Origin of the sequence: Enterobacter sp. CPE_E863, from assembly GCF_046521465.1 — a bacterium.
Taxonomy (GTDB): domain Bacteria; phylum Pseudomonadota; class Gammaproteobacteria; order Enterobacterales; family Enterobacteriaceae; genus Enterobacter; species Enterobacter adelaidei.
The window spans coordinates 108945-164958 of the sequence record NZ_JBKFZX010000004.1; the positions used below are offsets into that span (position 1 = coordinate 108945).

A 56014-nucleotide genomic window follows, 5' to 3' on the forward strand; every position below is an offset into this window, starting at 1 on the left:
TCGTGCGAAGCTGTGCGAGCTGCTGGAGTTCGCTTTCAGTCGGGTTATTGTTCTTGATGGGGACTTTGCACGTAACGAACAGCTTGAGGTCTTGGATCAAGCCATTGTCGTAGATACCTTTGTTGGTCTTGGCAAATATGCGTTCTGTCGTGTGGTGCTGGAGGAAGTTAATCCGTTCCTTGATGACAGATGTCAGCAGCTCGTGACGGAAGCCATCACGCAACCCCATCATCCGGTACATCTCCTGATTGATGTCCGGGGAGCGGAACAGAACAAACTGGAGCGTAGTCTTCGACGGGAACTCCTGATTCAGGAAACCGTTCATTCGCTCCTGAACTTTTTCATCGGCACCACACAGGGGCTCACACATGAAACCAAAGCCTGCACTGTGGTCATCCATAAGGAAGACATGATCGTCTTCGTCATAGGCCAGGACAGGAATAATCCCGGCAGCTCGCAAGTGCTCCGGGATCAACGTTTCTTCGAGTTTCTTTTTGATGGTTACGATCATTCAACACTCTCCAACCATGATTTCAGGTTCTTCGGACGTCCTTTGCTGACACGACCATCCGGAGCAACCACGAACGGAACGCCCTCAATCCCAATGAAATGAGCTGTCAGCAGCGTTTGATCGTATTGGCCGGGGTCGCAGGTTTCTTTTGAAGGAAGGGAACCCAAGGTGTTGTTCATCAGCGCATCGAGCGCGTGGGTTTTGTCTTTCGCGCAGTACAAGTTCTTTGCCAAGCGGTTGGACTCAGCACCCAGAGCAGGAATCACGATAAATTTAAAGGTGTAATCATCCACCAGCGATTTGGCATCACCCATGAGCTGATGGCAAACCGCGCATCTAGGATCGACAAAGACCACCACCTCTTTGTCACCACGCCCCATCGAAACGGTGTTCAGCGTGTCCACATCCATGCCCATGCTCTTGAAGTGGATACGCTCCGCTACATCCCTCATTTGGGACATCGTGTTGAGGGGCTTCTTGCTCCACAGGTCGTAGATTTGTCCTGAAATAACAAATCGCCCGTTTTCAGAGAGGAACATGATCTGCCCATCACTTTGGACGGCTCGAACCCCTTTGATGGGTAGCTCTACGATGTCCTCTATCTTCGCCGCTCTGGGATCGGTGATTTCCAATTTCGATGACGCATGAGCCGTGCCGGTAATAATCCCGAACACCATCAGCGCCCCGAGTAATTTTGTCCGCATGTCTATCCCCTAAGATTGGATTACTGGATGCTGGGCAGTGTATCCGGGGGAGGGAAATAGACTCGCCTCTGTAATAGCCCAATTTGGACAATTCCAGCGCGATACAAAAAAAAGCCCGGTCTGAACCGGGCTTTGAGAGGAATGAACCTTAGTTCATGGTAACAGCTTCGGATTTGCCACCAGAGTCATCGACCCCAACCAGAGAGATGGTCGGCATCGTTTCATAGGTGCCCTTGCTGATAGTCACTCGATCAGAGCTGATGCTCTGCAACTCACCGGCAATGGTCCATTCGTAGGACTTCATGCGGCCATCGGTATCTTCGCAGTTCGCATAAACGATCCACGACCCAACGGTCTCTCGTGAGCTCAGGCTACATGCAGGCAACTTGTTCTCTGCCACATTGATGTTCACCTCGCCCTCAGCTTCATGCCCCATTTCTGAGGTTATTTTCAGCTTGATGCTGTGCTCACCAGCGCCCAGAGTTGCTCTGCCGTAGTAACCGCTGCTTTCCAACGGCGTACCATCTACCGAGTAGACGCGAGTCGAAATACGGTCGCGTGGGTGGCCGCCAGAAATGTACGGTCGCAACAGCACATCCAGAGGCTCACGCTCGTATTTGTTCGAGCCAGAGTATTGCAGGTCGATAGCATAGGGCTCTGCCTGGCCGATCTTGAGCGGTTGCTCGATCACGGTTTCATGGCCGCGAGCATCACGGACAGTCACCTTGATGTTGTAATCGCCCGGCTCATTGATCACAAAGGACCGGACAATATCCTGCCGCTGATCCTGAATCACTGCGCCTTCCGGCAACTCCCACTCGTAGGTCGGTTCTTCCAGCTTGCCGTTGAAGGCAATTGGCCGCACTGACGCGGTGATCGTCGCAGGAGCCACGTCAGCGTTCTTCCTGACCTGCATTCCGAAGCTCGGCCATACATACTGCCACACGCGGGAGCGTAGGCTATGCGAGGCTTCTGCACCCTGATCTCGGTATCCTTCGATCCAGGTGGTGTACTTCGTTTCTACAGTAGCCTGGTTGAGGTCAGTGTCCGAAGGCACGTACTCAGCAGTATCACCCTGCACAATTGAGCCATCAGGCAGCGTGAAGAACCCGTTCAGCTTCACGTCCATCCCACGGTAAGGCAGGCTGGTTTCGGCTTTGAACACATACTTCTTACCGGTCTCAATGACTCGCGGCCCTGTCACGTAAGGACGGGGGGCCTTCACTGCTCGGAAGTCAACTGCCGTTTTCGCAACTTCATAGGCATAGCCGTCATCAGCCGGTGCAGTGGCAGAGCGCACACGAGCCCACAGGCGGTATCGGGTTTCTTCATCGCTCGAAAGCGTGATGCTATCCCCTGTCTGCGCGTAGGTTTTGCCACCGTCAGTAGACCACTCAACAATGGCATTGCCACCGGAGATTGGCTCATCGTTCAACGTCAGGTTCGCTGTGTACTTGCCTTCACTTCCGACAAACAACGTGGTCGGGCCGATAACAGCAATATCAGGTTTGTCGTAAGCGACAACACTGACCGCTTCGGTGTACTTTTCCGCACCTGAGTTGACGTTCACCACCTTGGCCCGAACCTGGTACTCCCCCTTGTCGAAGGTCTTCACAAGCTGATACTTGTATCGATCTTCTGGGATGAACTGCTCCCAGGTTTTACCGTCGTCCTTACTGGTTTCCCACACAACCTGGCCGGTAGCCCGGAGATCCTGACGGTCGTCCAAAGATAGCTTGAACACAGCAGTGAACGGAGCTTCACCAGACAACTTGCGAGCCTCCACGCCAGCACCGATGGCACCACCACGAAGCACTGTCAAGAAGGCAGGTCTGATAGACAACTCTGTGCGGTTGTAACCCTCAACAGGGCTTTCCAGAACAGCCTCAGCAGCGATACGGACGGAGGAAGTATCCACACCAGACAGGTCTACTGAGAACTGAGCTTCACCGTTCGATGCTTCCGCATAATCAGTGAGCGCAACCGTCTCGTTGTAGGCCTTTTGCTGGATCAGGCGTACTTTCCACACCCCCATCGTGTTAGCGTCATAGTCACCATCAGGTTTGTACTGATCACGGATGAGAACCCTAACCGGCAATGCCTGGGTGTCAATCGCGGTATCACCTTTAACTTCAACGATAGGACGGATACTGTCAGAAGGTGCAGAGATAGCCCGGTAGACAACCTCAGTCTTCACATCAGGCACCTTGTTGTAGGCCGCGTTCACCTTGTAGGTGGTCTCCTCCCACAACGCTCGCTCATCGGTATTGATGCGGCGATACACCTTATTGGTGGCACCCCATCCCGGAGTGAAGGTCTCAGACTCAAGAACATCAGAGTTGCGCGATATGGCAATATCCAGATCAGCTCGTTCAGAGTTGATAATGGCATCACCCAGGTAGTTACCTGTCATCGGCACCAAGTAGATGTTGTCTTTGAAGTTGTAGTCGGAGGCTAGTTCAACGGTCGGAGCTGGTGGGTCAACCGCTTCGACATTGAAAGTCTCGTCGTTCAACGTCACCCGAGTGCCGTTACGGGTGAAAATACTTACCCGCCACCCCAGAGGGTGATCACCGTTCTCGGCCAGGGAACCTGACAACGAAGGAGATTCCGATAACGGGTCTTGGACCAGTCCATCGGGGATCTGCTGCCACTCGAACAGACAGGTGCGGCTTGCACTGCCAACAGCTTTGTTCGCGGCCTCGTTTTTCGCACGGTCAGCACTGAGAGTGATTGAACAATCAGGACCTTTGCTCTGCTTGAAGTTCACATCAAAGTCTTCAATGACGCGATTCACCTGAGCAATGTCATCAATCGGGGTGTAACCAACAGAGCCATAGGCAGTAGTTACCGTCAGGTTCTGAGAGCCAGACCCAACTTTTACCTTGGAACCGTCACCACTGAACAGGTACAGGCTGTATTCGACAGGTTGTTCACCAATGCTCACAGCCTGCCCCACCAGCCCGGCAACTTTCATCCCGTTGTTGTCCTGCGTAGTTTGTTCAGCCTCATCCGGAGTTCTGTCCCATTGGAGCAAACACACCGGGTCACGAATTGGGTCTGCGGCCATAGCCACATCCTCTTTCGTGGTGAACCGGCAAGGCACACCCGACTCTGGCAGGGCATAGATTTTCACCGGGTCAATAACCTGGCGAATTGTCCATGATTCAGCCGAGAGCTTGGCCGTCCCTTTCCAGGTATTGATGTCCACAACCAAGATGGGTGAGTTCGGCGCGGAGGTCATGACAAGAAGACTGGAAGAGCCGACCACATCAGGAACAGCCGGTTTAACCGGAATGCTCAAACGACCACCTGACGCACCGAAATCATGTTGGCTCATGATCCCCATTGTCTGGCCCGGCTCGATACGCACCCCATTCACCACCAGCGGCACTTTCGCATCAGAACGGAGGGTCGCAAACACGTCGTATGAACCTGTCACGACAGCACCATCACTGAGCGTCAGCGGCTTGGTCTCGATGATCCGCTTGCCATCTGCATGAACAAATTCATGAGTGACAGCGGGGACCATAACCTTGCCATCCATCCCATCCGCCAGCATCACCTGACGCGGTTTGTACTCGAAGCCAACCGCCTTTTGAACCGCGTTGCCTTGTGCGTCCTCACCGGAAACAGTCAGCGTGTAAGATTCCCCTTCCTTCAAAGACGGGAACATTACCGGGTACTCAAGGCGGAATCGACCTTTCGACTCCTCACGCCAAGACAACTGCACCTTGTCATCGGCTGGGCCTCCGACGAGGGCAATAGAGGTCAGCTTAGGACTCGGGTCGGCAGTATCAGTCAAGGTGATTACAACATCATCCAAAGACTGGATTGGTGCTCCATCACTGATCGATACGGTTAGTGTCGGCGCTGAATTATCTATGCTCATAGCATATTGGGAGCCAGTGAATACCTGCTTAACCTCATTACCGAAAGCATCTTTAGCTACGAGAGATATGCCGGTATATGTGCCCTCTGACAGATTCTCAGCAGAAAATGTGAAAAACCAATCATTTGTGCTACTACGAAGAACTTCAGTACGAGACAACGGACGTTCTTCGCCAGTCGAGGTTATCGCAGACGCACTTGAGTTGTTAGAAATAACCCACTGGTTAACACCCCAACCGTCAAATGAATCAGGCTCACGGAAATGAGCTTTAAAAATCCGCCCATTTCGTTCTAACCCAGCAATTTCAGGAGGGTTAAGGTCATAGCAGAACGTTGCCCCAATCCGATCAGACGGAAGTTCAGGCTTCCCTTCCGGTCGAGACCAATATCCAGGCCATGAACATGAGCGCCCACTGAACGATATATCCGTATCCACTTCTGCATAAGAAGCATTTGCCGGAATTTTAGTAGTAGGCAACCAAGATCCCCATAACTCCTGAGCGTAAGGTCTCGGCTCAACATGAAATCTCAGTTTTTTATAATGGTTAACTGAGCTCATATTAATGGTTTCACCGCGGACCCACTGACCATCATCCCTAAGATATTCAACATACTTACCGATGGGAGCCAAGCTAACCGATGGATCAGCTTTCACACTGACGGATGTATTACCAAGAGAGTTCATAACCCAGTCGTAAATAATAAACGACTTAGTTTTTGTCCCATGTTGCTGGAATACATCAGCTTGCGTCTGCCGATAATCATATGTACCGTCTTCGGCAATGATATTGCCTTCAATACAGTTTTTATAATCACACCAGTTACCGCTTTGAGCACCGTAAGGTGAAGAAGGATAGGAGTTTGTTTTGGGTATCCGGTAGAGCACCCTGTAGGTATCGGAATAAATGGTCATTCCGTTCTGATAAGGCGCAAAACCTGATAGGGCCTGACCATTAACCTTAAAAGTTGAGGCCTGCGGGTTCTTAGGGTCATACACTGCTACTGGCTCAGGATTCTCTCCAGACTTTGCACCTACTGAATCCCAAGCAATAGGATAGGCTATTGACCCTTTGTTCCCTGCTTTATCCAGGGCCTCGAAATGAAGCGTATATAGATCCTCCCCATTAGGGAACACAGTGCTCCAGTTCAACAACTGGCCTTGGCCGTTGGCGTAATTAACCGAGACAACAGGACTCCTCTTGCCTTTGCTATCTACAGCATACGCCTGTATAGAGGAAACCGAAGAACCGGCATCAGATGCAGACACATCTATACCTGAAAATCGGTTAGGACCTCGCAGTAGCGTTCCATCAGAAAGCGCCCGGTTCCATTCCCCTTTTACTGTCACGTTTGCCAAACTTGGCGCTGTCGTATCGACTTGAAGCGGGTATTCATCAGTCTGAACGGAACTTCCGTCTGACGCCAGTATTTCGGCCCTTAGTTTGTAGACTCCCTCGGAAGGAGCCGGTAGTTGAAGTTCCGCACCATAGTAGGATTTTCCACCCACTGTGATGCGATCAGTAGCCCCAAGAAGGTGGCTGGTCGCTGTCGAAACCACTGTTCCATCCGACCGAATCACCGAAATCTTTACCTTTCGGTCGATACCGGCACTCAAGGCAAACGAGATATTGCCCGTTGGGTTGGCATAGTTGGCATTCGGAGTCAGAGACCGTTGCGTACCATCTGGAGCCTTAAAGGTGTATTCCAGCAGCTCTGCATGAGCAGCACCAGCGGTAAGAACCGCCAGAGCCCCAAGCATCGCCGGAATTTTAGGCTTGAAATTGATCATCGCATTCTCCATTCGTTTTGAGTTACAAGAACCCAATGCTGGAGGTTACGGGAGGGAGTGCATAAACATGGGCTGTGGAAGTGCCCTTTTTGAGCAAATAAGGAAATAGTTGGAATTTGTTATGACTGGACTTTTTGCCAAAAAATAAGGGCAGCTTTTAGGCTGCCCCTATCACCCGTTGATTAACGGCAAGGTGTCTTTTACACCCCCAGGCCATTGCTGAGTTGCACAACAGCCGGGATGACCTTCTCTGCATGTTCCAGAGTAGCAGACATGATGGATTCCACTACGGTCGGGGAGTTGTACAGGCCCATACCGCCACCGATACCCATAGCGAAAGCCATGAGGCTCTGGCGAGCGATACCACCAACAACACCGACCAGGATCATCGCACCCGCAACGATTCGACCCAAAGTACCTTGGGTCCAATCCTTGAGAGTTACCCATACGTCGTCAAACGCTGTACCACCAGTACCAGCGTGGGCCTGATCCGGCACGAGCAGGAAGGCTACCACCATCAACCCCAGGAAGAGGAAGAGTGCGTTGTTTTTACTTGAGGCATTCGCCAACTGATTTGCGTTCATCAAGAACATCTCCTATTTGGTTGTTTCAGACTTCGGTTCGTGTTGTACCGTTTGCAGCGGTCTCAAAACTGGCTCACTTTGCGGTGTGCCATCCCCAATCACCCACCTGCGCGGTTCGATTTCGGTATAGACATACCCTGTCACGATGAGATCACCATTGGTGTCCTCCCAGGGAGCTACCCAAATCCGCATAACCTGTGCTGGTGTACGAATTGGAATCGGGCGATCCGGAAGACGCGGTGCGACATAGTTGTCAATCACCGGGTCTCCGGAGCTAGATGAGTTCGCTGAAACGTTTGAGGAACCTTCGCCATCCGCTTCCGCTTTGGCCTCGACTTCCTCTGGTTTCATTGGGCGCGGGACATTTCCGTCATTGGTTGCGGCGTAAACGTCTCGCGCTGACATACACTGAACACCATTCGGCATTCCCGGACAGCTATACTCATCCTTGCCGATGTTGAACGTCGAACAGCCCGACAAAATAAGTAGCGCTGCACCCACCCCCAACATCTTTGCGGATCTTACTGCCTGTTCCTTTTGAGCCTCGCCTCTGGAACTGCCCTTTCTGGTCAAAATGTTCAAATTTTTCATTTCTTGGTTCCCCCGGTGGAACGAATTTGTAGCTTGGTTCCTTTGGTCACGATGATGTCTACCTGACGGCCAGCATCGACCTCGATAACGGGGAAGATGCCTTCGGCCATGTCGATATAGAACTGAGCGATGCGATCTAGCGCCTTACTGGCCCCCTTCACTGCTGCTCCCTGCAACATCTGGTCGGAGAACACAGACTGGTACTGGGTATTTGAGCCAGGGTTAGTGCTGACGACCGGCACAGGATTGACGTCAAAGGCTTCGGAAACGCCACCAAGGAAGCCTGCCATCAAGCTCTTGGCGATGATTTGCCCCTGCTTCGATACGACGCGACCACGGACACCGGCCTTACCGTCTTCACCCACTGCATAGGAATCCAGCTTCGCTTCTATGACCCCCCCATCATCCCGAACGCACGAGAAGGTCTCGCCACGCAGGTACGCTCGCTCTGAACTGAGATCTCCATAGCCTGAAACAATCAGGAAGCACTCACGAACATCCGCACGGAAGCGGTTAGGCAAAATAGCCTCTTTCTGAATCCTGAGGGTCGAAGGGAACGGATCTCGACGAGCACCTTGAGATGTTGGTGCGTCCATACCGTTGATGAGCACCCCTGTCAGGATGGAGCCAGAAGGTAGGTAGATAGACTCATCATCCTTGTTGTCCTTCTCTTCAACTTCTGGCGCTTTCTGCGAGTAGCTCACTATTTGGATGCCTGGTTTAGTTGCATCACGACCGTCTCCCTTGCCAGTTGCAGGAGCCCCACCCTTCGAGTCAGGAAGCGGTGCGTCCCGAAAAAAGGATGCTGGATCTTTGTAGTCGAGCTTTTTCTCCATGAACTGACCATCACCACCAGATGCACCATTAACATCGGCTCTGGCATCCTCTGATGAAGAGGATGTTTTTCCACCAGCAGCGCCGGTTTCGACTTTCTTAGCCAATTCCATGTTCTTCTGGGTCAGGCGGTCCAAATCTTGACGAAGGCGGGTCATCTCACGGCCAACATCACTGGATTTCCCGGCAGTGGTTTTGGTTTCCTCCAGCTCTTTCTTGACTCGTTCCAGCTCCTTTTTCAGGTCGGAGTTTTCACGAGACACCATCTTCACATCGGCAGACAACGAATCTATCCCGATCTCACGGGTGTTTTTGTCTGTGAGAACGTGCTTGATGGTTTCTTGGCGACCGCGCTTCTCTTCTTTCTTGGGTTCACCAGAGAACATTGTCACGACCGCAAAAAGAACGAAGACGCCGCCAGCGATAGACACCCAACGCTTCTTGTTGGGGTCTAACTGTGTCCAAAATCGCTTAATCATTGGGCACCTCCCAGCAGCGATGGACGCTTAGACGTTGGTGCGAGACCACGCTTCTGCTTCTTCGCCACATAGATCTCCGTCTTCTGGCCGGGCTCAAGCACGTTAAGCGGCCACGTAGTCACCGCAGCCACATCCCAGCTCCCACACAACGCCTCTTTGAACTCAATAGGCTGATCAGAGACGTTCAGGGCGACACCGATGAACACGTTAAGGTGGTGGCCCATCATGTATTGCCCCTTGCTAAAATCCACCTTTACCCCAGGATGAGCGCAGCTCGGCACCGCAGCACCAGCAGGGATGCGGTTCAACGTGTAACCTTGAGGGACTTCACCAAGAGCAATCTTTCGGAATACTGACCGGATGGTTTCGACATAAGGCTGGCTCTGTTCCCAGGTCTCAGCCTTGGTATTGGCAAAAGCACCAGTGATACCTACACCACCATCGAGCTTGAGAAAGACTTCTCTGGGCGGAATACGACGGGGAACCATCGTCAGGCTGAGAGCTTGGGCTTCCGAGCCTTTTTCAGTAATGAACATAGTCACCGGATACTGCTTATCCGTGGCGACATAGACCACATTCTCTTTGATGCAGACCTCACCACACTGGCCGTTATCCGTCGCCCCGGTCAGAGATGTTGAAACGATCTCAGGATTGCTGAAAGGCGTGACGATTCGGTTCGGATGACCAACGGCTATCGGGATGATCTGGTTAACCCCCGGCTTCATCGTCAGTAAGGGGTTTTCATTCATGCTGCCCACAACCTCATGGGAGCTTTGTCCTGACGTCACAGGGGCAGGAACATCCTTTTTCATAACACTGGCCGGGACAACAGGAATGTCATCCGAGGCATAGGCCATTGAAGTTCCAAGCGCCAAGGACAGCGCCAGGAGCGAAAGTTTAGCGTTGTTCTTCATGCTTTCTCCGGTTTTCTTCTTTGCGCTGGAGTTGCTCCAAAACAGTTTTGGTGCGTGGCTTTCCTACATAGGTGTCGATGTAGTCCAGCACGGGCGCGTAGTTTGAAATCTTGATGGCGAACTCGTAGGAGCGTTCGCTACGCTCTTCGTTAGAAGAAGCCCCTTTGACGTAGGAATATCCGTAGACAAACACCTTGTCGCTCTTGGGCTCGTACTCAACAAAACGCGGCTCAAACCGCATGGTTACGCGGTCGTTCTTGATCTGTTGAGCTTGAATTTCGATGGCATCAATCACGTCCTGATAGATGCTCGGGGAGAGAAGCGGGGTGATCCGTTCTTTCACAAAGTCAACGGTTCCTGGCGTCACATTGCCAAGGAGCTGAGCAAAAGCGAAACCCCAAGCCTCTTTATAGGACTGAGAGGCGTTATTTTTCGTCACCCAGGCTTCTTCCGTGAGCGTGAAAGGCTGGATAGTGACGATGGTTTCCTTGCTGAATACTTGGACCACCAGCAGGAAAACGATAGCAATAAGACCACCCTGGAAGATTCGTCCCCACTTATTTTCTGTTTGGGTCCCTTCCCAGGTCTTGAGATACTTTTTCAGGTTCAAGGCAAATACCTCCGGACAAACGGATTCTTGAGAGATTTGGCCTTGGTCATGATGAACCCGGCCCAGTAGATCATGTGGAGCAGGTATCCATCCGGATGGTTATCCCTGAATCGGCGATAAAGGTTGGTTACAAGTAACCCCCCCAGAAAGCAGATCAGGGCCTTACCGATGATGACCCCTATCGTTAGCCCCAAAAGCATCGGGGCCAACTCATCTGCGCTCCACAACAGCAGATGCGGGGGCTCATCGACCCGGCGCGGTATCTTTACAGGCTTCATAGCAACCCTCTTCTTTTCCTAGTGGCCTGTATTCTCATTCAGGGTCACTGATTTTCTGCCACGGCTTCGCGCCCTTTTCGGGCACTTCCAGCGACAAATAAAAAAAGGCGGCCTAAGCCGCCTTTTTTGCGTTTACTGGATCGGTTATTGATTTTGAGGAACCGCTTCCGAATGTTTTTCCGAAGCCGCAACGCTAACTTCATTGGCTGGTCGGGCCACCCCCAGAGTTTTCACTTCCTTGTTAGCATTGGCTTTAAACTTGAACATCAGACTGTACGCCGCCAGCAGGAAGAAGCTGAGAATGCCCCAGTAGGTCTGAACCGTGCCCAGAGCCTTGGCCGGGTCACTTGCAGCTCTGTTGGCCGTATCAGCAGCCAACTTAACCCACTGACTCCAGTCAAAACCTGCCGCAAAAGCAGACAGCCAAAACGCGACGGCCACTGGAACGATGAAGATGCACATCAGCACCGCGTTCATCAAAAACCAGAAAAATTGTTTATTAAGGTTCACACTTCCTCCCATTAACCTAGAAAATTGAATGCGTGTTCCAGGTTCATCCCTGCAACAACACCTATAACGAACATCACCTGCCAGACAAGGAACTGCCAGGAGATGAATGAACCAGATGAGCTTTCGCTTTCTCTGACGTGAGCTTGTGCGGACATAGACCCTCCAAATAACTTGTCGTCATCACGGAGTAATCGTCTCTTAATTGATCAATCTAGGAACAGTGCTGTTACGGCCCATTTTGGGCACTTTATGGAGGTTTATTCGAGGAGATGATAAGAGCGGGAGGCGAAAAACTTTCACATGTGAAAGTTCAAAGCGGCCAATGGCCGCTTGTTTCACACTGTTCTATTGTAACGGAGTTCTCGATAAGCATCCCATGCTTGCTCTGATGAGACACCTCGACAACCAACATCTGTGGCGCACTCAAGGTCCATCTTGTACTGCTTAACCTTCTGGTCTGCTGTATCGCCCCAGCTCATGGCTGATGGGTACTTGGAAACACTAAACACATTTTCAAGTTCAGCCTGATAGTCGTCGTTTTGTAACAGAGGTTCGGTTTCACCATCATCCCAGCGAATGTAAGCCTTACCCTGGAGAGCCTTCAAATGCAAAGGCACCAGTAAGGTGGAAATCACTTCGTCAGCCCTGATGTCTTTGTAAGCACACCAGTGAGGTTTAACGGTGATCACACCATTTACCAAAACGATGTCACACGCCAGTGTCGCTTCAACATTATCGTTAACATCCTGCCGAGCGTAGATCTCCACGAAACCAACCTGCTCTGGAACAACCTTGTCGATGAAGCTCCAAAAGCTGGGGTACGACGTTCCATCGCTGAGCGTCAACTGACCGTCATGCTCTTTCAGCATACGGTTCAGTTGTGCAGTGAAGAACTCTGCCGACACTTTTCTTGCCAATGGTTCCATATCACTCAGTCGTAGAGTGGCTCCTGCACCCCCCTCATACACCTCTCCAAAAAAGAAATCTCTCTTACGCATTAGACTTTGCCTCCTTTAATCGCTTGCTGGGTCAGCTTGATCCAGTTCAACGGGTTTTCACAGTCAACATGGTTGCCAGCGGCACCAACTACCGTTTTGTATGCCTCCGAGCCTGCCGCTGTGTGTACTGCCAGCATAAACGAAAACATAGGGTCATTTTGCATGGTGCCAATCATCATTGCACTGGAAGTGTCTTTGAGCTGGCAGTTTTCAACCCGCAGATTGAGTACATCTTTTGCCACCATCTTACAGTCGGGACACACCTTCTCAAGGTTCTTGAGCTTTGCGTCGTCATTGAGCACATCAGGAGCCGCGATGGCAGTACCGGCCATACACAGCCCCAGTGCCAGCAGTTTGAGTTTATTGGTTACTTTCATGGTTCCTCTCTATATCGTTCCAATTTCGTTTCGGTAAAAGAACAGTGGCCCAGTGACTGTTCTGAGTTCCGGCGTTACTTGCTTTACTCTTGAGCAAATATGCTGCTTGAAAAAGTTGTGGTATCCGTACAAAGCTGGGCGTGTAAAAACGGAATAGATAATGAGGGTGATGGCCGCACCAGCGGCCCACCCGATCACGTCCGGAGAGATAAGTCCTGGCACGTCTGAGATACGTTCTGGTTCAACCAAGCGGCACACCACCAGCACCCAGAACCACATTACCGGCATCACAAAGATCATCTTTCCGACGCAAGCAATGAGCACCTTCACCAAATTCAAGCTCTGCGCCCAGTAAAGCCACAACGCAGACAAGGATTGGCGACGTATCACCTGGTAGACGTTCAATGGGATGTCGCACAGATGCACCCCATCTTGATTTATAACGGAGTAGCTCATCCTCCCTCCCTATACCCGTTTCTGGAGGTTGCCGAACGTCAGGCCAACCAGGACACAGCACGTCATCATTGTCATCGGGATGACAACCGGATCGAGCGCTATGGGGATGAAGAACGCGATGAACAATCCGGCCATCAGGTACATCGTTCCGCGAACGCTATAACGATGGAGAACCGGACTCGCATAATCGAAGTTGGTCCGCTTAATTCGCCATGTCATCATCCCGTCATATACCGCAGGTACGAACAGGATCAGCATATAGGGAGCCCACGCGGCTAACAGCGCCAACCGTGTGTAGAACTGGTAAATGACGTTGACAAAGGCTTCCATGCGGCCTTTGACCCACACAAACCAGCCCTTGCCCATATCCTGCATCCCCTTGGACTTCTGGCGCTCCTCTTCTGATGGGATCAGCGTTTGGTACATCCCCTCATAGAAGCCTGAATCAATAACGCTCGACCTGAACCAGGTAGATGCTTTGTTCTGTATCCAGTCTCTTGCTTCGACACCAAGACTCTGTTCCACCAGCACGGATTCCCTTTTGATGGCTCTGTCTGTCCAGTCGCCAGGGATCAGCAGCAATATTGCCAGCAACTCAATAACCAGCAGCCATGCGACCAGCAACCACGGCTTCTTCATAGTCGGTTCTCCTTAAAACAGTTTTCACGCTCTCACAGGTGATGAGCTCATACAGCAAGCCACGCAAAGAGGTCTCATCCTCATGGGGCTGCGGGTTAATGGATAGTTCTCCTGGATGGGAAGAAAGCCACAGTGAGAACGACTCTCCTGAATCGACAGACCATGAATCACCGCCACTATCGACAATTTGCACTTCCAACGCCCGGCAGGTTTCGGTGATCAGGGTTTCCAGAAATGCCCCAATTCTGGCCGGGTCTTCATATTTCTCTCTCTGCTCATGAAACACGAGCTGGCTGTAGCGATGCAGAGCTTCTTCAATGATCGGGTAAATCACAGGCTCCTGATTAGCCTTAATCCCGTCTGTGATGTAGCAGCTCAGCTTCTCGATGATGGCCTCCGATGCAGGCCAGTCGAATTGGAGGATGCTCAGGATGTGAGCGTTCTTGCGGCCACGACTTTTCAATTCATTCATAACCCTGTCGAAAGGGTTCACATCGACCATGATGGCTACCTCGTAATCTCTATACTTCTTGTCACACATAGCTCTGCTCTTACTGGGTCAATATGGGCAGACGGCCTTTTACGATTGTTCCGCCTGAAATTTTGGCTATGTATTCCAGGTTCGGAAGCATTCCCAATAACTGGGCTGGGAACAGATCAGCTTCCTCCTCCATCAAACGCTCGCCTTGGTTGCCTCCGTGCATAATGGGCTCCTTGCCATCCGAGTTCTGGCCTTGAGTCCGCATGACGTACTTGAGCCGGGTCTTCGGCAGGTTATCCGCGATATACTCCTGGGTTTCACCATCGACGATACGCAGAGCAAACGTGTTGTTGATGTTCCCCAACACCTGGAGCGCTTTGTCTTTGCTACCCAGTCGAGCTGCGAAGTCAGCAAAAGTCTGAGTTGCAACGAAAAGACGAAGTTTCGCACCGCGACCTTTGTTCAGGAGCTGGATGAACGGGTCGTTGATCACCTCGGCAGCCTCATCAACAAAGATATTTACGGGTCTGTTGTTGACGCCGTAGTTGTATCTGTCACCGGCAACCGCTGTCAGGTCTGACAGGAAGATGGACCCCATAGCACTACCAACCATGTTGTCGGTCAGGGAGTCGAGCCCCAGATAAGCAACTTGAGCGTTGTTGATGATTTTTGCGGAATCGGTGATCTGGCGTTCGTCGCTCAGATCAGATGAGTCTGGAGACAGCAGAGGGCCTAGCTCCCCGGACGTCAGCATATTCATGATCGGCAGGAGGTTCGCCACCATCTTGGAGAAGTGGGTTTGGTCGTGCTGGAACATCGACAGCAAGCCTTCCAGGTCAGAGTTCGGGTGCTCAGGTTGGATGATGTCGTAGTAGAACTTCATCAACGCGAAAGCGATCTTCTCACGCGAACCGTTTTTGGCTTTTTCCAAGTAAGCCGCTGCTTCTGCCTCCCAGTCGGGCATAACTCGCTCTGAGTAAGCCTGAACGGCCTTGATGACCAAGCCAGCAGCGCCACCTTCAAGGAATCGGCGGAGCTTTGTCAGGTTGGGACGATCATGAGTGATGACCAAGCCCTGAGCGATGTTGTTCAGTGCCTGCCATCCAAATGATTTGAACGGGTCGGCCCCTGCTTCGGACGGGATCAACGCTGCCAAACGACTTGCGATTTCAGTCACGCGGGTGAAGTTACGCAGAGGGTCGATACGCACCGACTCTTCCGGGAATGCTGGATGAAATGAGACGAATCTTTCCGGCTGCCCCATAGCTTCACAGGCACGTCGGGCATTGTCCCGCATCTCCTTATCCCCTTTCGGGTCTATGATGATCACGGCTTCCCCACGCAGAATGGCCTGTGAAATCAGGATGTCGAACATACGGGTCTTGCCCGAGCCGGTGGTCCCAACGATCAGCGAATGCCCCTCAGTGTGCTTGAGTGGCTGCATCAGCTTCTCTTCTTTGGGCTCTACCCCGTGAATCCAGGGCTGGCCGATTGGCAGCTCCTTTTTCTTACCCTGTATCTTCCGGACAACCTTTTTGACCGTGGACTCTCTCCCTACGATGGAAGTCCAGTCGCGTTTCAGGATCTCAAACACGCGCTGGGCATGGCGGTTTTCCCACAGGAACCCACTACCAAGCCACATATCGTCCGGCGTGTCCTTGATGTACTTTTGGAGCTCCGCAATGGAAATAAACTCCAGATCACGCCCCTTCAAATGCTTTTGGAGCAGGTGAAGTTTGATAGCCTTGGGCAAACGAGCCATCGCCATCACGCCACAGATCCCCGTCATCCAATAGAATGGCTCCGGCGGCATCGTGCTGACTTGCTCTACGGCCAAAGCCGCGCCGGAGGCGGCAAGCCAGCCTGCTACAGCATTTTTTTCATAGTTGGGCCGCCACGGCATCTCGTAGGCGAGCGGGTCATAACTCATTGTCATGTTTCATTTACCTCTAAATACAATTTTCCCTGACGTTTCTTGAGCAAAGGGCGTCTCTGTGCCCGGCTCAGCATCCCGCAGAGGATGTGTTTGCTGATGCCGATGTTTTCACCGGCAATCATGTCGAAGGCTTTGTCACTGGTTACTAAGCAGCCATCCTCTTCCAGGACAGGTGTCACGAGCCATCGGCCCGAGCGTTTTTGGATCATGTCCTTGAGCATCTGGAGTGCTTTCTGAGGCGTAACACCAGACGGCAAGAAATCTTCCGCGTTGATGTCTTTCGGGTTTGTTTTCGCCTTAGGCGGCTCAAACTCCCTAACCTCTGGATCTTCCCTTTCTCGCACCTCGACGTGTCCCAATTCCTTCTCACGCTCAACTTTGGGCTCAGGAGCCACCGGTTGAGCCTCCCGCTTAGGAAGGCGAGCCACGTTCTGTTTTTCTTGGACCGGCTTGCGCTGTTGCTCTTCAACCGGAGAAGTAACATCGACCTTCTTCTCCTTCGGCTGTGGCTGGGAGTCCTTACCTTTCGCCTTTTGTTCAGGCGAGGCTTTACCGGCATTAACCTCAGGCTTCTGCTGCTGCGCCTTTTTTCGGCTTTGTTGTTTCGGTGCAGACTTATTTTTGCTTGCATCCAAGCCAGGGGGAGAGACGAGCTCAAAGGCATCCTGGTATCCACCCATTGACGCCTCGGCATCCTTAATGGCCGCCACGACTGCATCTGAAAGCTGCTCCGCCAGTACAATTGCCTTCACTCCGCTGAAATCACGAACTTTGCGACCTGGCATAATCGGGTCCGGAACAATCGCGTTGGCGTGGGACAGCTTCGAGAGAACCTCTGACGGCGCACCCAGCGACCGAGCGCCATCCGGGTACAAAATGACGGCTTGCCCCTTCATCAGGCATAGGACTTCGCCCAGCGTCGTTTTACCTTCCAAAACAGGCATGATCGCTTGTTCAAGCAACGCCGATGCTTCCCCGTATCCAGACAACATCTCAACGAGCAAGGTCTTTGCGTCCTTCTCATGCTGATTAACGTTGTCCGTATGCGGCATTTCTGGCGTGTGCGTTGGTTGTTCTGGTGCGTCAGTCAGCATAGGGAGCGGCTCAATCGCCCATGATGGCGGTTCATCAGAACCACCGAACATTGGAAAGTCATCGCCCTGCAGGGAGTTTTGTTCTTGTGGAACGAAGTCCTGTTTTGGCTGCTCCTCTTGCTTTCCGGGCATTGCCACATCTGGGATTTCTGAGTTTGTTGCGTCAGTGCTGGTTGTCTCTGCCGATGCGTTGAATGCGTCAAACGGGAAGTCGATGTCCCCCAGTCCACCCCCAACATCCTTGAGTGCTTGTAACGGATTGTCGTTTGCCAAAGGTGGTGCGTTTTTGGCAATGTCCTGAGGGGACAGATCCTCTTTTGCCTCTGGTTTATGGGGTTGTTTCTCCGTATCACTCTTCGGTTTTGCTTTGCCCGGTTTGCTCTGCGGCTTACCCTTCTTGCCAGCGTCAGGCTTAGATGATTCCGTTGGTCCCGCATCTTTTTGCTCTGGCTTCTCCTCGACAGCATCGGAGGTGCTTTTCAGCATCTCCATCGCATCACCAAAGCCAAGGCCAGCTAGAGCTTTCTCTGCTTCCTGCTCTGCGGCCAACATGTCATCGTTCAGAGCTGCTTCACCTTCCTCTTGGTCGTCACCGTCATCGGCTTCCTCAGGATCAACGAACTCAATCTCAGCGTCCTCAACATCACCAACAACTTCCGCAGCAACAGCCGCAGGAGGCTCAGTCGTAAACACCAGGTCGTTTGATTCGAGTCGGAGCATCAAGATCTTCACCGAACCCGCCGCCTCCTGGAGCATCTCAGGCAAAACTTCCCAGTAGCGGTAGTACGCACGTTCACCCTTCTCCTGCACCGTGTTTGGTACAGCAAAACCACGTTCGATGAGAATGTCGGCCAGTGTGTCAGGGTCTCGTGGGATACCGGGGATCTTGTCGTGGCTGATCAAGTCATAAAGGTCCCCAAGCTGTTTCCAGGCAATGAATACACCTTGGTTGAGGTGCCAGACTTTCGCGCCTGGCTCATTGACCTTCCATTTTCCGGTTTTAACCAGGCGGCGGATGGCATCGAACACGTAACGCTCGACGGGCACACCATAGGAGAACTCGTCCACATCGAGACGACTCTGGCGAAGGTCCCGTGAGACGCTCTCTTGGTCAGCGCGAAGCATCAGCTTGGTCACAGGCTGATTGACGCTGGTTCCTGAGATAGCTTCCAGCATCGCTTCCATGATGGACGGGCCAGACTTGGACAGAAACTCCCGAGTCTCAGCCGGAATAATTCGATCCACCGCCAGCAGCGAGAATTGCTCATGTCTTTTGTGTCGCTTGTCGCGCCACCGGATAAAGTAACGGTCGATTTCGTGACGGTGTGCCCAGTCATGAAGTGACTCCGAATACGGGTTCCATGTGATTGACCCGTCTTTGTCCGTAATGGACACATCCGAGAGCGGTTTACCCACATCATGCAGCAGCCCAGAGAAACAGCTCGCCAGTCTCCAACGCGGCTCATTGTCACGGCGTTCCCGAGGCGTCCCCTCGATGGAAAAGATAACTGACTCAGATGCCTGAGCTGCCCAGAAGGCCACTTCAAGCCCATGTCGGAACAGACCACCAGCGCCACGGTGGTGGTGTGATTCGGAAGCTGGCAACAGGTGAACAAACGCGGCATACCGCTGGATCACCGGCAAAACAAGCCGGTTGAAGTCGTCCACAGTGAAACCGAGAGAGTTCCGCACTTTCTCAATCAGTTCAGCTTGGGTTGCCAGTATCTTGTCTAGTGGGGCCACTGGCAGGCCCTTGGCAAAAGGTGGGTATCGAGGGATTTCTTCATCTTCCACGTCTTTAAGCGGCAACACTCTGGCGCTCGGCGCGGTCTCGATCACTCCACTTCGCCCACCAAATAACTTGTTAAGGGCTTTCAGCATGTAGGTTGACCATATTCCTATCGTATTTCTCGTCGCTACATGCTCTCAAAACACCTTTAGATCGCACACACGCCTATCTGTCCAATTTGGGCAGTTTGAGAAACCAGCTTTCCATCCCCCCCCTTTTAGAATGGGCTCATCGACAATTTTTGATGAGGAACGACACGATGAGACAACTGATAGCAATTCTGGGAGTGGCAATTCTGGCCGGGTGTGCCTCTAACGCCCCCGAGCAAAAGCCTCAGCCCCAGACTGCCCCTGCCGAAAATGACAAACCTGCCCGAGTTAGCCGGGAACTGTCGATGGCATGGGACAACATGGGGCGCGGTGGTGCTGCATTACGTCAACCTGGTTATATCCATGTGCTGGGCGACGGTAATGTCAGCGCAACGATGAACAAGGTCAAAGATGACTCCGCTGGTTCAGATAAAACTCCAGCAGGGATCAAGCAGCACGGGGATGTGAACGAAGCCATCAATACCTTCAAGTCCATGAATAAAGGCAAAGGCTACTCGCTGTACGAGTTGTCACGCTGGGAACGCTATTGCGATGGCGGCAAAGGTATGGACGAGCACGATTGGCGCTTTGTGGAAGCCGAGGGGACTACAAACATCCCCAAGGATGTTGTAACCGGCTGCATACCACCTACCCACACCTATCAAGATTATCTGAATGCCTGGACGCACTTTTGCACCAGCCAGGCTGTAACTGACGCAGATCGCCGCATTGTGCGCGAGTCCGTGCGTCCCTATTCAGTGGTGAACCCATGCAAAGCTCTGAAATAAGAAACCAGACAGAGCCAAGCCGTAAGGCTGAGCTCTTCGACGCTTTATCAATCATGCTCCAGGAGGCCGGTTCGAGGGGTAATTCCCGCGAAGCGGCCTATGTCATTTCTGGAGTCCTCGAAAACCTCTCCAGAGACTACCCCGAAGTCAAAGGTCTGGCCCAAAGCTGGGCTGAGCTGGCGAATCTGGAATCAAAGATGAGAGGAGCTGCTTAATGGACCTTTATATCTGCGAGAAGCCTTCTCAGGCCAAAGATTTGGCTGGCGTAATGAAGGCCTCCCAACGAGGTGATGGATTTCTCCATGATGGAGGAAACCGCGTTATTACGTGGGCGTTCGGCCACCTGCTGGAATTGTATATGCCAGACGATTATGACGAACGCTACAAGTCATGGTCACTGGAGACCCTCCCTATTGCACCAGAGTCATGGCGGTACAACGTTCGCAAGAGTGCGTTCAAACAGTACAAAATTGTTGAGGGACTGGTCAAAAAGGCGAGCACCATCTACATCTCAACGGACTACGACCGAGAAGGTGAGGCTATCGCCCGTTCGCTTCTGGATCGATTCCGCTACTCTGGCCCTATTCGCCGGGTTTGTTTGACGGCTCTCGATGAGTCAAGCATCAAGAAAGCGCTGAACAACGTAAAGGATGGCAAGGATACGGTCTCACTCTACTACGCCGCATTGGCACGGCAACGCGCTGACTGGTTGGTAGGCATGAACGTGAGCCGCCTCTACACAGTGCTGGCCCGAGATGTCGGCTTCAACCACACTCTTCACGTTGGCAGGGTTATCACCCCAACCGTCGCTCTTGTTTGTCAACGGGACCGAGAGATCGCCGGTTTCACCCCCTCACCATACTGGACTCTGGGTGTGAACGTGTCCGTACAGAATGGACAGTTTGCCGCCCAATGGATACCACCAGAAGAGTGCAGTGACGAGCAAGGCCGGTGCGTCAATAAGGCCTATGCCGAGCAGGTAGCCTCCCAGGTCAATGGTGCCAATGCTGTTATCAGCAAAGCAGAAACCAAACCAGGTAAAGAGTCAGCCCCCCTCCCCTTCGATCTAACGTCGCTGCAACAATACGCAAGCAAACGATGGGGATACACCGCTCAGCAGGTACTGGATGCAGCTCAAGCTCTGTACGAGACGCACAAAGCGACCACCTACCCTCGTACTGATAGTCGTTATCTACCCGAGAGCCAAAAGGAAGACATTCCGGACATTCTCCAGGCGCTCATTTTGTCCGATCAGAACGTCTCTGGGCTGGTGGCTGGCGCAGATCCTCATCGCAAGGCCAGGGTATTCAATGACGCCAAAGTGACCGCGCACCACGCGATCATTCCAACACCGGCCAGAACAGACATCAGTGCCATGTCTGAGATCGAGTTCAATCTTTACGACGCCATCCGTCGTTTCTACATCGCGCAGTTCTACAGCGAGTTCGAGTTCACCAAAACCTCCATCGAGGTGCAGTGTGGGCGTCACCTCTTTGCGGCCTCTGGTAAGACACCTGCCAAACAAGGCTGGAAGGTTTTGTTTGCTTCTGATAGTGAAAGCAGTCCCAAGGACGAGGGGGAAGACACCGACGCGCCGGTTGAACAAGAGAAGCTCCCCAGGGTTAGCCAGGGCGAACCCGCTTTGCTTAATGGTGCCGAGCTGGCAAACAAAATGACGCGGCCAGCACCGCACTTCACCGAAGCCACATTGCTTGCCGCGATGGAGAACATTGCCCGGTTCGTGACTGAGGAGAAGTTCAAGCAAATTCTCAAAGACACAGCCGGTTTAGGCACTCCAGCAACACGCGCAAGCATCATCCAGGGCGCTGTTGATAAAGGCTACTTCAAACGTCAGAAAAAGGTACTGCTTGCAACTGATAAGGCTCATGCGCTTATCGCAGTGCTTCCACCAGCCATCAAATCACCCGGCATGACTGCGGCTTGGGAGCAGGAGCTTGAGAAAGTCGCCTCCGGCTCCGGGAATATGTCTGTCTTCATGAAGCAGATTTCCACCTGGATCTGCCAAATGGTTGAGCAGCTCAAAGTGCCCGCACCGGTTCTGACCAAAGAAGGTGGCGCGATGGCTAAAGCCTTCGAGGGCGCTAAGCCGCCTTCACACGAATGCTTCAACTGCGGTGGAGAGATGCACCGGATCAAAGGGAAGAACGGATTTTTCTGGGGCTGCCAGAACGAGGCTTGCAAGAAGACGTTCCCAGACAACCGAGGGAAACCCGAGAAGCGTATCGCGGCTGAGGATTGTCCAGACTGCCCAGATTGCGGTAGCCCGATGCGTCTCAGGAAAGGAAAAGCGCCCGGCAAGAAGCGAGCTTCTAAGTTCTGGGGCTGCACCGCCTATCCCGATTGCAAAGGCACTATGCCCTTCAAAAAGTCGGACTTTATGGATTGATAGAGGAATTAAGTATGTTTGGAACAATCATTTTAACTGCGATGCTCACCACCAGCTCAGCCACTGCCGAAGATGCAGGGAAGAACATCGCCTCAGGCTTGGCGGCGGCATCCGCCAGCCAAATGGGGCAGGCCGTAATGCCAACTTTAGCTACCAGCTCGGCCATTGCAAAAAGCGCAGGTAAAGGCATGGTGTCAGGTTTGGCTGCGGCGACTGCCAGCTACATTCCCCAAGACGAGCTGAGCTTTACTCGAAGCTATAAGAACTCTGAGGCTGTGGATATGGCAAAGGGCCTGGGGACATTGAAAGAAGCGCCTGAGTTTCTCTACGTTGTTACAGACGTAAATGCCAACATGGCGGTCAAATGCAAGCGCGTCTGGGAGCCTCAATCTCTGGCTTTAAGTCCAGTGATTGTTGAGCTGGTGGAACTACGTAAGACGAACAACAAAGACAGCTACGAACAAGCACTATCCCACCTCGATTGTTCAATGTTCACAGACTAAAACAATTAAGGGGCCGATGGCCCCTAATTTTTAATAACCCAATTTCTTTTGATACCTGATTTTCCTACCAAGCACAGTTGTCATACACCATTCAATTCACATGGATAGCGAATACTTCAACCGGACAATCTCCAAAGTGCGGGTGCGTTATAACACTCCTTGAGAAGCCACGCCAAGGGCGAATCTCTATCCTGGACATATCTCCAGCCTTTGGGTAGCCACACTTAACATGGACTTCATCATACTCGCGCCCCTCTAGTCTTTTTATCCAGTAGTCTGTAACGAGGCGATATTCATCTGGTTTTTCTCCAGATTTGATCTGATCGAAGTAAATCTTTTTTACGGGCAGATGAAGTATTCTCTTTTTCATAATCACCACCTGATAGCCCATCAGACTATCTAACTATTCGACAAAACATCCCTTTTTCAATTTCTGTCTCTCTCGCCTCATGGGCCAATACAATATCCGCGATAACACGAATATTCCCTTCATAGTTGCGAATGGCCGCATCCCTCATCGTGTCTAAAGTGTCCTGACACTTCGCTCGCCTGAATTTAACGAGCCAACTTTGCCGATCTATCTTGTCCACACCAAATCCCATTTAGCGAACCATGTATCCAGCTTTTTTGGCCGCAGCATCAAGCTCGGAGGAGAAGTTAACGTCGGACTTTTCTGCCGCGTTATAGAGGGCTCCACACTTGGGCCATGAGCGTCCTACCAGTTTCATCGCCAACGCATCCGCCAGCATTTCTCGGATCTGTGTTTCAGCCTCACCAAAATCGGCCAGAGTTTCGTCTATGCCCGACTCTTCCATCAGCTCGATGAGCTGTGGTTGTTTGAGCCAGACGCCTGTTTGCATTTCCAACTGATCTCTTGCATCGGCCACCAATTGGCGTTCAAGGGTTACGCCATTCACGGTCTTAACAAATTGCTTTGGCTGACGCTTTACCTTTTTTGGCCTGGACACATCAGAGATAACCGTCACCGGCTTCCCACGCAGTTCACGCGGCAACGGTCCACTTAGCCCCAGAACTAAGCGACGAGCGTACTCATGCTCGTATGGTTTCAACCCTCGACCTTCACGGTACATTTCAGTATCCACCAGCAGATCACCGCGCAGCCTCGCATTTTTCCGCACTTGTTCGGACAAGACCGATTTACCCTTCCCGCTGGCTCCCATTACGAGCGAGTGAGATTCTACTTTGTTATCAAAAAACATAATTCCGCCCCCAAGGAGGTGTTGCTATAAAACATGGTTTGAACATCCGTATTTTCACGGCAATAACCGCCGGATAATGCAAGACTCCCAAACCTAAATAGGTCTCCAGGTGATGACATCGAAGTCATAGCTGACTTCCGAGTTGTCGTCCGCCGTTCGCCACGAACAATCATCTTCCTGAACATGGATCAAGTCGTACTCAACAATTTTGCCCGACCAACATCCTTTAAGCTGGCAATGAACAGGCACACCGACGACCGGCATCTTGTCGTTGACGCTGATCCACGGTTCTTGCTTTTGATCCAGATCCACCGGTTAGTCCTCTATGAACGATTTAATGGATCGCCCATCAAAAAACAGTTTCCCAGTTCCTGATACCGAATGTACTTCTGGAGCTGCCTTCCCTTTCAGGAGTTTCTGATAGCGCACCGCGTCTTTGAGCTCAGAGATCCTGACGCCAATGAGTGTGGCCGTCTCCTCAACTGTTAAAATACGGTCCCAAAAGCTGGTGGCGCTGTTATTGCGCCCACCGATACTCTGGGCAACGCACTCTGTTCTGGCCGCTTTTCCCTTTGCCATTGGCAATGTCCTCTTCATTCTTCTCAGCCCCCAGCTTACTCAGTATTTCAGCTTTTGTAGCGCGATGGCCGCGCATTAAAAGAGCATTCAGCAGGTATCCAGTGAACACCTCTGTACTCGGCATACGGTCAAGCAACTCAACATACTGCTCATCCGTCAAATCATGGATCTCACAATATTTTTCCACCGCCTTTTCGTAGGCTTCTGCGTAGCCATGAGTGGAAATCCTGAAAGCAATATCCCCATTGCCGTAGCCTGGCTTTGTGACGAGAAAACAAGGCGCGAAGTAGGTTCTCTTCACCCCCATCCGGCTCCGGTTCTCAATGCTGATATAAGCCCTCAGCCCCTCAGCAATGATGTTTGGCCCGGAGTTGCGTCGCCGCTTACAAGTCTTATTCTGACGCTTCACCTCTTCTGCCTCAGCTTCCCACTTTCGGTCCAAGCTGTAGGCCAGCCGGTGAGCTGTTGCGTAGGAATACTCTCTCAAGGAGAAGTATTCCTGCCGGTAATCATCCGCCACCCCAACTGTTCGTGCGACACGGAACCCGACGAAACCGGCGTCATGGGTTCCCTCGCCGTAGTAAATGACTGCCATTATCTACCTTCCTTACTTCTGATACCGTGCTGCACCACGGTATGGCGACCGCAATTCACATTCAGGTGATCCCGAACTGCGGCCATGACCGCTGAATGCAATCTGTAATCCACACTCTGCCCAAGCGTTTCTGTCGCTTGTTCTTTTGCCATCCACGAAACATCAAAGCTATCAGGTATCGACATCAACTCCTGAACCAGATCGACCGATGGCTTGTAAATGCGGCCACCGTCTTGGATGTACACTGCATCCTTTACCCCACGATCCTGAGACTTGAGGATGGTCGGGCAACTGGTGCTTTCTCTCGTCAAGAACGCAGGCATCCTGCGAGAAGTTGACTCTCTGGCCTGAATTGACTTCAACACTGTGACGTCAGCACAATCCCCGAGGTGCTTCTCGATCACCGGCCACAATCGTCCACCAGCTCTCTGCTCAGGTTTCGGTGGAACGAACCCAGGGAAGACCGACGCCACCATGTAATAGCGTTCTCGCCCCTGGTAAGCGCCGAAATCCAGACCGTTCAAGACCATCTCAGTGAGGAAGTACCCCATCCGCCGCAGTGTCGTTCCCATCATCGCCCCGGCTCCGGATGCTTTGAAGTTCGGGACGTTTTCCACCAGCACGACGGCAGGGTTCACGACCTCGATCTGTTTTAGTGCCGGGTAAACCATGTCGAGCATGGTGGAGAGATCCTCAAGAGAACGCTCTTTGTCCCTTGGACTTTTGGCGTTTGAGTGGTCATCACACCCCAACGAGTAATGGGCCAAACCAATTGGTGGGCACTCCGCCAGCAAGGCTCCAAGGCGATCCAGCTCCAGGTGATGAATGTCTTCATTCAGCAGGATACGCGGGGAGCTGTTCACCAGCGTATTGAGCGCATGTACTTCACTCAGGTTCCGCCCGGATGCTCTGTCTCTGGCTTCAACTGGACGATGCTCCAAAACAATCTCAGCCTTCCAGCCAAGCGCTTCCATAACATGAATGTCTACCCCGCCAGTCAATGCCACAAAGGCACGGAAAGGGCTGGTTTTTCTGAACCGATCCGCAATGGCAAAGGCTCTGTTTGCGACAGGAGTGAAGACTACTCGGCCTTTTCGCATTTCGACGTGGAAACGCTCTGTATAGCGAGGGAAGCACTTATCTATGAGCCCTTGTCCAGAAAACTCAATAACGGTTTCCAGCGGGTTGTTGGAGCGACTCTTTGGTTGATACCGGCGCTGATAAACCTGGTGTGTCTGTAGTTCATCGGTCGCTGGGATCACCGAAAAACCGCCCATCCCCTCCCCTGGCTCAACGGCGATGCCCATACCTGGCTTGAACCCCATAACATCCAAAAAGTTGGACGAAACCCTAACCTTGCGTTTATCGCCTACTCGATTGAACGCAAGTTGTTTGGTTACTACGGAGGGGGAGACGATCGGTAACATTGGTCAACCTCTTTTCTTCTTGTTTTGCTCGCGCTTCACCATTGCTCCAGCAGCTTTCAGAAGTCTCTGGTTCTCCGCCAGCTCCTCTTGGAGTTCCTGAGTATCCTCTTCTGTCTGAGGCTTTTTCAGCTCGGCCTCGCAATATTGGACCTCTTCCTGCAAGCTGACTTTCGCAAACTTGAGAGCGGCCAGTCGCGTCGTATAAACGCCAAAAGGCAATTCGCCACCTTCCCGGAACTGCTTCAAACACCAGCTCGGTATAGATGGCAACCAACCAAAGTCCCCATTCTTCCGTGACCTTTTCCCCCACGTAATCCCATCTAACTTTTGGGCAAGATTGACATAGCGTTGATCGCTGGTTGAGTTGCGTCGTTTCTGAATAGAGCGAACTATCCACTCTGTAACCTCGACCTTTGCTTTATCATCATCAGAGATGTAATAAAGGGCTGCGTACAACACAGCGCCTTTACGAATGACTGATGGTGGGTATGCCTGGGCTTTCATCTATCCCCCTATCGCTTTTTCTGTCCGACAAGACGGAGATGATCGGCGGCCAAGTCATACTGCTCGTTTTTGTCGCGGCGGCGGAATCTGTCAAAAAACTTCCCTCGTGGCAGGGTTTCTTCCATAGCGATCAGGCGGTTCAGCCACACTTCTTGAGGTAGCATCCCTGCTGGAGTCGGCCCGAGCTTACGTCCTTCCTTGACGTGCTCCATTGTTTGCGTGGCAGTAAAAATCGCACCACCAAACTTTCTCCACTTGAATTGCAGGGGCATATCTGGAGACTCATCCAGCATCAATTTCTTATTGGTTTGTTCTGTCACGACAATTACTCCACCATCCATTCTTCACTAAGCAGGAACGCCCAGCGCTCTTCTGCTTTTTCTGGGTTGTCTTTGGCCTGTTTGATCATGATCTCGGCGGCGTTAAAGCCTACCTCTCCACTGAACCGGCCCCATGAATGGCTATGCCACTCGCGCATCACACTTCGGCCAAGCGATGCAAGTTCTGGACTTACACCCTCATGGAGGGCATAGAGCTCCCAAGCATCCCACCCGTATCGTAATAGGTTGTGCCCTGGGGCGTTAAAGGCCTGAGCAGCCTTGAACCGCTCTCCAGGCTCCTTCCCTCTAACATCCACACCCTGGAGCACCAACCCCATTACCACTTCAATGACCGGCTCGCGTTGCTTCTTTGCCAGCTCGATGGCAGCCACCAGCATTGCTTTGGCGTCAGCAAATTTCCCATGCCCTTGGCACATACCGCAGGTTTCTTTGGAAGGGGAAAAGTCATAAACACCGGAACCAGCACAGAGGCGGCATGTCATGTCAATCATGGGCTCTTCTCTCCTCATACTCTTCGATGCGCTCTTTCAGACGCTGAACCACTGGTGCGAGCTCAGGGATAGCTTCCGCTTCCTCAAGCGTGTATCGCTTGTCTTCCTGGTAATCGACTATTTGAGGAGGCCTTGGCTGTTTAGGGAACTCAGCAAAGTCATTCAGCGACATCGAGGTAGGAAGTCCTCCTTCAATCTCACCTTTTTCGTTGAGTGACTGGGTGACGATAAGCTGTGTTCCGCCCACCTCGGTATCAAAGCGGTCATCAAAGCGCTCACCGATAGTCCAGCCGCCACGGCCAAGAACACAGGTCGTACTCATACGTAGGCGATTGAATGCTTTAGCGTCATCCCAGTTCAAAGGATTTTCATCCATGAGGAAAAAAGGCGCTTCGTCCCGAACGAACACCTTGGACTTGGCGTTATCGAAGATCGGCCCAAACACCCCCTGCTGGAGGTATGGTTCGACCTTCTCTGCAAGATCCTGGTGCCCTTGAGAACGCAGCGCCTCATAGAGCTGGGTGATTGTTTGTTTGCCGGTGCCCGGAAGGCAGGACAATACTGTCTGCTTTTCCTCGTCACTCAGGCTTACCATTCTGGACAAAAAGCTGACTACCAGCTCGTTGTGCCCATCGACCGTTTCAATGTTGAGCTTGTTCTCGTCCATCTTCTTCCTCAGTAATCGGTTCGATAAATTCAATGGAGTCCATGCTTACATGACTGATAATGGCTTTCAGGCCGCAGCAGTCGCATGGTTCAAAGGTCAGTTCTGATCCCTTGGGAGACTGATGCGTGACCGTTGCCACAGCCCCTAGAGGGATCACCCCCCAGCCGTTTTTTAGTACCCGAGTAGTTCTGACCAGCCGACCTTTGTACTCTCGTTTCAGTTTCGGATGCGGCACTACCGCATATCGCTTACTCATTTCGGTCCCCTTGTACCAAAGGCTCGACAACCAGCTCTTGAGCTTCGTCCCAGTCGGACACCTTTGCATCACCAAACGCAAAGGCAATTCGCATAGCCACTGTCGGCCTGCCTATTTTCATCAAGTAAGCCGCAGCACCGGCACACATCGACTCTTGTCCCGAAGGTGCATAGTTACCCTCTTCATCCCATTCACCACCTGACTTTGAATGCACGGTCTTGTGGCAATGAAACGTCGTCATGTCGTTTTCAACGATGTCGTTGATGATGCCTTCTAATCGCCCAGGGACCAGCTCGATAGCGCCCTCCTTCCGGAATGGACAGTTGGCGCAAGGTTTCTTCAAACGGAGATGATTTGCTTGCTTTGGCATACATATCACTTTTACAGTATCATTTTATGATTCTATGATATAGCCATATTCCGTGTAGTCAATATCTCACTAACAATTACTTTCTATCGGACGCTTACGCGCCCATTTTGGGCAGATAGACAAGTTATTTGGGCGTTTGGAGTGTGCGAGGTGGACAGCGGGGAGACTTTCACATGTGAAAGTTTTGTTTCTTGGTGTCGTTTTATTGTCCCTTGATATTATTTTATGATGCTGTAATAATCATAAATAAGGGCCGCATCGCTCTTCGACCTTCGTTGCAGCCCTTACAACACAATCAAGCAATTAAGGAGCTTTGTTATGCTGCAAGGCAATACTAACACGAATAAGCGCATCCCGCTCGCGGCGTTCATGAAATGGCCGCTGGCGAAACGTCAGGACTTCATCGACCGGGAAATGTCCGGTTGCCCCGACTTTATCAAGACGTCTTTGCTTCGGCATTAAGGCGATCAGGCAGGAAAGCAAAGAACCTCGCTTCGGCGGGGTTCTTCGTTTCTACCTCTTGAATGTTTCGTCAGAACAAACTGGAGCGCTTATGTCACCAGAAACACAGCAACTTACATCCAAGGCTTTATCTCTCATCGAGCAGTCCCGATACAGAATGGGCACATCTCGGTTTGTTGAGGCCTTTATTGACCAGTGGGCATACTTGCAGACTGGCCTATACCCAGCCAAGGAGGAGATCCCGGAAGAACTTCAGCCGGTCGCCTTCGAGCTCTCTCACGTCCTGTCTGCCGCCATTAAGCGCGACCCCACCAGCGATGTTTTGGGTTACGTCCTAAGCATGTCTGGCTTCCACAAGAAGGGCACCAATTACTTCCCCACTCCTCCAGAGATTGGCCGCTTGATGTCACTCATTGTTGGCTCACAGTCTTCGGCAGACTTTTATGAGCCCTGCTGTGGTTCTGGCATCAACGCCATTCACTGGATGGAAAACCTGATCGAGAACCACGGTCCCGAAGCATTGAGAGAAGCCTCAATCTACCTGGAAGACATCGATCCGTTGATGGTGAAGTGCTGCATGATCCAGCTATTCCATTATTTCGAGTCCCGCAATACCACTCCCAAAACGCTGAGTATCGTCGGCATAGACACCCTTAGCAGACGAACCAAGAACATCGCCTACTACGCCGAAAAACCTCCAGCAACCGCCGCTACCGTGGCAGCATAAAAAAACCCGCCGATTGGCGGGTTTTGCATTCAATGCGCTGCTCTATGGCACCTTACAGTTTTCCGTACCGGTTCAAGAACGAAGACCTGTCTAAGATCCCCCAGTCTGTCAGCATGTAGTAGCCGGTGGCACCTCGTTCGCCGGTAGACTCCCTGACGAACAAGATATTCATTCCGAACTCATCACGCAGGGCAGACAACTGTCTCTTGATCGTTGATTCAGGAATATTTGTTGCCTTGTGAAGGTCTTGGAGACTTGGCTTCTCCGTTTTAGACAGGGCATTCACCAAAGCAAATTTTCTTTTCATGTCCTGTGAGATCTTCATATTCACCTGTTCTTGACAGGCCCAACCTCTCTGGCTGGGCCTCCTTTATTAGCCTTCGACACTCAGGAGTTCAATGTCTGACACAGGCACATGAACATGCTTTTCCTTGCCTTCGCCATCGAGCGTTTTAACCCAGACAGTAGACGGAACCAGAGCAACACGGTCGGTCATGATGACTCCACGTTTGGTCTCGCCATCCAGGTTAACGTTGACAGCAAAAATCAAACTGTCAGCCCGGACGTTCTTCCATTCCTTGTCCTTCGGCAGAGGAGGAAGAGCATCACCGCCTTCTTCATCTTTGTCCTTGCCGCTGTTATCTGGCTGCTTGACAGGATCTTTGTGCTCACCCTCTTCATCACGCAAAGGGTCTTCGTCATCATCGTCCTGACCATTGGAATTTTTACCCCCTTCCAGTTCCTCCTGGGCAAGGTTCAGGTCGTCATTCCCGGTTTGTTCCGACGTACCATCCCCACCCGAGTTGAGGGATTGCTCGTCGGTGTTGCCAGCGCCAAGCTCATCATTCTGGTGGGAGCCAGTCAGTGGGCCTTTTTCCATTTCGTCTTTGATACGTTTGGCATCATTCAGCAGCTCACGGCTTTGTTTACGAGTAATCCCGTCAGACATAGCCACCGCGCAGACGGCGCGACATCTTTCTTCATTCAGATCGAACAAGAGACGAAGGTTATTCAAGGTCTCTGTATCAGAACATACTTCATTATCGTATAACTCACGCACACAGTCAGGTAGCTTGAGCAACGACAGATGCGTAGATACGAAAGTGATATTCTTACCGAGCCGATCAGCAATATCCTTTTGCTTCCAACCTTCTTCAATAAACAGGTTTAACGCCTCGGCAATCTCTACCGGAGTCAAGTCATCCCGCTGGATGTTTTCGATCAGCTCACCAGCAGTCTCGTCCAAGTTGTTCTGGACCTTATCATTCACCACCAAGTCAATGGTCTCGATACCAGCGTGTTTACACGCTCTCCAACGCCGCTCCCCTTTTTGGATGACGAACTTGCCTTCTTCGTTCTTCGGGAACACGATGATCGGAGACTGCTGCCCTTCGGTCAGCAAGGTTGCCGCCAGCTCTTCAATGTTACGGAAGCGCTTACGAACCTGGACCTTGGATACAACGTCGTCAACAGGTACGGTAAGAACCTCTTTGCCTTTCTTGCCTTTGGCGGCTTTAGCAAGTTCGGACAGGCCTTTTAAATTGTTCAATGCCATCGCTTAGCCCACCTTCTCTAATAGTTCTTCCAACACCGCCTCAACTTCTTTGGCCGCGACATGTCCATAGCGAAGCTCCCAGACAGGGATGCCATCAGTCGTCGCCGTATCGAGCGGAGGCCGGTGCATAATTTTGTTCTCAAACAACAGATCCGGAACTGTGTTCTCCAGCGACTTGAGGGCTTTGTCGTGATTGACAGAGCGGTCCATGTCGTTGATCACGATGCCCAGGATCTCCAAATCTTGGTTGTACGCCTCGCGCACACCAATAATCGTGTTCAGGAGACCTTCTACGCCGTCCACAGCGAAGCCAGAGAGCTTTACTGGACATGCCACATGGGTAGACATCACCAACGCTGCCACCAGCTTTCTGCCGAGGCTAGGCGGACAATCAATCAGCACGTAGTCGTAGTTCTCAAACAGCTCAGCCAAATGGCGAGCCGGATTCATGGCCTGGTCAAGAGGCACAGCCTCCATCTCAAACAGATCCGGGTCGTTTTTCGGCGTATGAATGAGGTCTGCACCGCAAGGGCAGTGCATGACCTCAATGCCGTCCAGCTCGTAAGCGAACAGCTCTGCGGTTTTGGTTCCTGTGAGGATGGGCTCGTAGTCACCATCCTCAAGCTCTCGTCTGGGGGCCAGTCGAGAGGACGTGTTCCCCTGACCATCCATATCCAAGACCAGCACTTTCTTTTTCTTCTGTAACGCCAGATAAAAGGCCTGCTGGATACAGAGGGTACTCTTACCCACTCCGCCTTTCTGGTTGGCGAAGCTGATTACTTTTGCCATACCCACCTCTATTTTGGTTTCTCGCAGGTGATCAAGACCACCCCCAAACTTTCACATGTGAAAGATTGTAGCGATCATAAAATGATACTGCAATATCTAATTATGGTTCTGTTAAAACAAACTTTAAACAAAAAAACGGCCATGAAGGCCGCTTATTGACAAGGTTTGTGCTGTCAGCGCAATTGATTTGCTGCTCCAAGCCCATTCGCCAATAACTGCATCGCATCGTTGAACAGCGCGGAGCCCCGTTCCGGTGTGAGCAATTCCGGCATATCTTCTCGCGGCCAAGTACCGGCTACTTGAATGAGCAAACTGGCAGCCCAGTGGATCTGCTTTTCTTCACTTTCATCGGCCAGAGTGCATACGACGGGGAAACCGTACTTACGCCCCCAGCGACTCACCTCTTTGAACGATACCAGCTCAGGCTTTTGCAAATCCCGGCTGTAGGCCTCAGCTATCATGTGGTTCAGTTCTTTAGCGTCCATTTATCCCACTCTATTGTAAACAAGACATTTTTATCTTTTATATTCAATGGCTATTTTCCTGCTAATTGGTAATACCATGAAAAATACCATGCTCAGAAAAGGCTTAACAATATTTTGAAAAATTGCCTACTGAGCGCTGCCGCACAGCTCCATAGGCCGCTTTCCTGGCTTTGCTTCCAGATGTATGCTATTCTGCTCCTGCAGCTAATGGATCACCGCAAACAGGTTACTCGCCTGGGGATTCCCTTTCGACCCGAGCATCCGTATGAGACTCATGCTCGATTATTATTATTATAGAAGCCCCCATGAATAAATCGCTCATCATTTTCGGCATCGTCAACATAACCTCGGACAGTTTCTCCGATGGAGGCCGGTATCTGGCGCCAGACGCAGCCATTGCGCAGGCGCGTAAGCTGATGGCCGAGGGGGCAGATGTGATCGACCTCGGTCCGGCATCCAGCAATCCCGACGCCGCGCCTGTTTCGTCCGACACAGAAATCGCGCGTATCGCGCCGGTGCTGGACGCGCTCAAGGCAGATGGCATTCCCGTCTCGCTCGACAGTTATCAACCCGACGCACGCAAGCCTATGCCTTGTCGCGTGGTGTGGCCTATCTCAATGATATTCGCGGTTTTCCAGACGCTGCGTTCTATCCGCAATTGGCGAAATCATCTGCCAAACTCGTCGTTATGCATTCGGTGCAAGACGGGCAGGCAGATCGGCGCGAGGCACCCGCTGGCGACATCATGGATCACATTGCGGCGTTCTTTGACGCGCGCATCGCGGCGCTGACGGGTGCCGGTATCAAACGCAACCGCCTTGTCCTTGATCCCGGCATGGGGTTTTTCTGGGGCTGCTCCCGAAACCTCGCTCTCGGTGCTGGCGCGGTTCGATGAATTGCGGCTGCGCTTCGATTTGCCGGTGCTTCTGTCTGTTTCGCGCAAATCCTTTCTGCGCGCGCTCACAGGCCGTGGTCCGGGGATGTCGGGGCCGCGACACTCGCTGCAGAGCTTGCCGCCGCCGCAGGTGGAGCTGACTTCATCCGCACACACGAGCCGCGCCCCTTGCGCGACGGGCTGGCGGTATTGGCGGCGCTGAAAGAAACCGCAAGAATTCGTTAACTGCACATTCGGGATATTTCTCTATATTCGCGGTTCAGCAGGCATGTCCCCTTTGAGGGCGACCCGACGACAGGATAATCGACCTTATGGTGCGCAAATATTTCGGCACAGACGGTATTCGTGGCAAAGCCAACGAAGGCGCGATGACGGCGGAAACCGCCTTGCGCGTCGGCATGGCGGCTGGCCGTGTCTTTCGTCGCGGTGACCACCGCCATCGTGTCGTGATCGGCAAGGATACGCGCCTGTCGGGCTATATGCTTGAACCCGCGCTCACAGCCGGTTTCACCTCGATGGGCATGGACGTATTCCTTTTTGGCCCGCTGCCGACAACGTATAGGAAGAATAAACGCCCTTTTCACCCAAGTCCAACAGCTTTGGACCGCAGTTGACTCTTTCGACACCCCTGCGATGCAACCCAATCCGGCTGACGGGGAGCCAGCAACGCTGAAAATTTACCCTCCTCTTTCCCACTAGCGGCTCCTTTTCCGACAACCAGCACGGCGGATCCCTGCCGCGGCGCTGTGAACGCAGCATTTTGATTGGTATCGTTGGCCTTCAGGCTCGTCAGTCAAACAGACCCAGGAGCAGCTCAGCCGGTGGCGCCCGGCTTTCGGGTAACGCCCTGGTCCCGCTGGTTTCGGCTTTGTGCTTCAGGTGATCAAGGATCTGCTTGATCACTATAGGGTCTTCAATGCAGGCGATGACTTTCATGGCGCCGCCGCAGCCGCTGCAGGTCTCGATGTCGATATTGAAAACACGCTTGAGCCGTTGCGCCCATGTCATCGACGCTCGCCGTTGTGCTGGTGTTGCCGGTTCATCAGCCACCCTGACCTTGTTGCCCCTGCCCCGTTTTGCCGGCGTGACCAACGCCCGGTGCCGACTGTTGGGTGCGAACACCCCGTGGAAGCGGGTTAGGTTGACTCTGGGCTTCGGTACCAGGGCGGCCAGCCTTGCAATGAAATCCAATGGTTCGAAAATGACGTGCGTGGTGCCGTCCCGGTACGGCGTCTTGAGCTGGTAGCGCACGTTGCCGCCTCGTGTTAACGACAGCCGCTTCTCGGATACCGCCGGGCGGCTGATGTACCGGCACAGCCGTTCGAGCTTCTTGCGTTCATCGGCCCTGGCCGCCACGCCGGCGTGCAGGCTGGACCCGGCTACCTTGCCAATCCCGTCACCGAACGGATCACCACTGGTCGGCAGAGTTTGCAAAGTGAACACCTTTCGCCCCGCCTGTGAACCGACAGCGATACGGTAAGTGATCGAGTGCCCCAGCAGGGGTGTCATCGGGTCGTCATCCACCGCATCCGAGGCCAGATAGCTGTTTTCGACATCCCGTTCCAGCAGGCCTTGCCGTTCCAGATAGCGACCCACCCGGTGGGCGATGGTGTGCGTCAGCTGGGTGAGCTCTGGGCTGGTCGGCGCCTTGACCCAGCGGAAACGCGCTGAGCCGTGGGATTGCTCGACATACACACCGTCGAGAAACAGCATGTGGAAGTGAACATTCAGATTGAGCGCCGATCCAAAACGCTGGATCAGGGTGACCGCGCCCGTCTTGGCCACTTGGTGGGTATGGCCCGCTTTCTTGACCAGGTGCGTGGCAATGACGCGGTAAACGATGCCCAGCACCCACCCCATGATCTCGGGCCGGCTGGCAAACAGGAAACGCAGCTGAAACGGGAAGCTCAACACCCACTGACGCATGGGTTGTTCAGGCAGTACTTCATCAACCAGCAAGGCGGCACTTTCGGCCATCCGCCGCGCCCCACAGCTCGGGCAGAAACCGCGACGCTTACAGCTGAAAGCGACCAGGTGCTCGGCGTGGCAAGACTCGCAGCGAACCCGTAGAAAGCCATGCTCCAGCCGCCCGCATTGGAGAAATTCTTCAAATTCCCGTTGCACATAGCCCGGCAATTCCTTTCCCTGCTCTGCCATAAGCGCAGCGAATGCCGGGTAATACTCGTCAACGATCTGATAGAGAAGGGTTTGCTCGGGTCGGTGGCTCTGGTAACGACCAGTATCCCGATCCCGGCTGGCCGTCCTGGCCGCCACATGAGGCATGTTCCGCGTCCTTGCAATACTGTGTTTACATACAGTCTATCGCTTAGCGGAAAGTTCTTTTACCCTCAGCCGAAATGCCTGCCGTTGCTAGACATTGCCAGCCAGTGCCCGTCACTCCCACTCGATTGTAAACAAGCACACAAAACCCTTTAGTGACAACAATTTGCAAGAACTATCAGGCTCAGTGCCATGAAAAATACCATGACCAGATCATGAGGTTGAACACGGCTTGCGCCGGCAGCGTTCACGCTCCTGGTCGGCGATCTCGCCCGGCTGCAATGCTAGCTCAGCATCGGTCATGCGCTCCAGCACGTCGCGTAGGCGGATGGTGCAAGGAATGGGCGGCAGCTCGAACTCATAGCCGCCGGCGATCATTTCGGCCGCAATCTCCTCGGTGATGAAAAACGGCTCGTCGTCTTGGTTCGGCTTCTTCATGCCCTTTCCTCCTGGCGCTCATCCTGGCCGACAGCGGCCAGGGCATCGGCTTCCGTCAATGCGTCCTCCACGAACGCGCCGTGCTGCTTCGCTTCGGCCTGGCTGACCTCGGCCCATATCCGTTTCACCTGGGCCGCACTGTACCCGGCCAGCTCGGCGGTCTTGTTGATGCTGTAGCCGGACTTGCGCAGCGCGACAACTTGGGCGCGGCGCTTCGGATCAGCACGGCGGCCCTTGTACCGCCCGGCCTGGCGGGCCAACTCAATGCCTTGGCGCTGGCGTTCGCGCCTGTCCTCGTAGTCGTCGCGGGCCATCTGCAAGGCCAGGCGAAAAAGCATGATCTGCACGGCTTCCAGCACGATCTTGGCGACGCCCTGGGCCTCGGCCGCCAGGTCGGATAGATCGACCACGCCAGGGACGGCCAGGCTTGCGCCTTTGGCCTGTATCGAGGCCACCAGGCGCTCGGCCTCGGGCAAAGGTAGGCGGCTGATGCGGTCGATGTGGGAGGAAAATAAAGTGTCATCCTAACTACAGGACCCTGCAACGTAGCAATTCCTGCAAAAATCCATTTAAAACAATGACTTATTTCAATTCTGCCATCTGCAAGCGTTTTGTGGGGATGGAGGCCGGAATCATTAAAGTATCATCCTAATTTTCGCTCAACCTTGGAAAATGCTGAGAATCGTAAAAATAAAGTTTCATCCTTTCCGCTACTAGTTCAAGGCTTTCTTCCGGCCGCCGGCAACAACGCTGCTTGGCTGAGGCGATCCACTTGCGCTACCGCTCACTGATCAGATCGAACTTGAACTCGACGAGCAGCCAACCATCAGGCCGAGCGTGATCGCCAAAAAAAACGGATCATGCGAAATCCTTCGTTGAGTTTGGCGCGGGTTTTAGCAAATCAGCTGGCCCGCGATCCGGTTGAGAGTGATCCGAAGCGGTCCTTGACGACCGGCACAAATCGGCCGATTCTGTTGAAAAAGTAGCTTTAGCGGCAGCCTGCCGATCAGGTGTGCCTGCTGTCGAAGTGGCTGCAAGCCACTTCAAGTTGCCTTCCGGCGTTTCACTGAGCGTCCTTGCTCAGGTTTAAGGGTTAATTTGAGGGTTTCTGCTCGTAGCAGGCATACCTATCCCGTCAGCGGTGGCCCTTGAGGCAAAAGCTTGGCCATGCGGCGCAGGTTCTGCACCATCGCAGCCAAGGTGAATTCGTCAGTGGCACCCGTTAGGCCACGCAGTCGTAAACGGTCGAGTTTCATGATCCGTTTGAGGTGGGCGAAAAGCATCTCCACCTTCTTTCGTTCGCAGCGAGAGACGAGGTACTCCGGTGTCTTGGCGATGCGTCGAGCCACGTCGCGGGCAGCCTCATGGATGCTGCGGACGATCTTCCGATTCGGCGTGTTGGGGCAGCATTTCGCTTTCAACGGGCAGGTGGCGCAGTCGGTTTGGCTGGAGCGGTAAATGACGGTTTTGGCCTTAGTTACCCGCGACCTTTGCTGGGTGAAGGCGCGCCATTCACTGCGTAGCGGTTTGCCGGCTGGGCAGCGATATTCATTGGCGTCCTGACTCCAGTGAAAGTCGTTACTGGAGAGGCTGTCGTCCTTGCGCTCGGTCTTGTCCCACACCGGCACATGCGGTTCGATGTCCTTTTCTTCGACCATCCAGGCCAGCATCGGGGCGGTGCCATAAGCGGTATCGCCGATAAGGCGTTCCGGTGTGAGATCGAACTGCGCCTCGACACGCTCGACCATCGTCCTAGTCGAATCGACTTCGGCGGTACGCTGCGCCGGGGCGACACCGTGGTGATCTGGCGCTTGGATCGCCTCGGCCGCTCACTGAAGGACCTGATCCGGCTGGTTGAGCAGTTGGACGCCGCCGGCGTCGGCCTGCGCAGCTTGCAGGAGAGCATCGACACCGCCTCGATTGGTGGCCGCCTGGTGTTTCACCTGTTCGGCGCCCTGGCCGAGTTCGAGCGCAACCTGATCCGCGAGCGCACTCAGGCCGGCTTGTCCGCCGCGCGGGCGCGAGGCCGCAAGGGCGGGCGCAAGAAACGGCTCGATCCGGCCAAGCAGGAGCTTGCCCTACGCCTCTACCACGAGCGGCAACATACCGTGGCGGAAATCTGCCGAATGATGGGCATCGGCCGCTCGACGCTCTACAACTACCTGACCGAGGCCGAGCGGGATGCCCAGCGGGCGGCGTAAAACCATTCCGACCGATTCGCTGATGCAGTTGCGGCAGCGGCTCGACCGCCTGCCGAAGAAAAGCCCCGAACGGACCGCCCAGGTAGCCGCGATAGCCGAACTGTACGGCGTGTCACCGAGCACCGTGTACCGGGCGCTGAACCTTCTCCATAAACCCCACGCGGCCCACCGCGCCGATCACGGTAGGCCGCGCGTGTTGCCGCAGGCCGAGTTGGAGCGCTACTGCGAGCTGATCGCGGCGCTGAAGCTGCGCACCACCAACAAGCAAGGCCGACACCTGTCCACCCGCCGCGCCATTGAGCTGCTGGAGGACTACGGGGTGGAAACCGAGCGGGGCTTGGTCAAGGCGCCAAAGGGGATACTGACCCGCAGCACAGCGAACGAATACCTCAGCCGCTGGCATCTGGATCAGTCACGACTGTTGCGGCAACCGCCCGCCACGCGTTTTCAGGCGGCACACAGCAACGACTGTTGGCAATTCGACCTGTCGCCCTCCGACCTCAAACACATCGACAAGCCGGACTGGATCGACCCGGCCAGGGGCGAGCCGACGTTGATGCTGTTCAGCGTAGTGGACGACCGCAGCGGAGTGGCCTACCAGGAATACCACTGTGTGTATGGCGAAGATGCCGAGTCGGCTCTGCGCTTCCTGTTCAACGCCATGGCACCGAAGGCCGACCCGACCTTTCCCTTCCAAGGCCGCCCCAAAATGATCTACCTGGACAACGGCCCGGTGGCCAAGCGCCGGGTCTTCCAGAACGTCATGGCGGCGCTGAGTATCGAATGGCAGACGCACATTCCGGCCGGCAAGGATGGCACCCGCACCACGGCCCGCTCGAAAGGCAAGGTGGAGCGACCATTCCGCACGGTGAAGGAGGCTCACGAGACGCTGTATCACTTCCATAAGCCGGAAACCGAGGCCCAAGCCAACGAGTGGCTGCTGAGTTACCTGGTGTGCACCTACAACACCCAGGAGCATCGTGCCGAACCGCATTCGCGGATCGAGGACTGGTTGGCCAACCTGCCAGCCGAGGGCCTGCGCGAGATGTGCACCTGGGAGCAGTTCTGCCGCTTCGCCCGCGAACCCGAGCGGCGCAAGGTCGGTGTCGATGCCCGTGTCACCATCGACGGCACGGCTTACGAGGTGGAGCCCGACATGGCCGGCGAAACCGTGGTGTTGCTCTGGGGCTTGTTCGATGACGAACTCTATGCCGAATTCGAGGGGGAGCGCTTCGGACCTTACTACCCCGTCTCCGGGCCAATCCCTGTGCATCGTTACCGCGCCTTCAAACGCGGCAAGGCGGATGAGCGTGCTGATCGCATCCGCGCGCTGGCCGACCAACTTGGCCTGCCCATCGCCGCATTGGCCGGCGACGACGTGCGGCTGGCACCTCCCGCCACGCCGATGGCACTGCTGCGCCAACCCTTCGATGCCGAGGCGCACGAATACCGGTTTCCCAGCGCCATCGCCGCCAAGCTCGCCATTGCCGATGACTTGGCGCAGCCGTTGGCTAAGCTCTCCGCCGACGATCAATCCTTCATCCACCAGGTGCTGAGCGAAACCCTGACACGCCGCATTGTATTGGAGCGTGTGCGGGGCTACTTCCGCCACAAGAAAGCAGGAGAAGAACATGCGGGCTGAAGTGATGCAGCACTACGGATTGGCGGTGCCACTGAACCAGGCAGGCTACTTTGAAACCGGCCACCATCAGCAGTTGATCAAGGACATCAAGGGGGCGATCTTCGAAGGGCGGCTGATTGCCCTGTGCGGCGTCATCGGCAGCGGCAAGACCGTGATGTTGCGCCGACTGCAACAGGCGATGGACGAGGAAAAGAAGATCACGGTCTCCAAGTCGCTGGCCATCGAGAAGCACAGCATCAAGCTGGCCACCTTCATCGCCGCGCTGTTCTACGACCTCTCCACCGAAAAGCAGGTGCGCATCCCCACCCAGGGCGAAAAGCGTGAGCGCGATCTGCGCGAGCTGGTGAGGAAGAACAAGCGCCCGGTTGCGCTGTTCGTCGATGAGGCCCACGACCTCAACGGCCATACCCTGACCGGTCTGAAACGCTTGATGGAACTGGTCGAGGACGGCAACGGCCGGTTGTCGATCGTGTTGGCCGGACACCCCAAGCTGCGTAACGACCTGCGGCGGCCGACGATGGAGGAAATCGGCTACCGCACCGACATCTTCTCGCTCGACGGCATCACCGGCAGTCAGCGCGAATACATTCACTGGCTACTGGACGCCTGCACCGAGGGTAAGCTCGAACCCGAGTCGATCCTGACCGAAGACGCCATTGACCTGCTGGCCACCAAGCTGCGCACGCCACTGCAAATTCAACTGCACCTCAGCCTGGCCCTGGAGGCCGGCTACCTGACCGGCGAGAAGCCTGTGTCGGCGGAACTCGTGCACTCGGTGCTGTCGCGACAGCTGGATGACCTGGAGCCGACCCTCACGCGCCACGGCTACCGCCTCAAGGACCTAGTGGAACAGTTCGACGCCAAGCCTACCGAGATCAAGGCGTTATTCAGCAACACGCTCGACCCGGCTCGGGCCGTCGAATGGCACTGTTGCAAAGTTAGCGATGAGGCAGCCTTTTGTCTTATTCAAAGGCCTTACATTTCAAAAACTCTGCTTACCAGGCGCATTTCGCCCAGGGGATCACCATAATAAAATGCTGAGGCCTGGCCTTTGCGTAGTGCACGCATCACCTCAATACCTTTGATGGTGGCGTAAGCCGTCTTCATGGATTTAAATCCCAGCGTGGCGCCGATTATCCGTTTCAGTTTGCCATGATCGCATTCAATCACGTTGTTCCGGTACTTAATCTGTCGGTGTTCAACGTCAGACGGGCACCGGCCTTCGCGTTTGAGCAGAGCAAGCGCGCGACCATAGGCGGGCGCTTTATCCGTGTTGATGAATCGCGGGATCTGCCACTTCTTCACGTTGTTGAGGATTTTACCCAGAAACCGGTATGCAGCTTTGCTGTTACGACGGGAGGAGAGATAAAAATCGACAGTGCGGCCCCGGCTGTCGACGGCCCGGTACAGATACGCCCAGCGGCCATTGACCTTCACGTAGGTTTCATCCATGTGCCACGGGCAAAGATCGGAAGGGTTACGCCAGTACCAGCGCAGCCGTTTTTCCATTTCAGGCGCATAACGCTGAACCCAGCGGTAAATCGTGGAGTGATCGACATTCACTCCGCGTTCAGCCAGCATCTCCTGCAGCTCACGGTAACTGATGCCGTATTTGCAGTACCAGCGTACGGCCCACAGAATGATGTCACGCTGAAAATGCCGGCCTTTGAATGGGTTCATGTGCAGCTCCATCAGCAAAAGGGGATGATAAGTTTATCACCACCGACTATTTGCAACAGTGCCGGTTACGGAGGTGGCTCAAGGTAAAGCCCCAGACTGGTGGACAGATCTGGATTGTGAAGTATCCCTCCTCCGAGAAGAAAAGCGGATCAGTACGTTCCTCTCGACACAAAAGAAGCGCATCACTCTCCAGATGTGTTTGTCGTAGGGGGCCTCATGAAACAACTTCCTCCTGACACACCAGAACAATCACTGATCACTCAGTACAAAGGGCCTCGCCTTGTCGTTAAGGCCTACGCTGGAACGGGTAAAACCACGACACTGGTGAAGTACGCCCACAACAACCTCGATTCACGTATCCTCTACTTGGCATACAACAGGGCTATCCGCGACGAGGCAAGAGAAAAGTTTCCTGCAAACGTAGACTGCAAAACGTCCCACCAGCTTGCCTACGCCACTATAGGAAGGGGCTACCAGCACAAACTCTCCGGCAACCTAAGGCTCACCGATATTGCCCAAGCGGTGAATACCAAGAACTGGACGTTTGCCAAAGATATTCTCGATACGCTCAACGCCTTTATGTGTAGTGCAGACATGCGGATTCTTTATACGCATTTTGCTCGCGCCGATACGGGTAAAGTGCTTACGTCCAAACAGGAGAGATACCAAATCCAGGTGGTCGAAGGTGCTGAGCTCATATGGAAACGGATGACAAACGTTCAAGATCCGTTCCCGACCGTACACGATTGCTACCTCAAACAGTATCAGCTCGGGATGCCGAATCTGTCTCGCCGGTACACCACCATTCTTTTTGATGAAGCACAAGACGCTAACCCCGTAACAAGTAGCATCGTCCTACAGCAGAACTGCAAGGTAATCCTGGTTGGAGATCGCCACCAGCAGATCTATAGGTTCAGAGGCGCAAACAACGCCCTTGATAGCAAAGAGCTCATGAACGCCGACCAACTCTATCTCACTCATAGCTTCCGCTTTGGCCCCAACGTTTCGCTGGTGGCAAACGCCCTTCTTGAACTCAAAGGTGAAACACGACCTGTTGTTGGCCGGGGACCAGCAGATCAGGTACTCATGTTTTTACCAGGTGACGTGGGCCACCGCGCAATACTTCACCGAACCGTCATGGGGGTTATAGAGACGGCGCTCTCTGCGACCGAATCCGGAGCGCAGGTATTCTGGGTCGGTGGAATCGACGCTTACCAGATCAATGAGCTCCAGGATTTGTACTGGTTTTCGATGGCAGAGCCAGACCGGGTAAAGAATAAGAAACTGCTTGATGAGTATGAAGACTACTTCGAGTATCAAGAAGTAGCGAAGGCGACCAAAGACCCTGAGATGATGAGGGCTGTCAAGATCATCAACAGCTACGATGAAATCCCTGAACGACTCACCACTCTACGACGCAATACAGTCAAAGAAGAGTTTGGGGCTGACATTACGGTCTCAACAGCTCATCGGTGCAAAGGGTTGGAGTGGGACTTTGTTCAGCTCTATGACGACTTTCCGGATGTCCTGGACCCAGAGCTCGACCCAATGGCCCGTGACGATGAAATAAACCTGCTCTACGTTGCATCCACCAGAGCGATGCGAATCCTTGCGTTGAACAGCGCTGTCGAGATGGTTATCCGCTACATCACCCAAAAACGCATGGTCGAGAAGCAGATGAAGATGGCCGCAGAAGCGACAGAAGTTGAAGAGGACACGACCAAATAGTTTGGTCAATTCTTTCACATGTGAAAGTTGACAAATAAAACGCTCTAAGCGCCCTAAATGGGCGCTTACACCTGCCTAATTTCACGCCTCCCACCTCTACCATATCGAGCATGGGAAAATACGTGCGTGAGACTATGAAAAAATCACCTTTGAATTTACTGCTCCTTGCAGCGCTCACGCTGGGGGCATCACACCAGGCTTGGGCTCAAGATGGCACAAGACCTGGTTTTTATGAGCGAAAGGAAGAGGGTTGGTTCTGGTACAAGGAAGAGCCCAAAGAACCAGAGAAAAAACCCGAAAAGCCCAAACCAAAGCCTGTGGCAGAAGCGAAGCCTACACAGCCTAAGCCTGCTGCTCCGCTTCCGAGCGGCCCAGAAATGTTCTCAGCGGAATGGTTCCGGGAAAACTTACCCAAGTACAAAGACCTTGCTTGGAACAATCCTACCGTTGAAAACGTCAGGACGTTTCTCTACTTGCAACGATTTGCGATAGATCGCTCTGAACAATTTTCCGATGCTACAGAGCTGGCGGTCGTAGGTGATCCTTTCTTGGATGAAATTACTCGACGTCCTGCTGCCACGTTTGCCTCACAACAAGTTGATCGTGACGCTGGTAACGCCAAAAACATGCTACTCAAAAGCGTAGCCGAACGCGTAGGGATATTCTTCTTCTACAAGTCCGACGATGACTACAGTGACTTGCAAGCACCGCTCATCAAGATGTTGGAACAAGGAGAAGGATTCTCGATCATTCCTGTATCTATGGACGGCAAACCACTCCCCAGTGGGCTTTTCCCCCATTACAAAACCGATGAAGGCCATGCCAAACAACTTGGTATCGTAACTTTCCCTGCTGTTTACCTCGCATCTCCAGACGGTCAGTTCGCTCCTATAGGACAAGGGCCAATGTCTCTTCCTGAGCTGAATCACAGGATTTTGGTCGCAGCAAAACGCAATGGTTGGGTCACAGACGAAGAGTTTAACCGTACACGTCCGGTACTCAACCTGGAAAACAACATAGCCGAACGCTTGGCCTCACCAGAGCTGGGCTCTGACCTCAAACAGCTATCTCAAGCGAGCGGTGATAAAGACAACTTTGTGCCACCGGAACAACTCATGAAGTACATCCGGGACAAATTACAGGAGAACTAAGATGGTCACGCACAAGACATTAAAAAGGAGCCTGCTTGCCCTGAGTGTGGCGGCCAGTCTCGTCATGGCACCGACAGGGGCGATAGCCGCTAACGGCCTCCAATCACAGATGGACAAACTCTTCAATGAAATGAGCAACACAACACCACCTGGGGTTTATGAAAGCCAACGACGTGGCGTTTTAGCTGGTGGCCGGTTCACTGCAAAGACACGAATCTTCGACGAGAACCTGGTGAGCTTTGCCCCTCCATCATGGAAAGCTGGTTGCGGTGGTGTAGATCTGTTCGGCGGTTCGCTTTCCTTCATTAACGCGGATCAAATTGTCCAACTCCTTCGGGCTGTAGCAGCCAACGCCAAGGGCTATGCCTTCCAGCTTGCGCTCGATAACGTTTTCCCGGACGGAGCGAAGTGGATAGAGAACTTCCAGAAGAAAGTGCAAGCGCTCAACCAACATCTGGGCAACTCCTGCCAGCTCGCTCAAGGTTTCGTGAACGACCTAACCAGCGGCATGGACCTTAAACACAAAACTGATGCTTCTATAACCGCGACAACTTCCGGCCTGTATGAAGACTTCTTCGGGTCCAAGCAGGAAACCAGCGGCAAGAGTCCTCTGGAAGAACTGAAAGCCAACAAACCTGACGAATACAACAAGATGATTGGCAACATCGTCTGGAAGCAACTCAAGAGCAACAACGCCAACACCTGGTTCCAGTACGGGGATAACACCCTTCTTGAAGCGATCATGTCTTTAACCGGCACAGTCATCATTGGTGATCTGGTAAACGACCCGAACTCAACCGGCACTGGTGCGAAAACAACTCCTCTGACGACCCTACCAGGTAACAAGATCACCTTGTCAGACCTGATTTCAGGCGGTTCTGTTGAGATCTATTCCTGTGATTCTGATACGACCAACTGCCTGAGTGCTGGCTCCAGCAATAAAACTGTCGTGCTCAAAGGTATCAAGAACCAGATCACCGATATGCTGTTAGGAACAAGCTCTACACCTGGTGTGATCTACAAATACGCAACGAACTCTGGAACCTTAACCGACCCAGAAAAGGCCTTTGTTTCTAACCTCCCCGGAGGGATTGGCACCATTGTTCGTAACTTGTCTGTCCTTTCACAGGACGGCGCTAACCTGTTCGCAACAGAGTCATCAGGAGCGATAGCCCTGACCATGATGTATAGCTTCTCGGAAGAGTTCTTCCGCGCAGCTCGCATTGCGATGGCTAACAGCAAATCACCCTACAAGAAAGAGGCACTAGAGCTTCTCGCGCAATCGCAACAGCAAATCCGTGCTGAATACACAATCCTGTCCTCTCAATACGGCGATCTGGCAAGCCAAATTGAGAAATACAACAACCTACTGGACAACATCCGCAAGCAAAAATACATGCTGGCAACTTTGTCCAATCCTCCTAGCACGAACTAAGGAGCTATTGGAATGGGATCTTTTTCAATCCACTCTATCGGTGACTCTGCTTTTCTGGAGCAAATCCTGATTGCAGTATCAATGATCACCGGCACCGGGGATTTCGAGAAGATGGTCAGTATTGGCCTGCTTCTTGGGGTCTTGATGATCTGTATTCAGTCCGTCTTTCAGGGCGCAAAGCAAATCAACCTCCAGCAAGTGCTGGTAGGTTGGATTCTATATGCCTGTTTCTTCGGCCCAACCACAACTGTGACTATCGAGGACGCTTATACAGGGCAGGTTCGAGTCGTCGCCAATGTCCCTATTGGGGTAGGCTTTGCTGGAGGTGTCATATCCAACGTGGGATACACCATCACCAATTTGTTTGAAACTGGATATGGGGTAATCGTACCCAATGTCACGGAAAGCCACTTTTCCGAAACACTGAAACTGTTGAATGACGTCAGACGGCGAGCCTATGACACAGGAGTTTTTACTGCGCTTAACTCAGCAAATGGAGGCGGCTATGTTGACGTGAGGCGTTCCTGGAACAATTACATTCGGGAATGCACGTTAACCAAAGTCGATCTCAACCTAATGTCCCTTGATGAGTTGATGAACCGTTCAACTGACTCAGCTTTGCGATTCAACTCACAGCTCTACGGAACTAGGTTGTATTTGTCTACAGCAAACCCTGACGGCGCTGACTACACATGTACTGACGGATGGGTGGCTATTAGCACTGCAACCGCCAACCTAAGCAGCCCGGTTGTTGTTGATGCTCTTAACAGCCTACTGGGTATTGACACGTCAACTGGAGACAACGCTCTAACGAAGCTGACCGATTCGCTTCAAGCGATGGGTGCCACAACTACGTCATCAATCGACTATCTGAAAGCCGCCGTTCTGGAGCCCCTCTATTATGAAGCCGCAGCAGGACGTTATCAGGACCTCCAGGATTATGGCTCTGCATTGATGGTCAACCAGGCTATTCAGCAACGGAACACACAGTGGGCCGCAGAGCAGTCGATGTTCATGACCGTCGTCCGACCAATGCTGACGTTCTTTGAAGGCTTTATTTATGCTATAACCCCGATCATTGCTTTTATTATCGTGATGGGCAGCTTCGGCCTCCAGTTAGCCGGGAAATATGTACAAACCATCCTCTGGATTCAGCTATGGATGCCAGTCCTCTCAATTATAAACCTGTTTGTTCATACCGCCGCGTCAAATGAGATGTCTAGCCTCAGTGCTGGTGGTCTCAACTCCATGTACGCTCTTTCCTCAACTGGAGATGTTCTGCAACACTGGATTGCAACCGGCGGCATGTTGGCTGCGGCCACTCCGGTGATTTCCCTGTTTATCGTCACAGGTAGCACCTACGCCTTCACCAGCTTGGCATCGAGAATAAGTGGTTCTGACCACGTTGACGAAAAGATGCAAACGCCAGATCTACTCAAGCAAGGTCCGGTTATGCAAAGTCAGCCAGCGTACAATCACAACCAGTTCAGTGGTGCGATTGCAAACGGCGCAGAAAGCATGATCAGTACCTTCTCGCTTGGCTCCACCTTGGCATCAGGCGTGAGCTCCGCACAGGCATTACAAAGTCAGAAATCGGAGGCTTTCCAAAGCACTCTTGGTCGAGGTTTTTCTGATGGAGTAAGTCAGGATCAAGCCTATTCAAGACTCTCCAATGTCGGGCGCAACGTTTCGTCGCAAAACACAGCTCAAAGCCAATTGATCAACCAGCAAGCCAAGAACTTCATGGATAAGTTCCAGGTGGATGATAGCCACTCTGATGCTGTCAAAGGTGCTTTTGCCATGCAGGCTATGGGCACACTCGATGTTGACGAAGCTGCGTCCATGCTTATGCCTATGGTTGGCAAGGCCAGGGCAGCAATGAAGGCCGCTGCTGGTGTGAAATCAAACAGTACAGCCCTAGTTCCTGCTGGTGGTAATGGCGAATCAGGCGGCGGCAGTGATGTCCTGGACATCAAAGCGCAAGCGAAGGGAGCAACAGAGTCATCAACTCAAGACTCTTCAAGCTGGTCAGCGAGTGATGTGTCCCAGTTCATGAAGGGTGTGAGCTATTCGCAAACCGATAGCCAGGCGTTGACAAATCAATTAGCGCAGGGTTTCAGCCGTTCTGGAAGCGAGTCATTCAAGCAAACCTGGGGCGATAGCTTATCCCAGAACCTATCCAAGTCCGCTTCTGAACTGGTGTCTGCATCGGACACCTTCACAACAATGAGTCAGCTCCAAAACCAAATGGGCTCCATGACTAATACCGACTTTAAAACTCTCGGTGGTGCAGTAGCACAAACCCCTGCGGCCATGAACCAACTGAATGACTATTTCCGAAATGCCGCGCCGCAATCGGTTAAAGACGAGGCGGCTTCACTACAGCAAAGATACCAAGCCTACGGAATGTCTCCTCAAGTGGCCCAGGCAGCAGCGCGAATGACAGCAATGACCAACTCCAAAAATTACGAACAGGGTAAGGAGCTTGGCGGGTATCAAGCCGCACTACAGGCGATCAATACCGCGTCCGGTCGCAACGGAGCATTTAGTGGTGATGCTTACGGAAATAACGGCATTGAAGGCCCGAATGTTCAAGGCCTACCAGGTCAGGTTCAAGGGGCTGTAGGCAGTGGACCTAACATCCCAACCGGATTCCGGGAGAATGTGGCTGGGATGGCTGGAACTAATCCGGCATCAGAAGCTGGGCAGTTACCAACGAATAGCCCCCTTGTTCAAAATGAACATGCAGCCGGTACGTCAGCTCTTCATAACCAAGCACAGCAAACAGAGCGAAATGTATCTGCTCCTGAACTGAAAAAAGCCCAAGATAACCTTATGAACTCGCTTCCGGAAATGTCTTGGAGCGCTTCGGCGTGGGGAGCGTGGGACAACTCCAGTGATTGGATGGGCCGCAGAGCTGAACAAGCAGGTGGAGCTCTCATTGCTGGTGGTCAAGCTGGCGCTGATGCGTTCTCAAGAGCGATGGATCAAATGAGAACGATGACACCTGAACAACGCGACCAATTCATCGCGGCCACTCAACGCGGCGACCAGGCCGTGCAAGAGGAGTTTGGCTGGGCCGGTGATGCGATGGTCGGTATGGCTAAACTTGGCCGCAACGTCATGGGAGCTGCTGCAAGCGGCTATGATGCAGCGAAGGAGTGGTTAACTGGTAAATCTGATCTATCGGAAGCCGCTAAAGGGATGAGCATTGAGGAACGCGGCGCGTTCTATGCAGCAGCGCTATCCTCTGCCGCAGAAGCTGGTGGTGGAGCCGCGCAGCAGTTTATGAACCAGTACGGTGATGAGTTCAAAGAAACGATGCAGTCTATCGCTCAAAGCCGTTATGGGCTGACTGAATCCCAAGCCGCTGTTTATGCCGAATCGTTTGACACAAACGAAGGTCGCATGAACCAGGCTGTTCAGAATCTGAAAATGGAGTATGCAGAACGTAACCCGGATGGCTCACCGATGATGCAAGGAGGTCAGCCTGTTCTTTCTCAGCAAAACGAAGAGTTTACGGACAAGCTGGTAAACGTATTGCAGAACTCGACGGAAGCTGGAGACCGTTCAGGTAGCTATTTGACTGCCGTCAGGGGGTACAACATAGCAAATCAAAGGTTCTAAAAGACCAACCAAATAATAAGGGGGCCAGCAGGCCCCCTTATTCGTCTCCAGCTCCAATATGGAAGCGCTGGTCAAAATCATAGGAATCTTGAAACCCACCAGTTTGTTTTTTTCTGCGCCGGGTAGGTGGTGCCTCTTTATATGCTGACCGCGCAACGCGGATAAAGCACGTTAGTCCAAACAGAGCCCCGACAACCAAAGCAACTTGCCACTGGAAGTAAGCGATCCCTCCCCAAAAGATAACAGCAGCCCAAAGGCTTTTGTGAACCAGAAATAGGAAACGAGCACCCCAAACGCCGAAGGGAGCCAGCGCCACACCAAGTCCCCAAGGTGTGTCAGCCATCATGGCTATTCCCAGAAGCACCATTCCCAGCAGAAGAATATTGACCACATGTTTCATATCAACCCCCTTACTCTTTACCTCCAGTTTACCACGGCATCAAAAAATGCAACTGTGAAAGTTTGACTATTTTTTGCTAAACAACCATTCCATTGGCAACTTCTTCGATTAGAATTTGCCCTCAAACTTTCACATGTGAAAGTTTGCCCTTACGGAACAAGGCGTTTATTGACAAAGCATTACATAGTTGAACATGTCAAACAAATCGCATACACTATGGAATAGGCCATTGCTAACGCTTTGGTCCCCATCTGCAACACCGCAGAGTTCTCTTTCTCAAATATCTCTTTCTGTAAACACCATCATCCTTGTGTGGTCGGGATGCGCCTTTGCCTTCCCTGCCCTCCTCAGCTCCTGCTGTATTCGCAATTTCAGCCCTCGCTGTATCCCTAAAATCACTTATACCTAAACGCTATTTAATATCACAAAATACCGCACTCCCCGTGCGCTATTTCCGCCATTCTTTTGGCGCACTTTCCATTACTATCGCAAAAATATCCGTATCCCATTGATTACTAAAAGTATTGTAACTTTGTTCCGTCGGTACAAAGTTAAGCGTATGTTTTTAAAGGTTTTTTATTGTTGACAGCATCATTATTTGGGCTTGTAAAGGCGCAAAATGTGTCAGTTTGTGACAATAGAAGAACTCTAAAAGCGTTCATCGAATAACGCACTTTTTGTATGGCTAACAACGCAGTTTAAAGGGTGGCAAACAATGGATAAATGCCAATTGATAGACATCCCAAGCGACCCAGAGAAGAAACGTGAGTGGATCAAGTACAAACTCAAGATCCAGGGGCTTTCTCTGGCCGCATTGGGCAGAAAACACAAAACATCTCGGCAGGTGGTGTCTACGGCACTCTATAAGCCCAGTCCACGCTGGGAACATGAGATAGCTACAGCTTTGGGTGTGAAGCCGTCTGAGATTTGGCCGGAGCGGTACGACGAAGAACACGAAATACCCCTCAGACATAAGGAGGCAAGCTGATGAAGAACAAAGCCAAGGCGCTAGTTCTGTCTGCGGCTCTCCTTTCATCAACAGCGAATGCTATTGACCTGAGCGGAACCATCTTCGACAAAGCAGCGAAAGCATATAACCTCGACCCTCTTCTAGTGTATTCGGTCGCATTGGCCGAATCTGCATCAGGGAGAGGTAATGGCTCTATAAGTCCTTGGCCTTGGACGCTTCGCGTTCCTGGGCTTCCTTTCTATGCTAAGTCGGAAGATCAGGCAAAGGCTAAGCTCGCTGAGTTTCAGCAGCAGTACGGTCGTGCCATTGATGTCGGGTTTATGCAAGTGAGCATCCGGTGGAATGGTCATAGAGTTTCTTCTCCAGCAGATCTTCTCGACCCAGAGACCAACGTCATGGTTGGGGCAGAGGTGCTATCAGAAGCCATTCAGTCATCTCCAAATGACTTGGAGCTTGGCGTTGGCCGCTATCACGCCTGGGAAGACGAAATCCGAGCCAGAAACTATGGTAGCCGAGTCTTGGCTATCTATCGCAACCTTCGTGATTTGTGAGGGGGGCGGAATGTTGGAACTGGATATTATTGGTGCGTGGGATGCAAGAGCCGTCAACCTCGATCAAGAAGAAGCTGATAGAAACGTCTACGAGTTCGATCTGACATTGTGGAACCTGCTATCCACTCTGGCAAAAGAACGTCCAGATGATGCGGCCTCACAATTTTCTTTGGGCATGGACACCGTTCAAAAGCTGTCACTGGCAACACCTTCCCAATTGGAAGCTCTGGCCTCTGGCGTGTTGATCTCTTTCAAACTCGAAACAGCAGAGCAGAACATCATCACGCGACTCTCTGGCGACTACGACCCTGTAGTTTTTATCAACCATAGTGTTGATGAATTTGATGCTGCCTACTGGTTGCTATTTAACCGCGTCGCATCGAGAGACCCGGAGATGGCAAAGGAAGTTTTCGGGGTTTCGAGAGAGCTTGCGGAGCTGGTGGCTAAGGCAACAGACAGCCAGTTGCGCCACATGTCTGGAACAACGGTTACGCATTTTACGCTTCGTTTTGCTCCGAGCATCATTGAAGAAATTCTCGATGACAGCCGGGAAGAGTTAACACACCCGGTATTGAAAAAACTGCAACAGTCTCTACAGGGACGTGGGAGGTGGAGATGAACATTGGCAACTCTGGTACATTGGGTCGCTGGGTTACAGCTCGACACATGGCCCTTGCTGGGTACATCACAAAAATCATCATGATCGAGACTGGTCTGACCTACAAACAGGTCAGACGGCTTTACCAGGATCTGGAGAGGGACGGATATACTCTGGAACGAAAATCCAGAACTTTCCGGGGTGGTGCGACACTGATTCATAGTCACACATCCAAGATACAGGCCTCTCTTCTAATGCAGCTCTACTTCAACATTGGTGGAGAAGCCGTGTTGCGGTCTGTGAACATCAAAGCCTTGAACAAGGCATTTAGAATGTATCACGCAATCCGCAAAGAAGTGCCCGGAATGAAAGGTGCTCGGTGGGCTCCGTTTGATATTACTGATGCCTGGTGTCTTGCTTCGGAGCTGAGAAGTGGGGACGCAATGCTGGAGGTGTGCGACAACTGCAAGTGTACGTACTTCACCTCTGTTAATCAAAGAACCTGCGTTGAATGTCCGTTCTGCAAAGAACAAGGAAGGCATGGTGGTGGGGAGAAAGAGTGTGCTTGAGTAGACTATGACATTTCGGACCAGAAGATGAGCGCCCAAACTTTGCGGCGCTCATTTTTTTACTTCTTCTGTGGGATACGGTAGCGCTCCAGCTCGACAGCTCCCAACCCCTTGAAAGCATCCGGGCGACGTCCTTGCCCACTCCACGAAACTCCGTCTTTTGAATATTTAGCATTATCAGGTTCTGATCTGCTCGTGAACATTTCGTTGAGCAAGCCGATGTCCACACCGCAGGATTCCATGTCGCTCATTATTCGCTCAGCCTGAGCTCGCTTTTCTTTTTCTTCTTCTTCTCGCTTTTTGTACTCTTCCTCCAGTTCATTGAGAACGCCCTTCATTCTGTCAATGATCTCCCGAACTTCATCTAACGGGAGTCCTCGCAACAGGGTGCGAATGCGGCTTTTACGCTTTAACTCTGCGATTATTAACTCTCTACGTTCAGCCGCTGATAGCGTAGAGAACTCCTCGTGGTCTTTCATGTCATACGGAGCCCATCAGTTTTCCTTTAAGTGAATCACGTTGAGAGTTCAGTTTTGCGTCAGTCTGCACTGGCGAATTTTGATGCTGTGCAGGTTGACTCTCTGAACTCTGTTGCTCAAAAGACCCAATGTTGCCAGAAAATCGAAGAGAATAAAGACCCAATAGAGCAAGGGCGCGGAGCCGATCACTACGCGCCTTATGCTGCATCTGGGACAGTTCACGATAGAGCTCCGGAAAGGCTTGCTCCGATATGTTCAGATTAGATATTTTTCCATCCCATTTGCTACCAGCCACAACGACCTCCTATCTATCAGCCGCAGAACCAGAAGCCCCTGGCATTGGATGCCACGGATTCGTTGGGCAGTACGATCCTGCTCTTAGGGAAAAGCTCCTTGGCCGCATCTTGGTAAGCCTCGGCACCGCCGCCAGCCAGCAGAACTACGTCAGCATCCATCCCGTCCTCACGCATTGACTTCCGCATAGGGATCAAGGCGTTTTGAGCGACTTTGGTTGAGGCTTTCTTGAAGTAGTCTTTGATCGATACCTTTTCACCGTAGAGGAAGATTTCGGCCTTACCGGCACGAATAGCTTTCTCGATCTTTTCGATGCCAGGGGCACCGCCGTGGTCTTCCTGAATTAGCCGGTCCGTTTCCTGTAGCAACACCGACATCGCCTTGAGGCTGGTGCCAGATGAGTGATAGCGGACCTCTCCCTCTTCAAGAGCTACCCAGTCTACAGAAAAGAACCCAGGGTCAATTACAACGGTTTTTCCTCCCTGGATAATCTCCAGGAGGTCTTCATCTTTGGTTGAACTTACAACATCCATGTAAGCACCGGCAGGTTGAGGTACAACCACGACAGACTTAACCGCTACCGATCGTTTTGGCGTGATCTGGTGTTCACCCTCAAGCCGAGATTTCAACGCCTCTCTGCGCTCTACGTCCATGTACTGACTAACAGGCAGGCCAGTCACCAGCACATCGATCTCCTTCTGCTCGGACATCAGGAGTGCAGCGTAGAAAAGAGCCTTGTATGGATTGGTCGAAGGATAGTCGCCGTGAAGCTCACGCTCCCATCCTTGCAATCGGTCAGGCTCGACGCCTGCAACCCATTTCTCTCCATCAATCACAACCTGAATGCAGGTCCCTGCACCGCCAGTTAACTGTTGTGGCATCAGTTCCAATGGACCTGCCCCCACCGGCATGACGACTGTGCGAGCTTCCTCACCTTTATACCCCATTGCCATTTTCAGGTTGGAGTAACCAATATCCAAACCCAGAACAAATTGACTCATGAAATCCTCCAAAGATTGCTTTTAGATTGCTTTTCGATTGCTTGCCGCGTGTTGGATAGAGAATAAGGCTAAAAGCGGGGACAGATGGCCTGTGTAATTGCCCAAAAGGGGCATATAGGTTGCTTTTCGGTGGCTTTTTGATCGTTGAGTAAGGGAACCTATGGGAACGCTGCACGGATAGGCTCAGATAAACAGACCTTACCCTCGCATCGAGAACCGCTTGCCCTCCAGCATCGAGAGACGGTGGTAAAGAGGCATTTGGAATCTTTGATGCCATATCCAATATATCTGGAATCTTTAAATATAGATTCATATGTAAAGAGGCTGTGAAAGAATAAGAGCATCAAGATTCCAG

At 52.6% G+C, this 56014-nt stretch carries 56 protein-coding genes and 4 pseudogenes (1 of these 60 running past the window's edge); 19 read left to right on the forward strand and 41 right to left on the reverse strand.

Annotation, left to right across the window (positions count from 1 at the left end; translation table 11 throughout):
• The 17 genes from traC to mobH all read right to left on the reverse strand — a co-directional run.
• On the reverse strand, nucleotides 1-511 hold the 5' portion of the coding sequence (traC, locus tag ACLHV8_RS25965; RefSeq protein ID WP_000637386.1) for a type IV secretion system protein TraC. It extends 1937 nt beyond the left edge of the window; the window shows 511 of its 2448 coding nt (coding positions 1-511); it begins with the start codon at nucleotides 509-511; the stop codon falls past the left edge of the window.
• Entirely contained in the window at nucleotides 508-1215 is a 708-nt protein-coding gene (locus tag ACLHV8_RS25970) for a DsbC family protein (RefSeq protein ID WP_001259347.1), read from the reverse strand. Before ACLHV8_RS25970 ends, traC begins: the two co-directional genes overlap by 4 nt.
• 148 nt (nucleotides 1216-1363) lie before the next feature.
• Nucleotides 1364-6895 carry an Ig-like domain-containing protein gene (locus ACLHV8_RS25975; RefSeq protein ID WP_000606833.1) on the reverse strand — a complete coding sequence of 1844 codons (5532 nt, stop codon included), beginning with the start codon at nucleotides 6893-6895 and terminating at the stop codon, nucleotides 1364-1366.
• Nucleotides 6896-7095: 200 nt separating this feature from the next.
• Entirely contained in the window at nucleotides 7096-7413 is a 318-nt protein-coding gene (gene traA, locus ACLHV8_RS25980; protein WP_064754699.1) for a TraA family conjugative transfer protein, read from the reverse strand.
• Nucleotides 7414-7491: 78 nt separating this feature from the next.
• On the reverse strand, nucleotides 7492-8070 hold the full coding sequence (traV, locus tag ACLHV8_RS25985) for a type IV conjugative transfer system lipoprotein TraV (protein ID WP_000793435.1): 579 nt from the start codon (nucleotides 8068-8070) through the stop codon (nucleotides 7492-7494).
• Entirely contained in the window at nucleotides 8067-9380 is a 1314-nt protein-coding gene (locus ACLHV8_RS25990; protein WP_024131605.1) for a TraB/VirB10 family protein, read from the reverse strand. Before ACLHV8_RS25990 ends, traV begins: the two co-directional genes overlap by 4 nt.
• Nucleotides 9380-10297, reverse strand: a complete 918-nt coding sequence (locus tag ACLHV8_RS25995) for a type-F conjugative transfer system secretin TraK (protein ID WP_000794249.1) — start codon at nucleotides 10295-10297, stop codon at nucleotides 9380-9382. Before ACLHV8_RS25995 ends, ACLHV8_RS25990 begins: the two co-directional genes overlap by 1 nt.
• Nucleotides 10281-10907: a TraE/TraK family type IV conjugative transfer system protein gene (locus tag ACLHV8_RS26000; RefSeq protein ID WP_001049716.1), complete on the reverse strand. Its 627-nt coding sequence runs from the start codon at nucleotides 10905-10907 to the stop codon at nucleotides 10281-10283. The genes ACLHV8_RS25995 and ACLHV8_RS26000 overlap by 17 nt, the downstream gene beginning before the upstream one ends.
• Nucleotides 10904-11185 carry a type IV conjugative transfer system protein TraL gene (traL, locus tag ACLHV8_RS26005; protein ID WP_000805625.1) on the reverse strand — a complete coding sequence of 94 codons (282 nt, stop codon included), beginning with the start codon at nucleotides 11183-11185 and terminating at the stop codon, nucleotides 10904-10906. The genes ACLHV8_RS26000 and traL overlap by 4 nt, the downstream gene beginning before the upstream one ends.
• 144 nt (nucleotides 11186-11329) lie before the next feature.
• Nucleotides 11330-11695: a hypothetical protein gene (locus tag ACLHV8_RS26010; protein WP_001052531.1), complete on the reverse strand. Its 366-nt coding sequence runs from the start codon at nucleotides 11693-11695 to the stop codon at nucleotides 11330-11332.
• A gap of 335 nt (nucleotides 11696-12030) precedes the next feature.
• Entirely contained in the window at nucleotides 12031-12693 is a 663-nt protein-coding gene (locus tag ACLHV8_RS26015) for a hypothetical protein (RefSeq protein ID WP_001231463.1), read from the reverse strand.
• Nucleotides 12693-13070, reverse strand: a complete 378-nt coding sequence (locus ACLHV8_RS26020) for a hypothetical protein (RefSeq protein ID WP_000869261.1) — start codon at nucleotides 13068-13070, stop codon at nucleotides 12693-12695. Before ACLHV8_RS26020 ends, ACLHV8_RS26015 begins: the two co-directional genes overlap by 1 nt.
• A 9-nt stretch (nucleotides 13071-13079) precedes the next feature.
• A complete protein-coding gene (locus ACLHV8_RS26025; RefSeq protein WP_000122506.1) occupies nucleotides 13080-13526 on the reverse strand; it encodes a hypothetical protein in 447 nt (148 codons plus the stop codon).
• A gap of 9 nt (nucleotides 13527-13535) precedes the next feature.
• Complete coding sequence (locus tag ACLHV8_RS26030; protein WP_000743450.1) at nucleotides 13536-14165, reverse strand: DUF4400 domain-containing protein; 630 nt, start codon at nucleotides 14163-14165, stop codon at nucleotides 13536-13538.
• Entirely contained in the window at nucleotides 14122-14667 is a 546-nt protein-coding gene (locus ACLHV8_RS26035) for a hypothetical protein (protein WP_000228720.1), read from the reverse strand. The genes ACLHV8_RS26030 and ACLHV8_RS26035 overlap by 44 nt, the downstream gene beginning before the upstream one ends.
• 49 nt (nucleotides 14668-14716) lie before the next feature.
• Complete coding sequence (gene traD, locus ACLHV8_RS26040) at nucleotides 14717-16582, reverse strand: conjugative transfer system coupling protein TraD (RefSeq protein WP_000178856.1); 1866 nt, start codon at nucleotides 16580-16582, stop codon at nucleotides 14717-14719.
• Nucleotides 16579-19557, reverse strand: coding sequence for a MobH family relaxase (gene mobH / locus ACLHV8_RS26045; protein WP_001337757.1), 2979 nt, complete (start codon nucleotides 19555-19557; stop codon nucleotides 16579-16581). Before mobH ends, traD begins: the two co-directional genes overlap by 4 nt.
• A gap of 167 nt (nucleotides 19558-19724) precedes the next feature.
• Here mobH and ACLHV8_RS26050 point away from each other — a divergent pair, with 167 nt between their 5' ends.
• The 4 genes from ACLHV8_RS26050 to ACLHV8_RS26065 are packed head-to-tail and all read left to right on the forward strand — an operon-like array spanning nucleotide 19725 to nucleotide 23252.
• On the forward strand, nucleotides 19725-20342 hold the full coding sequence (locus tag ACLHV8_RS26050) for a hypothetical protein (protein ID WP_001249396.1): 618 nt from the start codon (nucleotides 19725-19727) through the stop codon (nucleotides 20340-20342).
• Nucleotides 20324-20557: a hypothetical protein gene (locus tag ACLHV8_RS26055; protein ID WP_001191892.1), complete on the forward strand. Its 234-nt coding sequence runs from the start codon at nucleotides 20324-20326 to the stop codon at nucleotides 20555-20557. The genes ACLHV8_RS26050 and ACLHV8_RS26055 overlap by 19 nt, the downstream gene beginning before the upstream one ends.
• On the forward strand, nucleotides 20557-22749 hold the full coding sequence (locus tag ACLHV8_RS26060; RefSeq protein ID WP_000366822.1) for a DNA topoisomerase 3: 2193 nt from the start codon (nucleotides 20557-20559) through the stop codon (nucleotides 22747-22749). Before ACLHV8_RS26055 ends, ACLHV8_RS26060 begins: the two co-directional genes overlap by 1 nt.
• Nucleotides 22750-22763: 14 nt before the next feature.
• On the forward strand, nucleotides 22764-23252 hold the full coding sequence (locus ACLHV8_RS26065) for a hypothetical protein (RefSeq protein ID WP_000468105.1): 489 nt from the start codon (nucleotides 22764-22766) through the stop codon (nucleotides 23250-23252).
• Nucleotides 23253-23343: 91 nt separating this feature from the next.
• Here the strand turns inward: ACLHV8_RS26065 and ACLHV8_RS26070 are convergent, their stop codons facing one another.
• The 11 genes from ACLHV8_RS26070 to ACLHV8_RS26120 form a co-directional block, all read right to left on the reverse strand.
• The gene (locus ACLHV8_RS26070) at nucleotides 23344-23622 is read right to left on the reverse strand and encodes a hypothetical protein (RefSeq protein WP_014386427.1); all 279 of its coding nucleotides are present in this window, start codon (nucleotides 23620-23622) and stop codon (nucleotides 23344-23346) included.
• Between the two features lie 232 nt (nucleotides 23623-23854).
• Complete coding sequence (locus ACLHV8_RS26075; RefSeq protein ID WP_000464631.1) at nucleotides 23855-24472, reverse strand: hypothetical protein; 618 nt, start codon at nucleotides 24470-24472, stop codon at nucleotides 23855-23857.
• A 93-nt stretch (nucleotides 24473-24565) separates the two neighbouring features.
• Complete coding sequence (locus ACLHV8_RS26080) at nucleotides 24566-24784, reverse strand: hypothetical protein (RefSeq protein WP_000362482.1); 219 nt, start codon at nucleotides 24782-24784, stop codon at nucleotides 24566-24568.
• Between the two features lie 205 nt (nucleotides 24785-24989).
• A complete protein-coding gene (locus ACLHV8_RS26085; protein ID WP_000268551.1) occupies nucleotides 24990-25646 on the reverse strand; it encodes a hypothetical protein in 657 nt (218 codons plus the stop codon).
• The gene (locus ACLHV8_RS26090) at nucleotides 25646-27073 is read right to left on the reverse strand and encodes a DNA cytosine methyltransferase (RefSeq protein ID WP_000936896.1); all 1428 of its coding nucleotides are present in this window, start codon (nucleotides 27071-27073) and stop codon (nucleotides 25646-25648) included. Before ACLHV8_RS26090 ends, ACLHV8_RS26085 begins: the two co-directional genes overlap by 1 nt.
• A 3-nt stretch (nucleotides 27074-27076) precedes the next feature.
• Nucleotides 27077-27577: a hypothetical protein gene (locus ACLHV8_RS26095; protein ID WP_000647189.1), complete on the reverse strand. Its 501-nt coding sequence runs from the start codon at nucleotides 27575-27577 to the stop codon at nucleotides 27077-27079.
• Between the two features lie 8 nt (nucleotides 27578-27585).
• The gene (locus ACLHV8_RS26100) at nucleotides 27586-27918 is read right to left on the reverse strand and encodes a hypothetical protein (RefSeq protein WP_000348669.1); all 333 of its coding nucleotides are present in this window, start codon (nucleotides 27916-27918) and stop codon (nucleotides 27586-27588) included.
• Nucleotides 27903-28409, reverse strand: a complete 507-nt coding sequence (locus ACLHV8_RS26105; protein ID WP_000566600.1) for a hypothetical protein — start codon at nucleotides 28407-28409, stop codon at nucleotides 27903-27905. Before ACLHV8_RS26105 ends, ACLHV8_RS26100 begins: the two co-directional genes overlap by 16 nt.
• A complete protein-coding gene (locus tag ACLHV8_RS26110; protein WP_000344151.1) occupies nucleotides 28402-29076 on the reverse strand; it encodes a thymidylate kinase in 675 nt (224 codons plus the stop codon). The genes ACLHV8_RS26105 and ACLHV8_RS26110 overlap by 8 nt, the downstream gene beginning before the upstream one ends.
• A complete protein-coding gene (locus ACLHV8_RS26115) occupies nucleotides 29051-29332 on the reverse strand; it encodes a hypothetical protein (protein ID WP_000044824.1) in 282 nt (93 codons plus the stop codon). Before ACLHV8_RS26115 ends, ACLHV8_RS26110 begins: the two co-directional genes overlap by 26 nt.
• The gene (locus tag ACLHV8_RS26120) at nucleotides 29325-29702 is read right to left on the reverse strand and encodes a hypothetical protein (RefSeq protein WP_001125905.1); all 378 of its coding nucleotides are present in this window, start codon (nucleotides 29700-29702) and stop codon (nucleotides 29325-29327) included. The genes ACLHV8_RS26115 and ACLHV8_RS26120 overlap by 8 nt, the downstream gene beginning before the upstream one ends.
• Nucleotides 29703-30020: 318 nt before the next feature.
• Here ACLHV8_RS26120 and ACLHV8_RS26125 point away from each other — a divergent pair, with 318 nt between their 5' ends.
• Entirely contained in the window at nucleotides 30021-30164 is a 144-nt protein-coding gene (locus tag ACLHV8_RS26125) for a hypothetical protein (RefSeq protein WP_000939033.1), read from the forward strand.
• 91 nt (nucleotides 30165-30255) lie between these two features.
• Complete coding sequence (locus ACLHV8_RS26130; RefSeq protein ID WP_000074431.1) at nucleotides 30256-30891, forward strand: N-6 DNA methylase; 636 nt, start codon at nucleotides 30256-30258, stop codon at nucleotides 30889-30891.
• 52 nt (nucleotides 30892-30943) lie between these two features.
• Here ACLHV8_RS26130 and ACLHV8_RS26135 read toward each other — a convergent pair whose 3' ends face one another.
• The 4 genes from ACLHV8_RS26135 to ACLHV8_RS26150 all read right to left on the reverse strand — a co-directional run bounded on the left by ACLHV8_RS26135 (nucleotide 30944) and on the right by ACLHV8_RS26150 (nucleotide 33720).
• Complete coding sequence (locus ACLHV8_RS26135) at nucleotides 30944-31216, reverse strand: helix-turn-helix domain-containing protein (protein ID WP_000703827.1); 273 nt, start codon at nucleotides 31214-31216, stop codon at nucleotides 30944-30946.
• Between the two features lie 48 nt (nucleotides 31217-31264).
• The gene (locus ACLHV8_RS26140) at nucleotides 31265-32446 is read right to left on the reverse strand and encodes a ParB/RepB/Spo0J family partition protein (RefSeq protein WP_001207227.1); all 1182 of its coding nucleotides are present in this window, start codon (nucleotides 32444-32446) and stop codon (nucleotides 31265-31267) included.
• A 3-nt stretch (nucleotides 32447-32449) separates the two neighbouring features.
• Nucleotides 32450-33235, reverse strand: a complete 786-nt coding sequence (locus ACLHV8_RS26145) for a ParA family protein (RefSeq protein ID WP_001151304.1) — start codon at nucleotides 33233-33235, stop codon at nucleotides 32450-32452.
• A 173-nt stretch (nucleotides 33236-33408) separates the two neighbouring features.
• Nucleotides 33409-33720, reverse strand: coding sequence for a hypothetical protein (locus ACLHV8_RS26150; RefSeq protein ID WP_000338945.1), 312 nt, complete (start codon nucleotides 33718-33720; stop codon nucleotides 33409-33411).
• A 305-nt stretch (nucleotides 33721-34025) separates the two neighbouring features.
• Here ACLHV8_RS26150 and sul2 point away from each other — a divergent pair.
• A pseudogene (sul2, locus tag ACLHV8_RS26155) lies at nucleotides 34026-34840 on the forward strand (sulfonamide-resistant dihydropteroate synthase Sul2).
• 86 nt (nucleotides 34841-34926) lie between these two features.
• Nucleotides 34927-35229, forward strand: a complete 303-nt coding sequence (locus ACLHV8_RS26160) for a phosphoglucosamine mutase (protein ID WP_000251875.1) — start codon at nucleotides 34927-34929, stop codon at nucleotides 35227-35229.
• A 175-nt stretch (nucleotides 35230-35404) separates the two neighbouring features.
• Here the strand turns inward: ACLHV8_RS26160 and ACLHV8_RS26165 are convergent, their stop codons facing one another.
• The 4 genes and pseudogenes from ACLHV8_RS26165 to ACLHV8_RS26180 form a co-directional block, all read right to left on the reverse strand.
• Nucleotides 35405-36898, reverse strand: a complete 1494-nt coding sequence (locus ACLHV8_RS26165) for an IS91-like element ISVsa3 family transposase (RefSeq protein WP_001120888.1) — start codon at nucleotides 36896-36898, stop codon at nucleotides 35405-35407.
• Between the two features lie 210 nt (nucleotides 36899-37108).
• Nucleotides 37109-37333: a hypothetical protein gene (locus tag ACLHV8_RS26170; protein ID WP_000743213.1), complete on the reverse strand. Its 225-nt coding sequence runs from the start codon at nucleotides 37331-37333 to the stop codon at nucleotides 37109-37111.
• A pseudogene (locus ACLHV8_RS26175) lies at nucleotides 37330-37836 on the reverse strand (helix-turn-helix domain-containing protein); the annotation flags it as partial. The pseudogene ACLHV8_RS26175 and the gene ACLHV8_RS26170, both read right to left, overlap by 4 nt.
• A gap of 624 nt (nucleotides 37837-38460) precedes the next feature.
• Nucleotides 38461-39123: pseudogene (locus ACLHV8_RS26180) on the reverse strand (IS1182-like element ISCfr1 family transposase); the annotation flags it as partial.
• A gap of 6 nt (nucleotides 39124-39129) precedes the next feature.
• On the opposite strand from ACLHV8_RS26180, the gene ACLHV8_RS26185 reads away from it, so the two are divergent.
• From ACLHV8_RS26185 to ACLHV8_RS26195, 3 genes and pseudogenes are all read left to right on the forward strand, one after another.
• Complete coding sequence (locus ACLHV8_RS26185; RefSeq protein ID WP_080631964.1) at nucleotides 39130-39534, forward strand: recombinase family protein; 405 nt, start codon at nucleotides 39130-39132, stop codon at nucleotides 39532-39534.
• Nucleotides 39535-39538: 4 nt separating this feature from the next.
• Nucleotides 39539-41176: a DDE-type integrase/transposase/recombinase gene (locus ACLHV8_RS26190; protein WP_202820957.1), complete on the forward strand. Its 1638-nt coding sequence runs from the start codon at nucleotides 39539-39541 to the stop codon at nucleotides 41174-41176.
• Nucleotides 41166-42098 (forward strand): annotated as a pseudogene (locus tag ACLHV8_RS26195) (ExeA family protein); the annotation flags it as partial. The gene ACLHV8_RS26190 and the pseudogene ACLHV8_RS26195, both read left to right, overlap by 11 nt.
• Nucleotides 42099-42151: 53 nt before the next feature.
• Here the strand turns inward: ACLHV8_RS26195 and ACLHV8_RS26200 are convergent.
• Nucleotides 42152-42856, reverse strand: coding sequence for an IS6-like element IS26 family transposase (locus ACLHV8_RS26200; RefSeq protein WP_001067855.1), 705 nt, complete (start codon nucleotides 42854-42856; stop codon nucleotides 42152-42154).
• A 216-nt stretch (nucleotides 42857-43072) separates the two neighbouring features.
• Here ACLHV8_RS26200 and ACLHV8_RS26205 point away from each other — a divergent pair, with 216 nt between their 5' ends.
• The 4 genes from ACLHV8_RS26205 to ACLHV8_RS26220 all read left to right on the forward strand — a co-directional run bounded on the left by ACLHV8_RS26205 (nucleotide 43073) and on the right by ACLHV8_RS26220 (nucleotide 50797).
• Nucleotides 43073-44584: a UvrD-helicase domain-containing protein gene (locus tag ACLHV8_RS26205; RefSeq protein WP_000811656.1), complete on the forward strand. Its 1512-nt coding sequence runs from the start codon at nucleotides 43073-43075 to the stop codon at nucleotides 44582-44584.
• 122 nt (nucleotides 44585-44706) lie between these two features.
• Nucleotides 44707-45735 carry a conjugal transfer protein TraF gene (gene traF / locus ACLHV8_RS26210; RefSeq protein WP_001209375.1) on the forward strand — a complete coding sequence of 343 codons (1029 nt, stop codon included), beginning with the start codon at nucleotides 44707-44709 and terminating at the stop codon, nucleotides 45733-45735.
• Between the two features lies 1 nt (nucleotide 45736).
• Nucleotides 45737-47170: a conjugal transfer protein TraH gene (locus tag ACLHV8_RS26215; RefSeq protein ID WP_000256129.1), complete on the forward strand. Its 1434-nt coding sequence runs from the start codon at nucleotides 45737-45739 to the stop codon at nucleotides 47168-47170.
• A gap of 12 nt (nucleotides 47171-47182) precedes the next feature.
• Nucleotides 47183-50797, forward strand: a complete 3615-nt coding sequence (locus ACLHV8_RS26220) for a conjugal transfer protein TraG N-terminal domain-containing protein (RefSeq protein ID WP_000534551.1) — start codon at nucleotides 47183-47185, stop codon at nucleotides 50795-50797.
• Between the two features lie 37 nt (nucleotides 50798-50834).
• On the opposite strand, the gene ACLHV8_RS26225 is transcribed toward ACLHV8_RS26220, so the two are convergent.
• On the reverse strand, nucleotides 50835-51197 hold the full coding sequence (locus ACLHV8_RS26225; protein WP_000683483.1) for a hypothetical protein: 363 nt from the start codon (nucleotides 51195-51197) through the stop codon (nucleotides 50835-50837).
• A 715-nt stretch (nucleotides 51198-51912) separates the two neighbouring features.
• Here ACLHV8_RS26225 and ACLHV8_RS26230 point away from each other — a divergent pair.
• Genes ACLHV8_RS26230 through ACLHV8_RS26245 form a run of 4 tightly spaced genes read left to right on the forward strand, consistent with a single transcriptional unit; the run spans nucleotide 51913 to nucleotide 53885 of the window.
• Nucleotides 51913-52185, forward strand: coding sequence for a transcriptional regulator (locus ACLHV8_RS26230; protein WP_000356489.1), 273 nt, complete (start codon nucleotides 51913-51915; stop codon nucleotides 52183-52185).
• Nucleotides 52185-52718, forward strand: a complete 534-nt coding sequence (locus tag ACLHV8_RS26235) for a transglycosylase SLT domain-containing protein (protein ID WP_000790610.1) — start codon at nucleotides 52185-52187, stop codon at nucleotides 52716-52718. Before ACLHV8_RS26230 ends, ACLHV8_RS26235 begins: the two co-directional genes overlap by 1 nt.
• Nucleotides 52719-52728: 10 nt before the next feature.
• The gene (locus ACLHV8_RS26240) at nucleotides 52729-53337 is read left to right on the forward strand and encodes a hypothetical protein (RefSeq protein ID WP_000891157.1); all 609 of its coding nucleotides are present in this window, start codon (nucleotides 52729-52731) and stop codon (nucleotides 53335-53337) included.
• Nucleotides 53334-53885, forward strand: coding sequence for a FlhC family transcriptional regulator (locus tag ACLHV8_RS26245; protein ID WP_001020646.1), 552 nt, complete (start codon nucleotides 53334-53336; stop codon nucleotides 53883-53885). The genes ACLHV8_RS26240 and ACLHV8_RS26245 overlap by 4 nt, the downstream gene beginning before the upstream one ends.
• Before the next feature lie 59 nt (nucleotides 53886-53944).
• Here the strand turns inward: ACLHV8_RS26245 and ACLHV8_RS26250 are convergent, their stop codons facing one another.
• From ACLHV8_RS26250 to ACLHV8_RS26260, 3 genes are read right to left on the reverse strand one after another with little or no spacing between them, the layout of a single operon-like run.
• Nucleotides 53945-54364: an H-NS family nucleoid-associated regulatory protein gene (locus ACLHV8_RS26250; protein ID WP_000651490.1), complete on the reverse strand. Its 420-nt coding sequence runs from the start codon at nucleotides 54362-54364 to the stop codon at nucleotides 53945-53947.
• Nucleotide 54365: 1 nt separating this feature from the next.
• On the reverse strand, nucleotides 54366-54659 hold the full coding sequence (locus ACLHV8_RS26255) for a hypothetical protein (RefSeq protein WP_000919078.1): 294 nt from the start codon (nucleotides 54657-54659) through the stop codon (nucleotides 54366-54368).
• Between the two features lie 16 nt (nucleotides 54660-54675).
• Nucleotides 54676-55659 (reverse strand): ParM/StbA family protein, encoded by a 984-nt coding sequence (locus ACLHV8_RS26260; protein ID WP_000077458.1) that lies wholly within the window; start codon nucleotides 55657-55659, stop codon nucleotides 54676-54678.
• Nucleotides 55660-56014: the final 355 nt, after the last annotated feature.

Excerpts from the sequence above, each read along its gene's own strand:
- ACLHV8_RS25970 (WP_001259347.1), bottom strand. The coding sequence starts at position 1,215 with ATGCGGACAAAATTACTCGGGGCGCTGATGGTGTTCGGGATTATTACC.
- ACLHV8_RS25975 (WP_000606833.1), bottom strand. The coding sequence starts at position 6,895 with ATGATCAATTTCAAGCCTAAAATTCCGGCGATGCTTGGGGCTCTGGCG.
- traA (WP_064754699.1), bottom strand. The coding sequence starts at position 7,413 with ATGGTGGTAGCCTTCCTGCTCGTGCCGGATCAGGCCCACGCTGGTACT.
- traV (WP_000793435.1), bottom strand. The coding sequence starts at position 8,070 with ATGAAAAATTTGAACATTTTGACCAGAAAGGGCAGTTCCAGAGGCGAG.
- ACLHV8_RS25995 (WP_000794249.1), bottom strand. The coding sequence starts at position 10,297 with ATGAAGAACAACGCTAAACTTTCGCTCCTGGCGCTGTCCTTGGCGCTT.
- traL (WP_000805625.1), bottom strand. The coding sequence starts at position 11,185 with ATGAAGCCTGTAAAGATACCGCGCCGGGTCGATGAGCCCCCGCATCTG.
- ACLHV8_RS26015 (WP_001231463.1), bottom strand. The coding sequence starts at position 12,693 with ATGCGTAAGAGAGATTTCTTTTTTGGAGAGGTGTATGAGGGGGGTGCA.
- ACLHV8_RS26020 (WP_000869261.1), bottom strand. The coding sequence starts at position 13,070 with ATGAAAGTAACCAATAAACTCAAACTGCTGGCACTGGGGCTGTGTATG.
- ACLHV8_RS26025 (WP_000122506.1), bottom strand. The coding sequence starts at position 13,526 with ATGAGCTACTCCGTTATAAATCAAGATGGGGTGCATCTGTGCGACATC.
- ACLHV8_RS26030 (WP_000743450.1), bottom strand. The coding sequence starts at position 14,165 with ATGAAGAAGCCGTGGTTGCTGGTCGCATGGCTGCTGGTTATTGAGTTG.
- ACLHV8_RS26035 (WP_000228720.1), bottom strand. The coding sequence starts at position 14,667 with ATGGTCGATGTGAACCCTTTCGACAGGGTTATGAATGAATTGAAAAGT.
- traD (WP_000178856.1), bottom strand. The coding sequence starts at position 16,582 with ATGACAATGAGTTATGACCCGCTCGCCTACGAGATGCCGTGGCGGCCC.
- mobH (WP_001337757.1), bottom strand. The coding sequence starts at position 19,557 with ATGCTGAAAGCCCTTAACAAGTTATTTGGTGGGCGAAGTGGAGTGATC.
- ACLHV8_RS26050 (WP_001249396.1), top strand. The coding sequence starts at position 19,725 with ATGAGACAACTGATAGCAATTCTGGGAGTGGCAATTCTGGCCGGGTGT.
- ACLHV8_RS26055 (WP_001191892.1), top strand. The coding sequence starts at position 20,324 with ATGCAAAGCTCTGAAATAAGAAACCAGACAGAGCCAAGCCGTAAGGCT.
- ACLHV8_RS26060 (WP_000366822.1), top strand. The coding sequence starts at position 20,557 with ATGGACCTTTATATCTGCGAGAAGCCTTCTCAGGCCAAAGATTTGGCT.
- ACLHV8_RS26065 (WP_000468105.1), top strand. The coding sequence starts at position 22,764 with ATGTTTGGAACAATCATTTTAACTGCGATGCTCACCACCAGCTCAGCC.
- ACLHV8_RS26070 (WP_014386427.1), bottom strand. The coding sequence starts at position 23,622 with ATGAAAAAGAGAATACTTCATCTGCCCGTAAAAAAGATTTACTTCGAT.
- ACLHV8_RS26075 (WP_000464631.1), bottom strand. The coding sequence starts at position 24,472 with ATGTTTTTTGATAACAAAGTAGAATCTCACTCGCTCGTAATGGGAGCC.
- ACLHV8_RS26085 (WP_000268551.1), bottom strand. The coding sequence starts at position 25,646 with ATGGCAGTCATTTACTACGGCGAGGGAACCCATGACGCCGGTTTCGTC.
- ACLHV8_RS26090 (WP_000936896.1), bottom strand. The coding sequence starts at position 27,073 with ATGTTACCGATCGTCTCCCCCTCCGTAGTAACCAAACAACTTGCGTTC.
- ACLHV8_RS26095 (WP_000647189.1), bottom strand. The coding sequence starts at position 27,577 with ATGAAAGCCCAGGCATACCCACCATCAGTCATTCGTAAAGGCGCTGTG.
- ACLHV8_RS26100 (WP_000348669.1), bottom strand. The coding sequence starts at position 27,918 with ATGGATGGTGGAGTAATTGTCGTGACAGAACAAACCAATAAGAAATTG.
- ACLHV8_RS26105 (WP_000566600.1), bottom strand. The coding sequence starts at position 28,409 with ATGATTGACATGACATGCCGCCTCTGTGCTGGTTCCGGTGTTTATGAC.
- ACLHV8_RS26110 (WP_000344151.1), bottom strand. The coding sequence starts at position 29,076 with ATGGACGAGAACAAGCTCAACATTGAAACGGTCGATGGGCACAACGAG.
- ACLHV8_RS26115 (WP_000044824.1), bottom strand. The coding sequence starts at position 29,332 with ATGAGTAAGCGATATGCGGTAGTGCCGCATCCGAAACTGAAACGAGAG.
- ACLHV8_RS26120 (WP_001125905.1), bottom strand. The coding sequence starts at position 29,702 with ATGCCAAAGCAAGCAAATCATCTCCGTTTGAAGAAACCTTGCGCCAAC.
- ACLHV8_RS26125 (WP_000939033.1), top strand. The coding sequence starts at position 30,021 with ATGCTGCAAGGCAATACTAACACGAATAAGCGCATCCCGCTCGCGGCG.
- ACLHV8_RS26130 (WP_000074431.1), top strand. The coding sequence starts at position 30,256 with ATGTCACCAGAAACACAGCAACTTACATCCAAGGCTTTATCTCTCATC.
- ACLHV8_RS26135 (WP_000703827.1), bottom strand. The coding sequence starts at position 31,216 with ATGAAGATCTCACAGGACATGAAAAGAAAATTTGCTTTGGTGAATGCC.
- ACLHV8_RS26140 (WP_001207227.1), bottom strand. The coding sequence starts at position 32,446 with ATGGCATTGAACAATTTAAAAGGCCTGTCCGAACTTGCTAAAGCCGCC.
- ACLHV8_RS26145 (WP_001151304.1), bottom strand. The coding sequence starts at position 33,235 with ATGGCAAAAGTAATCAGCTTCGCCAACCAGAAAGGCGGAGTGGGTAAG.
- ACLHV8_RS26150 (WP_000338945.1), bottom strand. The coding sequence starts at position 33,720 with ATGGACGCTAAAGAACTGAACCACATGATAGCTGAGGCCTACAGCCGG.
- ACLHV8_RS26160 (WP_000251875.1), top strand. The coding sequence starts at position 34,927 with ATGGTGCGCAAATATTTCGGCACAGACGGTATTCGTGGCAAAGCCAAC.
- ACLHV8_RS26165 (WP_001120888.1), bottom strand. The coding sequence starts at position 36,898 with ATGCCTCATGTGGCGGCCAGGACGGCCAGCCGGGATCGGGATACTGGT.
- ACLHV8_RS26170 (WP_000743213.1), bottom strand. The coding sequence starts at position 37,333 with ATGAAGAAGCCGAACCAAGACGACGAGCCGTTTTTCATCACCGAGGAG.
- ACLHV8_RS26200 (WP_001067855.1), bottom strand. The coding sequence starts at position 42,856 with ATGAACCCATTCAAAGGCCGGCATTTTCAGCGTGACATCATTCTGTGG.
- ACLHV8_RS26205 (WP_000811656.1), top strand. The coding sequence starts at position 43,073 with ATGAAACAACTTCCTCCTGACACACCAGAACAATCACTGATCACTCAG.
- ACLHV8_RS26215 (WP_000256129.1), top strand. The coding sequence starts at position 45,737 with ATGGTCACGCACAAGACATTAAAAAGGAGCCTGCTTGCCCTGAGTGTG.
- ACLHV8_RS26220 (WP_000534551.1), top strand. The coding sequence starts at position 47,183 with ATGGGATCTTTTTCAATCCACTCTATCGGTGACTCTGCTTTTCTGGAG.
- ACLHV8_RS26225 (WP_000683483.1), bottom strand. The coding sequence starts at position 51,197 with ATGAAACATGTGGTCAATATTCTTCTGCTGGGAATGGTGCTTCTGGGA.
- ACLHV8_RS26230 (WP_000356489.1), top strand. The coding sequence starts at position 51,913 with ATGGATAAATGCCAATTGATAGACATCCCAAGCGACCCAGAGAAGAAA.
- ACLHV8_RS26235 (WP_000790610.1), top strand. The coding sequence starts at position 52,185 with ATGAAGAACAAAGCCAAGGCGCTAGTTCTGTCTGCGGCTCTCCTTTCA.
- ACLHV8_RS26240 (WP_000891157.1), top strand. The coding sequence starts at position 52,729 with ATGTTGGAACTGGATATTATTGGTGCGTGGGATGCAAGAGCCGTCAAC.
- ACLHV8_RS26245 (WP_001020646.1), top strand. The coding sequence starts at position 53,334 with ATGAACATTGGCAACTCTGGTACATTGGGTCGCTGGGTTACAGCTCGA.
- ACLHV8_RS26250 (WP_000651490.1), bottom strand. The coding sequence starts at position 54,364 with ATGAAAGACCACGAGGAGTTCTCTACGCTATCAGCGGCTGAACGTAGA.
- ACLHV8_RS26260 (WP_000077458.1), bottom strand. The coding sequence starts at position 55,659 with ATGAGTCAATTTGTTCTGGGTTTGGATATTGGTTACTCCAACCTGAAA.